Origin of the sequence: Hymenobacter sp., assembly GCF_031398885.1 — a bacterium.
Lineage (GTDB): Bacteria > Bacteroidota > Bacteroidia > Cytophagales > Hymenobacteraceae > Hymenobacter.
Map to the genome: position 1 here is coordinate 1 of NZ_JANNOD010000031.1, position 56,497 is coordinate 56,497.

The following is a 56,497-nucleotide window of genomic DNA, read 5'->3' on the forward strand; positions in this document are numbered from 1 at the left end:
GCTGGACACCGATGGCGAAGCCCTGAAAGCCCAAACCATGGGTGTGCTGGTGGACTGGCCGGGTGAGGCCGCCTACCCGCAGCGTTTTGTCTACCTGTCCAGCGAATCCAAACCCCCGGCCTGTGTGGCCGATGTGCTGGCCATCGAGATCGACAAGCGGCTGCTCGATCTGAGTGACACCGCAGAGCGCGCGGCATACCTGGCGTTGTGGCCTACGGGCAAGATGCCCCTACTGGTGGACCGGGGCCGGAATAGACAAAACGCACCCGGGGTTGCTCCCCGCAGCAGCAACCCCGGTTGCGTTTTGACGGAGCACCTGCCGGGCCTTCTACTACGCCAAGTTTCTCCCGATGCCGGCCGGGCGGATGGCGGGGCGGTAGAAAAAAGCAGATATCTGTTAGCGGGCTTGTGAGTGAGTCTCTGTGAAGACGGTAAGGGAAAAGACGGTAGCTTTGAGTAACTAAAAAACGGGTGCAGGCGTTGCGCTTACTGAAGCTACGAGATGAGTAGACGTGATAAACTGACCGACAGGATTTGCAAGCGGCCGAAGGACTTCACGTGGGAAGAGCTGGAGAGGCTGTTGGCTGCTTATGGTTTCGTACCGCTAAAGGGCGGCAAGACGGGTGGCAGCCGGCGCAAGTTCTACAACGAAACCAGCCAGGAGGTGCTGGATTTGCACCAGCCTCACCCGGGCAACATTCTAAAGCCCTACCAATTGAACTTGATTATTGAAAAGCTGAACATCTGTCAACCCGCAGTGGACCCCAGCAGGGGCTAGTCAATTCATTGAATAATAACCAGCCGGCCCGGCGTCAAAGGCAACTCGCAATGGACAACGTACTCACCCATAAAGGCTATTTCAGCATCGTAAAATACAGCCCGGAATCTGAAATCTTCTATGGGAAGATTGAGGCCATCGTGGACCTGGTGACCTACGAGGGTGAGACGGCTAAAGAAGTCAAGGCGGCTTTCGAGGGAGCGGTGGAAAGCTACTTGGAAACCTGCGTGCAGGTGGGGAAGAAGCCTGATAAGCCTTACACCGGCACCTTCAACGTGCGCGTCAATACTGAACTGCACCGCAAGGCGGCCATACTCTCCAAGCAGCGCAACATTAGCCTTAACCAGCTAATTGGGGAGGCGCTGACCCGCTACGTGGGAGCCTAGCGTGGGGGTAGTGGCGGCACGAGTCGCCCCTGCCTGGCTTTCACCACTCGAAGTTTCGCCAGGTGCCCGCCAGCCGTTTTTCAGGCACCCACATTTTTCCGTGGGTGCCTGAAAACCCTTTTACGGACCCTCCCAGAAAAATATAGGTGCCCGTAAAACGCTCTACGGGCACCCACGGAAAAATGAGGGGCTCTGAAAAACGTTTTACGGGCACCCACAGAAAAACCTAAGCCCCCGCGGGGCCCGGGGCGGGAGCGGGGGTGGCGTCGGCATCTGGGCGCGGCGGGTGGGGCAGCAGCGAGAAGTCGAAGTAGGTTTCGACGCGCTCCGGGGTTTTGTAGTAGAAGGCCAGCAGGGCGGCGTAGGCGCCGAAAAGCTCCACCAGCAGGTCGGTTTCGTCGGCGTTGAGGTCGGCGCTGGCCGACTTCACCTGCTTCTTGCGGGCGTCCTGCGCCTCGCGGGCCCGGGCGTACTGCTCCGCCAGGGGCTGGGCGGCGGCGAGCAGGGCCGCCCCGTCGGGCACCTCGGCCTGGCGCTCGCCCAGCGTGGCCACGAAGCGGGGGAAGGTCGTGCCCATGCCCTGGCGCGAGGCGCCGGAGTATTCGCTGCGGCCGGCCGGGAAGAATTCCTTGAACAGCGCGGGGTTGTCTTCCTCCAGCGCGGCAAAGTGCTTGCGGTAGGCCCGGCGCATGAACAGCTTGATGAGGTCGAAGACGGTGTCGGCTTGCAGAGTTTGCGAGCCGCGCCCGGCGCTGGCCCCGGCCTGAATGGTCAGGCCGGTGTCGAAGCCGTCGTAGAGCGGCTGGAGCCGGTCGAGTTGCGCCTGGAACCGCTCGCCGTCCTGCCGCAGGGCCTGCAGGGTGTAGCCGGCGATGGACTTGAGGTTTTGCCGCGACACGACGAGGTAGAGCAGCCAGTTGCGGAATTTGCTGCTGAAGAGCTTGCTTGGGAGCTTGGCCATAAAGAGAAAGGGAACTGTGAGGGGCAGGGTTGCCCCCGGTGGCCAAGGTAGCAGGAAAAGCGGGGCCGTAGGGGCCCGGCCCGGGGGCGGTTTGGCGCCAGCTTTGGGCCCGCCTCCGTTGGCGGCGCGGGCCGGGCGCGCCCCGCTCTGAGCCGCTGGTAAACAATTCAGTAAGCTTGAGCTTGATGCTGTATTCTTTCCGCCCCGCTTCACCTCTTGCAAACCAGTACCCCCCATGCCCAAAATCATTTCGCCCCAGGTTGAATACGCCGCGCTGCTGGCCCAGGTGAAGCAGCTAGCCCCGGAAATCTTCACGCCCGAGGGCGGGTTTTTTAACCTGATGGAAGGCCGCTGGCAGGAGCCCGGCCAGCCCCGCGCCTTCCGCTCGCCCATCGATGGCACTCTGTTGGGCAGCTTGCCCATGCTGAACCACGACACGGCCATCCGCGCCGTGGTGGCCGCCAAGCAGGAAGCCCCCGCCTGGGCCGCCACCGACCCCGCCGAGCGGCGCGCCAAAGTTCAGGCCGCCCTCGACCTGCTCCGGCCCCAGGTCGAGCTCATCGGCAAGCTGCTGATGTGGGAAATTGGCAAAACCTACAAGCTCGGCTTCACCGACATCGACCGGGCCGTGGACGGCGCCCAGTGGTACGTCGACAACCTCGACGCGATGCTGGGCCGGCGCACGCCGCTGGGGCTGGTGAGCAACATTGCCTCCTGGAACTACCCCATGTCGGTGCTGCTGCACGCCGTGCTGGTGCAGGCCCTGTGCGGCAACGCCGTCATCGCCAAAACGCCCACCGACGGCGGCTTCGTCTCCCTGAGCCTGGCCTTTGCCCTGGCGCGCCGGGCCGGCCTGCCCGTGACGCTGGTGAGCGGCGCCGGCGGCGAGCTGAGCGACGCGCTGGTGAAGCACGCCGCCATCGACTGCCTGAGCTTCGTGGGCGGCCGCAAAAACGCCCGCAACATCGCCGACGCCCTCTCCACCACCGACAAGCGTTACATGCTGGAGATGGAGGGCGTGAACGCCTACGGCATCTGGAACTACAGCGACTGGAACACCCTGGCCGACCAGCTCAAAAAGGGCTACGACTACGGCAAGCAGCGCTGCACGGCCTACGTGCGCTTCGTGGTGGAGCGCCGCCTGTTCCCGCAGTTCCTGGAAACGTACACCGAGGCCCTGCGCGGCTTGAAGGTGGGCAACCCCACGCTGGTGGACCACGCCGACGACAAGCTGCCGGAGCTGGCCTTCGGCCCCGTCATCAACGCCGCCCAGGCCCAGGACCTCGACCGCCTCTACGCCGACGCCCTCAAAACCGGCGCCACGCCCATCTACGAAGGCAAGTTCGACGACGGCCTCTTCCTGCCCGGCCAGGACCGCTCGGCCTACGTCATGCCCCGCGCCCTAGTGAACCTGCCCCGCCAGAGCGAGCTGTACTTCAAGGAGCCCTTCGGCCCCATCGACAGTATCGTGCTGGTCGACCGCATGGAGGAGCTGGTAGGGGAGATGAACATCTCCAACGGTGCCCTGGTGGCCGCCATCGCCTCCGACGACGAGCAGTTGGCCCAGCGCACGGCCCGCGAAATCCGCTCCTTTAAAGTCGGCATCAACAAGCTGCGCTCGCGCGGCGACCGCGAGGAAGTATTCGGCGGCCTGGGCGAATCCTGGAAAGGGGCCTTTGTGGGCGGCAAGCTGCTGGTTGAGGCCGTAACCAACGGCCCCGCCGGCCAGCCCGTGCTCGGCAATTACCCCGACGCCACGCTGCTGCCGGAGAAAGCGTAGGAACCCACTGAGTTTGATTATGGAATAAAACCAGGGCATAGACCCATGTAAAACCTCAGTCGTGTCCGCGGCTGGGGTTTCTGGTTTAACGGCAGCCGGCGGGCCAACCGCTCCCAAGGCCGCCGGCCGGGGCCACTGTCAAGGAAACTTCGGCCCGCCGCTTGCAAAAGCTCTGGAAGCCTGCTACCTTTGCACTCCCAAAAGCTGGGGAAGGCCCCAAACCATTTGGCAGGTTGCCAAAAGAAACCATTGGCTGCACCGTCGCCGGGCGTGCCAAGTAGTCTTAACCGAAATTTCGTTGGTCCCGTTGGGCACCCGACGAAATTTTCTTATCTTTGCGCTCCGAAAAAAGCGGACGTAGCTAACTCTCAATGAATACCGACCCCATTGCCGACTACCTGACCCGGGTGCGCAACGCCATCAAGGCGAACCACCGGGTGGTGGAAATCCCGGCCAGCAACATCAAAAAGGAAATCACGAAGGTGCTCTACCACAAGGGCTACATTCAGTCGTACCGCTTTGATGATTCTTCGGTGCAGGGCACCATCAAAATTGCCCTGAAGTACAACCCGACCACCAAGGCGCCCGCCATTACCAAGCTGCAGCGCGTTTCGACGCCCGGCCTGCGGCAGTATGTGGCTGCCGACAACCTGCCCCGCGTGCTCAGCGGCCTGGGTGTCGCCATCATCTCGACTTCGAAAGGCGTGATGACGGAGAAAGAGTGCAAAACCGAGAACGTGGGCGGCGAGGTGCTGTGCTACGTGTACTAGTCCGGAACCGCTTTAGCTAACTCAATTATGTCACGTATTGGTAAACTCCCGATTTCCGTCCCTGCCGGGGTCGCTATTTCGGTTGAGAAAGACAACGTGGTAACGGTGAAAGGCCCCAAGGGCACGCTAACCACGCAAGTGGACCGCGACATCAACGTTGCCATCGAAGACGGTACCCTCACCGTTACCCGCCCCACCGAGCAAAAGCGCCACAAGGCCATGCACGGCCTGTACCGCTCGCTCATCAACAATATGGTAGAAGGCGTCAGCAAAGGCTTCGAGAAGAAGCTGGAGCTGGTAGGCGTGGGCTACAAGGCCTCGCTGGCCGGCACCACGCTGGAGCTGGCCCTGGGTTACTCGCACAACGTGTTCATCGCCCTGCCGAAGGAAGTAACCGCCACGGCCGTTACCGAGAAAGGCAAGAATCCGATTGTCACGCTCAACAGCATCGACAATCAGTTGCTGGGCCAGGTGGCCGCTAAAATTCGTTCGTTGCGTAAAGTCGAGCCTTACAAAGGCAAGGGCGTGCGTTTCGTGGGCGAAATCATCCGTCGCAAAGCTGGTAAAACGGCCTCTAAATAAATTCGCATCATGGCTTTTGATAAAGCAACTCGCCGCAAGCGGATTCAGCGCATCATCCGCACCAAGGTGGCTGGCACGTCCGAGCGGCCCCGGTTGTCGGTGTTCCGTAGCAATACGGGCATCTACGCTCAGATTATCGACGACACCACCGGCCACACCTTGGCCGCGGCTACGTCGAAAAAAGTAACCGCCGAGGGTGGCAACGGCGTGGCTTTGGCCGCTGCCGTAGGCCGGCAGATTGCCGCCGTCGCCCAGGAGAAAGGCATCACGAAAGTGGTATTCGACCGCTCGGGTTACCTCTACCACGGTCGCGTAAAATCATTGGCTGAAGGAGCCCGCGAAGGCGGCCTCAATTTCTAAACTATCATGGCGCAAGAACGCGACAACAATCGTCCTGGCGGAGACCGTCAGCGCAGCAACGACCGCGACCGGAACAAGGACAACTCCCGCATGGGCGCTGATTCCGACTTCAAGGAAAAAGTAGTTGCCATCAACCGCGTAGCGAAGGTGGTGAAAGGCGGCCGCCGCTTCAGCTTCTCTGCTATTGTGGTGGTAGGCGACGGCAACGGCAACGTGGGTTACGGCCTCGGCAAAGCCAACGAAGTGACCGACGCCATTGCCAAAGGCATTGACGATGCCCGGAAGAACGTGGTGAAAGTGCCCATGTATAAGCACACCGTTCCTCACCTCATGGAAGGCCGCTACGGCGGTGGTTTCGTGCTCATCCAGCCCGCCGCGGCTGGTACGGGGGTAATCGCCGGCGGTGCCATGCGTGCCGTGTTCGAAAGCGCCGGTATCAAGGATGTGTTGGCGAAGTCGAAAGGCTCGTCGAACCCCCATAACGTGGTAAAGGCCACGTTCGCGGCCTTGGCCAAAATGCGGGACCCGTTGCAAATCGCACAGGCCCGTGGTATCTCTCTTGCCCGCGTTTTTAACGGTTAATTGACATGGCACAAATTCAAGTAAAGCTCGTGCGCAGCGCCATTGACCGCCCCGAGCGTCAGAAGCGCACCGTTCAGTCCCTGGGCCTGAACAAAATGAACAGCACCGCGCAGCATGAAGTGAACCCGTCCATTATGGGCATGGTGCACAGCGTGAAGCACCTGCTAGAAGTAACCGAACTGTAAGACTATAACTCGTCATGCTCAATCTCAGCAATCTATCGCCCGCCTACGGCTCGACTAAAAACGAGAAGCGGATTGGCCGGGGCGAAGGCTCCACGCGCGGTGGCACGTCGACCCGTGGTCACAAAGGCGCCAAGTCGCGTTCGGGCTACAAGCGCAAGTCCGGCTTTGAAGGTGGCCAAATGCCCCTGCAGCGCCGGGTGCCCAAGTTTGGTTTCACCAACATCAACCGCGTCGAGTACAAAGCCATCAACCTCGATGTGCTCGCTACCCTGCTCGAAAAGAACAGCGCCACCACCATGGATGCCGCTTACTTCATCTCGAATGGTTTGGTGTCGAAGAACGCCAAAATTAAAATCCTCGGTCGTGGCGAAGTTTCCACTGCCCTGGAGGTTCATGCCCACGCATTCTCGAAGTCGGCTGCTGAAGCCATTGAGAAAGCTGGCGGCAAAGCCGTAACGCTCTAAAGCCTACCTTCGGCAATGAATAAGTTTATCACGTCGATAAAAAACATCTTTGCGATTGAGGATTTGCGCACGCGAATCCTCAATACGCTTTTTTTCATTGCCATCTACCGCCTCGGTTCTTACGTAGTGCTGCCCGGCGTAGACCCTGCTCTTTTGAAGACTGGCGCGGAGGGACTATTCGGCATTCTGGACACGCTGCTCGGCGGCGCGTTCAGCCACGCCTCCATCTTTGCGCTGGGCATCATGCCCTACATCTCGGCTTCCATCGTGCTGCAGTTGCTCACGATTGCCGTGCCGTACTTTCAGAAGCTCCAGAAAGAAGGAGAGTCGGGTCGGAAGAAGATTAACCAGTACACGCGCATCCTCACCATCCCGATTGTGCTCGCGCAGTCGGTCGGTTTCATTGCCACCATCAACGCGGAGGCCATCATCAACCCGGGTACGTTCTTCACCATTTCGACCATGATTATCATCACGGCCGGAACGTTGTTCTGCATGTGGCTGGGTGAGAAAATCACGGACAAAGGCATCGGTAACGGTATTTCCATGATTATCATGATTGGCATCGTGTCGCGCCTCCCCGGTGCCATCATTGGGGAAGCGGCTGCCAAGGGCGTAAACAAGTCCCTGATTTTCCTGCTGGAAATGGTGGTGTTGTTCCTCGTAGTTATGGCGGTTATCGTGCTTACGCAGGCGGTTCGCCGCATTGCGGTGCAATACGCCAAGCAAGTTGGCGGCACCACGCAACTCGACGCACAGCGTCAGTTTATTCCCCTCAAGGTGAACGCGGCGGGGGTGATGCCCATCATCTTCGCGCAATCGCTGATGTTTGTGCCGGCCATTGTGGCGTCGGTATGGCAGAACCAGAGTGACTTGGCAACTTACATCGGCGTGAAGTTCTCGGATTACACGTCGTGGCAGTACAACGTGACATTTGCTTTGCTCATCATCGTCTTTACCTACTTCTACACGGCCATCAGCGTCAATCCTAACCAGATTGCCGATGACCTGAAGCGGAGCGGGGGGTTCGTGCCCGGCGTGAAGCCGGGCCGCGACACCTCGGAGTACATCGATGAGATTTTGACCCGCATTACCTTGCCGGGTGCCATTGCCTTGGCGCTGATTGCCATCTTCCCGGCCATCGCGCTGCTGCTTGGAGTGACGCGTCCGTTCTCGGCTTTCTACGGCGGCACGTCACTCATTATCATGGTGGGGGTGGTGCTGGACACCGTGAACCAGGTGCAGAGCTACTTGCTGATGCAGCACTACGACGGCATGATGAAATCGGGGAAGCTGCGCGGTCGCACGGCCCAGTCTATTTCAGTAGCCTCGTAAGCAGCAATGGCCAGCGGCAGCATACAATATAAAACCGAAGAAGAAATTGACCTCATCCGTGCCAGTGCGGTAGTACTGGCCAAGGCCCACGGCGAAGTCGCGGGCATGGTGAAGGAAGGAGTGACGACGCGGCAGCTCGACAAGCGCGCGGAGGAATTCATCCGGGACCACGGCGGGGTGCCATCTTTTAAAGGCCACAATAAGTTTCCCTACAGCCTGTGCCTCTCGCCAAATTCGGTGGTGGTGCACGGGTTCGCCACCGACGAGCCGCTGAAGAGCGGCGACATTCTTTCGGTGGACTGCGGGGTTTTTCTGAATGGTTTTCATTCGGATAGTGCTTACACCTACCCAATCGGGGAGGTAGCACCGGAAGTGCTGACGCTGCTGCGGGAAACCAAAGCGTCGCTCTACAAGGGCATCGAACAAGCGGTGAGCGGCAACCGCGTGGGCGACATCAGCTACGCTATCCAGAACCACGTGGGCCCGCTGGGCTACGGGGTGGTGCGCGAGTTGGTTGGCCACGGAGTTGGTGCGAAGCTGCACGAGAAGCCCGAGGTGCCGAATTACGGCAAGCGGGGTTCCGGGCCGCTTTTGCAGACGGGTTTGGTGTTGGCCATCGAGCCAATGGTGAACCTGGGCAAAAAGGACGTGGTGCAGGAGGCAGACGGCTGGACCATCCGCACCAAGGACCGCAAGCCCTCGGCGCACTTCGAGCATACCGTAGTAATTAGAAAAGATAAGGCGGAGATTCTCACGTCTTTTGAATACATAGAAAAAGCATTGCAGTAGCCCTTATGGCAAAACAAGCCTCGATTGAGCAGGACGGTACCATCCTCGAAGCCCTTTCCAACGCCATGTTCCGCGTGGAATTGGAGAACGGCCACCAGTTGATTGCCCACATTTCGGGCAAGATGCGGATGCACTACATCAAGATTCTGCCCGGCGATAAGGTGAAACTGGAAATGTCTCCCTACGACTTGTCGAAGGGCCGGATTAAGTATCGTTATAAATAGAGATAATGTATAACAATTGATTATGCCATGCTTTTCGTCGATAACATTGGTTTAGTCATTTTATTCTATTTTGTCCTTATTGGCCTAAGCGTTTTAGGCTTGAAACTGCTAATGAATCTTGCTCGCTGGCTGAAAACAAATCGCAACAACAGGCACAACGAAGAAACCTATAAGCAACAATAGCGACTCTCAGTTTTAAAACAGTAAATCGTATTTGTCATGAAAGTCAAAACCTCCGTTAAAAAGCGTAGCGTGGACTGCAAGCTGGTCCGCCGCAATGGCAAGCTCTACGTCATAAACAAGAAAAACCCCCGCTTCAAGCAGCGTCAGGGTTAATTCCATTTTAGAACCCCGGAACCTTGGGTACTGAGAAGGTGGTTATCCACTTTCCCGCCTTCCAAGCAGTTGCCGGGTTTCTGTCCGCAAACACATAACCACATACAATGGCTCGTATCGCAGGGGTTGATATCCCGGACAACAAGCGCGGCGAAATCGCCCTGACTTACATTTTCGGCATCGGCCGGAGCAATTCTCAGAAGATTCTAGTGAAAGCTGGGGTCGACATCAATAAGAAGGTGAAGGATTGGACCGACGAGGAGTCGGGGGCCGTCCGCGCCATTATTGCTGCTGAGCACAAGACGGAAGGCGTGCTGCGCTCGGAAGTGACGACGAACATCAAGCGTTTGATGGACATCGGTTGCTACCGGGGCTTGCGTCACCGCAAAGGCCTGCCGGTTCGTGGTCAGCGCACCAAGAACAACTCGCGTACCCGCAAGGGCAAGCGCAAGACGGTGGCCGGCAAGAAGAAGGCAACCAAATAATTCACAGCGTCAATCGTAATTAGTTGTCAGTTGCTAGTTGCCAGTTGTTAGTGAAATGAGCGTCTTCGTTCGACTAGCAACTGGCAACTAGCAACTGACAACTAAAAACAACAACTGCCGCATTTTTTGCGATAACCAAATGGCACAAAAAAGAAAAGACAAAGCCAAGAAGCGCGTTGTCGTGGTGGAGCAGGTGGGCCAGGTACACATCCGGGCCTCGTTCAACAACATCATCATCTCCATCACCAACAACAACGGTCAAGTTATTTCGTGGGCTTCGGCCGGCAAAATGGGCTTCCGCGGTTCGAAGAAAAATACGCCCTACGCCGCCCAAATGGCCATGAGCGACTGCGGTAAAGTGGCCCACGACCTGGGTATGCGCAAAGCCGAAGTATTCGTAAAAGGTCCGGGTTCGGGCCGTGAGTCGGCCATCCGCGCCCTCGGCAACGTGGGCATTGAGGTGACCACCATCCGCGACGTAACGCCGTTGCCGCACAACGGCTGCCGCCCCCCCAAGCGTCGTCGCGTTTAGTTTTTCACTTCAGATTTTAGATTAAGATGGCACGTTATACCGGCCCTACCTCAAAAATTGCCCGTCGCTTCAACGAGCCGATTTTCGGCCCCGACAAAGCGCTCAACAAGAAAGCCTATCCTCCGGGCCAGCACGGCCGCGGCCGCCGCAAGAAGCAGTCGGAATACGCGGTCCAGCTGATGGAGAAGCAGAAGGTGAAGTACATGTACGGCATGTTGGAGAAGCAATTCGAAAACCTGTTCCACAAAGCAGCAGCGCTCCCCGGTATCACCGGCGACAACTTGCTCGCGTTGCTGGAGGCCCGCTTAGACAATGCCGTGTATCGTTTGGGCATCGCCTCGACGCGTCGCGCGGCCCGTCAACTGGTGGGCCACAAGCACATCACCGTGAACGGCGAAGTGGTGAATATTCCTTCGTACCATCTGCGTCCCGGCGACATCGTGGCCGTGCGCGAGAAGTCGAAGTCGCTCGAAGCCATCACTACGAGCCTGTCGGTTCGCAACTCGCGCCAGTTCTCCTGGCTGGAGTGGGACGGCAAGGAGTTGGCCGGCAAGTTCATCAGCGCCCCCGCCCGGGAGTTGATTCCGGAGAAAATCACCGAGCAGCTCATTGTTGAACTGTATTCGAAGTAAGTAGCGCTACTGGTAGCGGCCCGGCAGTTTGCCGGGCCGCACTTGTGCTTATACTTCACCAACTTTTTTTCAAATTTTTTACGCCCCACATATGTCAATCTTAGCTTTTCAGATGCCGGAGAAAGTGGTGATGGAGAAATCCGACGACTTCACCGGGACGTTTGAATTTAAGCCGCTCGAGAAGGGCTACGGCGTCACCATCGGCAATGCGCTGCGTCGCATTCTGCTGTCGTCGCTGGAGGGTTTCGCCATCACGTCGGTTCGCACGAACAGCGTGCTGCATGAGTTTTCGACCATTGAAGGGGTGATTGAGGACATGTCCGAAATCATCCTGAACCTGAAAATGGTCCGCTTCAAGAAAACGAGCGACGCCATTGCCGACAAGATTACGGTGCGCGTGAAGGGTCAGGAAACCTTCTCGGGCGGCGACATCGGCAAGTTCGCCAGCGGTTTTGAGGTGCTGAACCCCGACCACATCATCGCGCACGTGGACCCGAGCAAGGAGCTGGAGTTCGAGCTGACGATAGCACGGGGCCGCGGCTACGTGCCCGCCGACGAGAACAAGCCCAACGACCAGGTCTTCGGTCAGATTGCCATCGACGCCATCTACACGCCCATCAAGAACGTGAAGTACAGCATCGAGAACACCCGCGTGGAGCAAAAGACCGACTACGAGAAGCTCATCATCGAGATTCAGACCGACGGTTCGATTCACCCGGAGGAAGCGCTGAAAGGTGCCGCCAACATCCTCATTCAGCACTTCATGCTGTTCTCGGACAACACGATGACCCTCGAAGGTCCGCGCGTGACCGAAGACGAGCCGATTGACGAGGAAACCATGCAGATGCGCAAAATGCTCAAGACTCCGTTGGAGGACATGGAGCTGAGCGTGCGCGCCAAAAACTGCCTCAAGGCCGCCGACATCAAAACGATGGGCGAGCTGGTGACCCTGGAGATTGCCGACATGATGAAGTTCCGCAACTTCGGCAAGAAGAGCCTGACCGAGCTGGAAAACCTCGTGGAAGAGCGTGGTTTAGAGTTCGGGATGGACCTGGGCAAGTATCGCTTGGACGAGGACTAGATGATTGATTGAAAGATGTGCTGATGTGCTGGACATTCCAGTGTGTTGGCACATCTTCTTTTTATCAGCACATCAGCGCATTAATTCATCAACACATTAACCAGTGCGCCCAAGGGGCAGCGGTTCTAATGAGGCCTTTGAGGCCCGCCGTGGTCGCCGCCCGCAAGCGCACACTTTTTCAAACGTCCAATGAGACACGGAAGAAAGATTAACCACCTGGGCCGGACTACCGCCCACCGCCACGCCATGTTGTCGAACATGTCGTCGTCGCTCATCCTCTACAAGCGCATCACCACCACGGTGGCGAAGGCCAAGGCCCTGCGTAAGTACATCGAGCCCCTGCTGACTAAGTCGAAGGAAGACACGACGCACTCGCGCCGCATGGTGTTCGCCGCTTTGCAGGATAAAGAATCCATCAAGGAGCTGTTCGGTACGATTTCGGGCAAAATTGCTACCCGTCCCGGGGGCTATACCCGCATCCTGAAGCTGAGCGATACCCGTCTGGGCGACAACGCCGAGATGTGCATCATCGAGCTAGTGGACTTCAACGAGACGCTGCTTGAAGCTAAATCGGCCGCTGCGGAGAAGACGACCACGACCCGTCGTTCGCGCAGCCGTGGTGGCAAGAAAGCTGCTGGCGACACTGCTACTTCGGCTACCGAAGTGAAAGGCGAAGCGGTGGCTCCTGCTGCAATTGTGGAGCAGTCGGCTCCGACTGATACGGCTACCGAGACTGTTAAAGACGGCGAGAGCCGTGAGGAAGCTAAGGCTGACGAGGCTGGTGCTTAATTAGGCTTAATTGCTTTGCTATTTAAGGGGACGCGCCGTGAGGTACGTCCCTTTTTTGCTTTGAGCCGAGCACATGGTGGTGTCGTGCTGAGCAAATGAAGCATGAGAGTTGGGGCAGTGGGAAGCACCGAGAGAGGTTACATGATGCTGTTTTAACGTTATAATCGTGCGTATGCCGGCCGATTCCCGTAGGTTTGCAGCTCATTCAACCGCTAACAACGACCCGCTATGAGCTTCATTTCGCAAATTCACGCCCGCCAGATTTTTGATTCCCGGGGCAACCCCACGGTAGAAGTTGATGTGACCCTGGACTCGGGCGTGATGGGCCGGGCCGCCGTGCCGTCCGGCGCCAGCACCGGCAAGCACGAGGCCGTGGAGATGCGCGACGAGGACAGCACCCAGTACATGGGCAAGGGCGTGCTCAAGGCCGTGGACAACGTGAACTCCCGTATTGCGGAGGAGCTGGTGGGCTTCTCAGTGTACGAGCAGGCGCTGCTCGACAAGATTATGCTGGAGATGGACGGCACCCCTAACAAGGCCAACCTGGGCGCCAACGCCATCCTGGGCGTGAGCCTGGCCGCTGCCCGCGCCGCGGCGCTGGACGCCAACATGCCGCTGTACCGCTACGTGGGCGGCGTGGGCGCCACGACGCTGCCGGTGCCCATGATGAACATCCTGAACGGTGGCTCGCACGCCGACAACTCGATTGACTTCCAGGAATTCATGATTATGCCCACGGGCGCTTCGTCTTTCTCGGAAGCGTTGCGTTGGGGCACGGAGATTTTCCACCATTTGAAGAATGTGCTGAAAAAGCAAGGCTTCAGCACCAACGTGGGCGACGAAGGCGGCTTTGCGCCGAACATCAAGTCCAACGAAGAGGCCATTCAGATTGTGTTGCAGGCCATTGAGACGGCCGGCTACCGGCCGGGCGAGGACGTGTTCATTGCCATGGACGCGGCGGTGTCGGAGTTCTACGAGGACGGCGTGTACCACTTCAAGAAGAGCACCGGCGACAAGCTGACCTCCTCGCAAATGGTGGACTACTGGGCTGACTGGGTGAAGAAATACCCCATCATCAGCCTGGAGGACGGCATGGACGAGGACGACTGGGCCGGCTGGAAGCTGCACACCGAAAGCCTGGGCAGCAAAATCCAGCTCGTGGGCGACGACCTGTTCGTGACCAACGTGGACCGGCTGCAGCGCGGCATCGACGAAGGCATTGCCAACGCCATTCTCATCAAGGTGAACCAGATTGGGACGCTGACCGAAACCATCGCGGCTGTGAACCTGGGCCGCCGCAACGGCTACAAGAGCATTATGAGCCACCGCTCGGGCGAGACCGAGGACAACACCATCGCCGACCTGGCCGTGGCCCTGAACACCGGCCAGATTAAGACCGGCTCGGCCTCGCGCTCCGACCGCATGGCCAAGTACAACCAGCTGCTGCGCATTGAGGAAGAGCTGGGCGAGGTGGCCTACTTTCCGGGAAAGAAAATGTAGTTGCCCTCGTACTTGAGAGCTGGAACGGCCGGTTTTGCAGTAGCGAAACCGGCCGTTCCCATTATCTTTACCCCCAATGCAACTGCCGCCTTTTATTAGCCCAGTGCTGCGCGTGGCGCGTAGCTTCTACTTCCTCACGGGCATGGGGTTTTTGCTGTGGATGCTGGTGTTCGACGCCAACGATTTGGGCAAGCAGCTTGACATCTACCGCAAGTGGCAGGAGCTACGCAGCGAGAAGCAGTACTACCTCGACAACATTGGGGTAGTGAAGCGGGAGCGGGCCGAGCTGATGAGCTCGCCGGCTTTGCTGGAAAAATTCGCGCGGGAAAAATACCTCATGAAGCGCCCCGGCGAGGACGTGTTCGTGCTGGTGCCCGCCACCACCGAGTAAGACCCGGGGCGACCGAAGCACCCGACGTCAGACCGGCGCCGGTGTGCCGGTGCCCCCAAAAACCGCTCATTTTCCTAACCAACAACCAGCCGGGTACGCTGTACGGCCCCACGGCCCCGGGGGGCACTGACCGTGCGCCTGACCTCGGACGGGGTGGTGCAGTACAACGGCTATTGGGCGCGTGGCCACGGTGCCGCCGCAAGCCCGGGCCGCTTTGGCCCTGCAGGGCGCGTCGCGCTCGCCGCTGAGCGTGGCGGCGGGCGGCAATCTGTCGGCCAGCTGTTCGATTCATAGCCGCTCGGGCGCCACGGCCAGCAGCAGTACCGCCGTGTTTGAAGCTTGGCGGGCCGCCCCCGCTTATTTTTGGACATGCAAGCACTAGTGGTCCGGTGGCTAGGGCGTGGGCGGCCGGCGTGGATTATTGGACTCGTGTTCTGGGTGATGGCCGGCGGCCGGGCCGGTGCCCAAGCCCCCGCGCAGAAGCCCCCGCCCCGCCGGCCCAGCCAAGGGCAGGCCGCGGGGCAGTTCCTGCGGGCAGTGCTCCGGGCCGACTACGCCGCTGCCTACGGGCGCCTGGCCCCGGAAGTACGCCGCTCGGTGAGCCTCGGGCGCTTCGAAGCGGCCGCCCGGCCACTGTGGCGGAGTGGGCAGCGGCGGCACCAGGACATTGAACTGTACAAGCTGGGCATGCGGCTGGGCGACGGTGGGGCGTCGCGCCTCTTCTACGCCTTCGCCTTCGCGGCGGATTCGAGCCTGAAAACGCCTCCCGTGCTGCTGGAAGTGACCTTTCGTGACACGGCCTCACGGGCCGTGCTGGGCTTCGGCGTGCGCGCCGGCCAGGTACCGGCAAAGAGGGGGAAGTAGGCGGCTACGAGCAAGCGCCCGGGTCGTTAACGCAAAACTTCCGCTGGCCCCGTCTCCCGAAAAGAGGGGGAGCCTGACGAATCAGGATGGGCTTCTGGCCGAAGCGGGAAGTAAAAATGTCCCTCAGCGCGAGCATTTGAGGTTTTCTCACACTTTTTCAATTCTCGGCAAATGTGTGAGAACAGCAGCGGTCTCACACATTTGCCAATAATCGAAAAAGTGTGAGAAAAGTGCCCCTGCACTTACTGAAGGGCTGTTTGCAGCAATAGCTGCGTCGTTGCCCGTTCCACTAACTGACCTATAGCCGTTTTCAGGTCAGTGTATACGTTTTGCTTTCCATTTCACCTCACCCCCAGCCCCTCTCCCGCGGAGAGGGGGGCCAACCGTAGGTCGGGAGCGGCTCCCCTCTCCGCGGGAGAGGGGCTGGGGGTGAGGTGAAAGGTGTACACGAACCTGAAAACCGCGTTAGGACTTCATCTTCGCCCCGAAGCGAATTGCGAAAACGGGCAGGGCAGGACCCCGTGCCTTATTGCGCGACCAGAGTAATTCAACCAGCCGCTAAGCATCCGTTTGAGTTAATTTTTTAACCTGTTTGGCGGGGGTAGGGACGCAATATTTTGCGTCCCTACTCCGTGCTGGCCAGCGCAAACAGCCGCTAGGGCAGGCAGATTTTGCCGAGACTGAGGTTGGGGTGGCCGGCAATGGTTTCGTTGGCCAGCACGGCAAACAGCACCGCTTCTTTGGCATCTGCCGGAATGCCCAGCGCATCAATGGCCGCGAAGCGGGCGGCGGGCAAGTGGCGCTGCAGGGCGGCCATCAGGGCAGTATTGTGGCTGCCGCCGCCGCTGGCGTATACGGCGAGGGCCCCCCGTTCTGCTTCGGTCCCGCTTTGCTGGACGGCTTGCGCGACGCCCGCCGCACTCAGCTCCACCAGCGTGGCCAGCAGGTCGGCCGGGGGCAGGGCAGTGGTGCGGGTGCGGGCCTGCGCCGCCTCCAGGTATTGGAGGCCGAAGAGCTCCGGCCCCGTCGTTTTTGGCAAAGCCGCTAAAAAGAACGGGTGCGCCAGTAGCTCCTGCAGCAGCCCCGGGTGCACCGACCCTTGGGCGGCAAGGGCGCCGTCTTCGTCGTAGAGCCGGCCCGGAAAGTGCTGGCGGGTGACGGCATCCAGCAAAGTGTTGCCCGGACCGGTGTCCGTGGTCAGGCCCGGGCCGGGGGCAGCGGGCAAGTAGGTAAAATTGGCAATGCCCCCCAGATTGAGCAGCAGCCGATTTTCCGTGGCGCTGCCGAACAGCAGCTTATCGCTGTAGCCGGCCAGCGGCGCTCCCTCCAGGCCGTGGGCCACGTGTTTCTGCCGGAAATCAGCCACGGTGACGATGCCCGTGAGCGCGGCCAAGTGGTCGCCGTCGCCGATTTGCAGCGTGGCGTGGTGGGCAAAATCGGTCCGCTGGTGCTGGTGGCGCGGGGCGTGCCAAACGGTTTGGCCGTGGCTGGCCAGCAGGTCCACGTCCGACGGAAGAACGTCCCAGGCCGCGAGGCAGTCCAGCACGATGCGGGCGTGCCGGCGCGCCAGCTCGGCGTGCAATACCGTCAGGTCCTGCAGCGCCACGGTGAGTTGCGAGATGGCCCGCAACCGCTGCTGCAAATCAGCAGCGTAGGGGACGGTAGCGAAGTGCTCCAGGGTCACCCGCAGGGCCGGGCCCTGGCCCTGGCAGCGGCACAGGGCCACGTCCAGCCCGTCGAGCGAGGTGCCCGACATCAACCCGATGACCCGGCGGGCGGGTTGCTGGGCCAGGGTAAAAAGACGGGCGAGAACAGGGTTCATTAATAAGCCTGTGAGAACTTTTGCGCGGGTACAAAAACAGGCTTGTGCCCGGGTGTACTGCGCGTACTGACGCTAGCCGATTTTCTTGCCCGCCATGGCTTGCTGAATGGAGATGTTCATGACCCGCTCGGCGTAAGGCCGGGTCAGCTCGTCCAGCTCGTCCATGGCTCGGAGAATGGGGTCGCGCTCGGGGCCCCCAAGCGCCGTGCGGACCTTTGCAACTTGCGCTTCGGTGGCGGAAAGTTCGGTTTTAGTGAGGTGCTCGCGGTTTTTGCGGGTAAAGTTGCCAACCTGGTACAGCAACTGCTCGGCGGCAGTCCGGACTTCGATGAGCAGCCGGGCGGCCACGTCGTCTTTGGCGTTCACCAGCGAATCCATCAGCATCTGCTCCACTTGCTCGTCGGTGAGGCCGTACTGGGGCTTGATTTCAACCTGCTGCCGGGTATTCGACCGCAACTCGATGGCCTCGACCTGCAGAATGCCGTCGGCGTTGAGCAAGAAATTGACATCGACCTTGGGCAGGCCCGCCGGCATGGCCGGAATGCCGCTGAGCACAAATTCGCCCAGCTTGCGGTTCTGGCTCACCAGGTCGCGCTCGCCCTGGTACACGGCAATTTTCAGGTTCACCTGCCCATCCACGCTGGTGGTGTACTGGCGGCCGGCTTTGGTCGGAATCTTGGAGTTGCGCGGGATGATGGGGTCCAGCAGTCCGCCCAGCGTTTCGATGCCCAGCGTGAGGGGGGTCACGTCGAGCAGCAGCACGTCGCGCCGGTTGCCGGCCAGGATGTCGGCCTGGATGGCGGCGCCCAAGGCCACCACTTCGTCGGGGTTGAGCGAGTTGTTGGCCGGCTGGCCAAAGAACGCCGACACCGCCTCGAATACCAACGGCACGCGGGTGGAGCCGCCCACCAGCAGCACGGCGTCCAGGGCTGGTTGCCGGTTGCCGGTTGCCGGTTCTTGGGTTTCACCTAAGCCAGCAACCAGCAACGAGGAACCCGCAACCCCAGCAGCAACCCCGATGCCGGCATCGGCCAGGGCCTGGCGGCAGGCAGCTATCGTGCGGTCCACCAGCGGGCGGATGAGGTCGTCGAACTGCGCGCGGGTGAGCGTGACGGGAAATACCCGGCCGGTGTCATCGGTCAGTTGGGTGGTAAAGTCGTCGTGCTGGCTGAGGTACTTCTTGGCCATTTCGGCGGCCAGGCGCAGCTGCTGCTGCAGGTGCGGGTCGGCTTGGAAGGCGGCAGGCAGCGCGAAAGCGGCCGCCCAGTGCTCGGCCACCACGCGGTCCAGGTCGTCGCCGCCGAGGTAGGTGTCGCCGTTGGTGCTGAGCACCTCGAAAATGCCCTGCTGAATGCGGAGGATGCTGATGTCGAAGGTGCCGCCGCCGAGGTCGTACACGGCCACGGTTTTTTCCTCGGCCGGGTCGAGGCCAATGCCGTAGGCCAGCGCGGCGGCGGTGGGCTCGTTCACGATGCGCAGCACTTCGAGGCCCGCCAGGCGGCCGGCGTCGCGGGTGGCCTGGCGCTGCGAATCGTTGAAATACGCCGGCACGGTGATGACGGCGCGGTTCACGGGCGTTTTGAGGGCGTGCTCGGCGCGGGCGCGCAGCTCTTTGAGGATGTCGGCCGACAGCTCGATGGGCGAAAAGAACCGGTCGCCGACCCGGATTTTGACCAGGCCTTCCGAATTATCGTCGATGACCTTGTAGCCGAGCTGGGCGGCGTGGGGGCCCAGGTCGCGGTAGCTTTTGCCCAGCAGCCGCTTCACCGAGTAGATGGTGCGCCGCGGGTCGGTGAGCAAAAAGTCCCGCGCCTCGGTGCCCACCACCGGCTCGGCCCCGTCGGCGGGGAAGTGCACCACCGAGGGCACGATGCTGCCCCGGCCCAAGTCGTTGATGGCCACGGGCTGGCGGGTTTCGGGGTGCACGTAGGCCACGAGGCTGTTGGTGGTGCCCAGGTCGATGCCCACGATGATTTCCTCCTGCTGGAGGCTGCCGGTGGCAATATTGATAGCTACAATGGCCATGTCTGCGCGGGGCCGCCGGTGCCGCAGCCCGAAAAATTGCTAAAAAACGCGCCCGGTTGGGCCACGCAAAAGTAGGCGTTAGACCCGCTGAATTTTGAAATAAAGCAATTAAAGAGGCCTGATTATTGTGACGAAAAAAACATTTCGGGAATATTCTTGTCGATTTCCAAACCGAACACTATCCCCGGTTCGTACGAAGATTACCAGTGCCCGAAACTGATTACGAAAACGGACCGCCGGGTGATTCCGGTCGTCAGGGCTCGATTTTTTCTTTCCACCTTTTTTTTACCCCAACCAATTTTCATCTTATGAAAAATCTGCTTACCCGTCCTCTTTTCCACGTTGCTCTGCTCGCAACGTCGGTGGGAGGGATGCTGGCCTGGAGTGGCCAGCACAACGCCCTGGAGGCTTCGAGCCACCGCGAAGCCCCGCTCATCGGCGACGACCCGCTGGCCGACAACACCGACCTGTACGCCTTCCGCAGCCCGGATTCTCCCGGCAACGACGGCAACGCCAGCGTCACGATTATCGCCAACTACATTCCGCTGGAGCTGCCCCAGGGCGGCCCGAACTACAACAACTTCGGCGAGAACATCCGCTACGAAATCCACGTTAAGAACGACCAGGCCACGGCAGGTGACGACATCACCTACCGCTTCGTGTTCTCCCAGACCAACCAGGACCCGACCACCTTCTTCAACATCCGCCTGGGCCAGCAGAACCTGAAAACCACCTACACCTGCGAGAAAAGCGTGGCGGGTGGGCCCTTCGCCCCCATTGGCCTCACCACCAACCCCGGCATCGTGCCCCCGCCCAACGTGGGCCCGCGCTCCATTAGCGGTGCCGCCGGCCTGAACACGACTTATGATGCTTTGCTGAACGGCGCCATCCAGACGCTGGCCGACGGCACCAAAATTTTCTGCGGCCCCACCGACGACCCGTTCTTCGCGGACCTGGGCGGCATTTTTGACCTGGGCGGTGTCCGTGCCCCCGGCGCAGCCCGCGACGGCCTGGCCCGCAAGAACACCCACGCCATCGCCATGCAGATTCCGGTGTCGGTGCTGAAAAAGGCCAGCGCGCCGGCCCTGACCGGCACCACCAACATCCTCGACTCCAATTACATCATCGGCGTGTGGGCCTCGGCCAGCCGGCCGACCCTCAAGACGCTGTCGGCCACGGGCGCGGCTCCGGTTTATTCGGGCAACTTCGTGCAGGTTTCACGCATCGGCATGCCGCTGACCAACGAAGTGATTCAGCCCATCGGCGCCAAAGATGCTTGGAACGCGGCCACTCCCTACGCCGAGGCGGCCACTACGGACGACTATCTCTCAAACCCCGAGTTGGGCCTGTACATGGCCGACAATACTCCGGCGCCCACCGCGGCACCCAAGCCGGCAGGCCAGACCTACTTTGGCGAGAACGTGCCCGGCCTGGGTCCGCTACGCATTCAAACCAAGTCGCTGGCGGGCCAGGCGCTGCTGGGCGGCGCATCGTTCCCTGGCTTCGACTTCCGCAACGGCGCGGCCGGCGTGAGCGGCCTGGCAGGCAACGCTTTGCTGAACGGCACGGCCCTGGCGCCCGGTGCTTTTGGCCCTTACCTGCTGCGGGCCGGCAAGCCGCGCTCGGTTGACATCCTGCCCATCTTCCACACCGGTGTGCCCAACCTGATTCCGTACCAGTTGGCTACCGGCAAAGGCGGCAACCCGCTGGCTGCCGGCAAGCCCTTCATCAACAACTTCCTGCTGGCCAACGCCACGGCGGCCAACCCCGGCGGCGACATGCTGCGCCTGAACATGGCCGTGCCCCCCACGCCCCGCAACTCGGCGGACTTCAGCTCGGAGGGCCTGTTGGCCGCCGCCGTCGCCGGCCTCACCGTGGCCCCGTTCAATACGAACACCAACGTGGAGTTCATTCCGAACATGGACGGCTTCCCCAACGGCCGCCGCCTGGAGGACGACGTGACCCGCATCGAGCTGCAAGCCGTGGGCGGCGTGGTGCTGGCCGCCATCGGCCTCTGGTACGACGACTTCACGCCTGCTTCGACCAGCCCCGTCACGGCGCAACTGGGCAACGTGCTCGGCTTCAACGCCGGCATCACGGCCAACGACACCACGCTCAAGGCGGCCTTCCCGTACTCGCAGGGCCCCTGGAGCGGCACCACGGCCCAGCGCGTGGCCCTGGCGCAGCGCTCGGCTAACCTGGGCTTCTCGCCCAACCTGACCGTGGCCAGCGCTTACCCCAACCCGTTTGTGGACCGCACCACGGTGCGTTTTGACCTGCCCGCCAAGGCCACGATGAGCATCGTCATCAGCGACCTGACGGGCCGCAAGGTGGCCACCATCGCCAAGGACAAGTCCTACGCCAAAGGCGTCAGCGAGGTGGCTTGGCAGCCGGGCCGCGAGGTGGCCCCCGGCCAGTACGTGGCCACGCTGTACAGCGGCAAGACGGTGGTGCAATCCGTGCGCATCGAGCGCCACTAAACGGCCTTAGCTGCTGCGCGAAAGAGCCGTCGTTGGGTCCTGCTGGGGCCGGCGGCGGCTCTTTCTTTGTTAAAAATTGAGGATATTCGTTGCCGCCCATTCACTTCCCCTGGTCTTGAAAAAGTATTTATACCCCGGCTTGCTGCTCGTCTTTGGCCTGCTGGCCACTGCCATCTTTTTCTTCAAAAAGCCGGAGCAGCGCATGCCGGAGCTGCTGGAGCGCCGCGGCGACCTGTCGGCCGGCAAGGAGTGGCTCAACACCAAGGCGGCCATTGAGGGCTTGCAGGCCAAGCTGCGGAGCAACCCTGACGACCACAAGAGCCGCCTGCTGCTGGCCCAGGCTTTTATGCAGGAAGCCCGCGTGACCGGTGACCACCCGTATTACGACGGCGCCGCCATGGAGCTGCTGGACGTGGTGCTGCGGGCCGAGCCCGAAAACTTCGAGGCCTTATGCTGCAAGGCTTCGCTGTGCCTCACCCAGCACCACTTCGCCCAGGGCCTCGGCCTGGCCCAGCAGGCCCAGAAAATTAACCCCAACAGCGGCTTCGTGTACGGCCTGCTGACCGATGCCAACGTGGAGATGGGCCACTACGAAGAGGCCGTGAAAATGGCCGACAAGATGAACCTGATTCGGCCCGACCTGGCGGCCTACGCCCGGGTGAGCTACCTGCGCGAGATTTACGGCGACGTGCCCGGCGCCATTCAGGCCATGGATATGGCCGCCAAGGCTGGCTACATGGGCCTGGAGCAAACGGAATGGACCCGCGTGGGCCTGGGCCACCTGCACGAGGTGAGCGGCGACACCGCCCGTGCCCGCGGCTACTACCTGATGGCCCTGGCCGCCCGCCCCGGCTACGCCTACGCCCTGGCCGGCCTGGGCCGCATGGCCGCCGCCCGCAAGGACTACCCGCGGGCCATCAAGCTCTACCAGCAAGCGCGGCTCACGGTGAAGGATTATGCCTTCACCGACGAGCTGACGGACCTGTACCGCCTGAACGGACAGCCCGAAGAATCGCAGAAAATGGCCAAGGAATCCATTGCCATGCTGGCCAGCGCGGCGGAGGAGGCCGACGACAACGAGCAGATGGGGCACTACGCCGACCGTGAGCTGGCCTACGCCTACCTCAAAACCAACGAGCTGGACAAGGCCCTGGAGCACGCCAAAATCGAGTACGAGCGCCGCCCCGACAACATCGACGTGAACGAGACCATGGCCTGGGTGCTCTACAAGCGCGGCAGCTACGCCGAGGCGCAGAAGTACATGCAGATGGCCCGCCGCACCAATTCGCAAAACCCGGTGCTGCTCTGCCGCGCCGGCCTCATCCTTACCAAGCTGGGCAAAACGGCCGAGGGCCAGGCCCTGATTGAAAAGTCGTTGAAGACGGCGCCTTACCTGGATTCCGAAGTGGAAGCGGAGGGCAAGAAGCTGCTGGCAGCGCGCTAGCCCACGATGAAACAAACCCAAGCGCCGAGAAAAACGAGCACGTGGCGCCGGGCCCTGGCGCTGCTGCCACTGCTGGCCCTGCTGGCGTTGCCCGTGGCCGGCCACGTCCTCAACACGGACCTGAGTAAGCTCTCGCGCACCGAAATTTTCTGGACTTACCTGCAGCTGGGCTTCACGCACATCATCCCGCTGGGGTTCGACCACATTCTGTTCATCGTAAGCCTCTACATTCTGGAGCCGCGGCTCAAGCCGGTGCTGTGGCAGGCCACGGCCTTCACGGTGGCGCATTCCATCACGCTGGGGCTGGCCATGTACGGGCTGATTTCGCCGCCCTCGCACATCATCGAGCCGATTATTGCGCTGTCCATCCTGTTTGTGGCCATCGAGAACATCATCACCGACCGGCTGAACCCGTGGCGGGTGGCCATCGTGTTTGGGTTTGGGCTGGTGCACGGCATGGGGTTCGCCAGCGTGCTCACCGGGCTGGGCCTGCCGCCAAAGGATTATTTCGGCTCGCTCATCTCCTTCAACGTGGGCGTGGAGCTGGGCCAGGTGGCGGTGATACTGCTGGCCTGGGCGCTGGTGGGCCGTTGGGCTTCGCGCAAGATTTGGTATAAGCAACGGGTCGTCGTTCCCGTGTCGGTAGTCATTGGGCTGGTAGCGGCGTACTGGACGGTGGAGCGCGTGTTTTTCACGTGAGGTAATCTAGCGTCACCCAGAATCCAGGCCCGGGCACCTCACCCCCGGCCCCTCTCCCGCGGAGAGGGGAGCCACGGCGGCGTGGCCAGATGCACTTGTCAGGCTCCCCTCTCCGCGGGAGAGGGGAGCCACGGCGGCGAGGTGCCCGGGGCTGCTTCGCTGCGCTCCGCAGGACGTCTTGATTTAATTTCCTATCTTTTAGCAGCCCAACCACTCTCCCTTCATCCATTTGGCTGTTTGCGCCGTAGGTAGCGCAACCCCGTTGTTCGGTTCACCCGTGGCTTTCCGCTCGCATCTCACGCTGCTGCTGCTGCTCAATTACCTGCTGGTGATTGGGGCGGGCCTCGTGGAGCGCCCGGCCCGGGTAATTGACCGGCCGTTTGCCTACGTGCACAGCCCCGATTGCCAGTTGCAGCACACCCTGCGCCTGGCCTGCTTCGATGATTGCAACGGCGTGCAGTACCAGGTGAAGAAAAACGGCGAGCGGCCACCGCTGCAACAGCTGCTCAACACCCTCAAGGGCCTCGACAAGCACTGCTTGCCCGAGGTGCGCGTGGTGCTGAGCTGGCGGGTTTTCCGCGGTGCGCGGCCCGGGTTGGTGGCCCGCGAAGTGGCCGTGCCCCCGGGGCATCGGGGCCGGATTGAGTTGCCGCCCCGTCGGGGATAAGTCGTGCGCGGGCCTTGCGGGGCCCGTGAGGTACCGGGCGCGTGGCGGCCGGGCCGTTTCGTCTTATCCATTACCCGACCCCGCTGGCTGAGCCGCAGCGCCGGCGCGCGGGGTAATTTCCAACTCCCATGAATTTTCTGGCAAATTCCTTTCAACCCGCGGCGGGCGCTGCGGGCGTGGTTTCCCGCGTGCAGCTGCCCACGGCCGGCCGCGAGAATATTCTGCACCCGGAGCTGTGCGGCGGCAAAGCGCTGCCGCTCATGCCACCCGCTACTGCGCGGCCGCCGCAGGGTGGTGCGCTGGCTAAGCACCGCGCGCAGCACCGCGCCCAGTGCCGGGCCAACTGCATGAGCAAGGCCAATTTCTAGCCGGCCAGCGCTGCTTCATTTCCATCTTCTAACTCGGACTAGCTGATTGGGCGCCCTGCCGCGGTGGGGCGCCCTTGCGGTTCGCATTTTCTTATTCAGATGAAACCACTATTTACTGCTACCCGGGTTTTGTGGGCCTTGCTCTTCGGCCTGGGTTTGATGGGACAAACGGCGCAGGCGCAGGGCACGGCCACGCTGCGCGGCACCGTGGCCGACTCGCTCTCGGGCCAGCCGCTGGTGGGCGTGAGCGTGGGCTTGCAGGGCCAGCCCGGCGGCACGGCCACCGATGCGCTGGGCAACTTCCGGCTGGCGGGCGTGGCGCCCGGCACCTACACGTTGCGCGCGGGCGCGCTGGGCTACCGGGGCGCGGCGCAGGCCGTGACCGTGGCGGCGGGCGAAACCCGCGCGGTCCCATTCGTCATCGCGGCTTCGGCCCTGAACCTGTCGGAAGTGACGGTGAGCCAGCCGCGCGACCCCAACCAGAGTCTGGCCGCCATCAACCAAATCGATAAGGTGCTACGGCCGGTGAACTCGGCCCAGGACCTGCTGCGGCTGGTGCCGGGCTTGTTCATTGCCCAGCACGCGGGGGGAGGCAAGGCCGAGCAGATTTTCCTGCGCGGCTTCGACGTGGACCACGGCACCGACTTTGCGGTGAGCGTGGACGGGCTGCCGGTGAACATGGTGAGCCACGCCCACGGCCAGGGCTACGCCGACTTTCACTTCGTGATACCCGAAACGGTGGAGCAGCTCAAGGTGTACAAAGGGCCCTACACGGCGCGCTTCGGCGACTTTGCCACGGCCGGCGCGGGCGAGTTCAGCACTAAAACGCGCCTCGACGCCAGCCAGGTGAAGCTGGAAGTGGGCCGCTACGACACCCGCCGGGCCCTGGTGCTGCTGGACCTGCTGGGCTACGGCAACCGCCACCTGCTCTCCAAACGGCCCGAAAGCGCCTACGTGGCCGCCGAGTACAACTTCACTAATTCCTACTTCGACAACGCCCAGCATTTCAAGCGCTTCAACGGCTTGGCCAAGTACACCGGCCAGCTCACGGACCGTACCTCGCTCACGGTGCTGGGCTCCCATTTCACCTCTAACTGGGACGCCAGCGGCCAGATACCCGAAAGCGCCGTGCGCGAGGGCGTCATCACCCGCTTCGGCAGCCTCGACCCCAGCGAGGGCGGCAACACCGACCGCACCAACGCCTCGGTGGTGCTCACCACGGGCCTGCCCGGCGACGCCGTGATTCGGCAGCAGGTGTACTACTCGCGCTACCACTTCAACCTGTTTTCCAACTTTACTTTCTTTCTGAACGACGAGGAAAACGGCGACGAAATCAATCAGACCGACGCCCGCAACCTCTACGGCTACACCGGCACCTACGACCGCGACGCCCGCCTCGGCAGCCGCAACCTGCACACCACCTTCGGCCTGGGCACCCGCCTCGACGACACGGACCTGACCCTGCGCCGCGCCGTGCGCCGTACCATTACCGACACCATCACGGCCGGCCGGGTGCGGGAGCGCAACTTCAACGCCTACCTCGATGAAACCCTGGCCCTCACCGACCGCCTCACCCTGAACGCCGCCGTGCGCGCCGACGTGTTCGGGTTCGGTTTCGACGGCAACTACACCGACGACGACGGCGCCCGGCAGCCCCTCGACGGCCGCAAAACCCGCGCCCGCGTCTCGCCCAAGCTGAATGCGTACTACGAGCTGACGCCGGCCGTGCAGCTGTTTGCCCGCTCGGGTTTCGGCTTCCACTCCAACGACGCCCGGGGCGTGGTGCGCGGCACCCTGAGCGGCCCTGGAAACGGTAACGCCCTGCCCCGCGCCCTGGGCTACGAGGTGGGCAGCACCTTCAAGCCCCTGCCGGGGCTGCTGGTGAACGCCGCTTTCTGGGCCCTGCACCTCGAAGACGAGCTGGTGTACGTGGGCGACGAGGCCATTGTGGAAAGCGCCGGCCGCACCCGCCGCTACGGCGCCGACCTCTCGGTGCGTTACCAGCTCACCCGCTTCCTGTTCGCCGACGTGGACCTGAACTACAACCACGGCCGCTTGGTGGGCGTAGCCGAGGGCGAGAACTTCATCCCGCTCGCGCCCCGTTTTACCAGCGTGGGCGGCCTCACCCTCAAAAACCCCCAGGGCTTCAGCGCCAGCCTGCGCTACCGCCACCTCGACAGCCGCCCCGCCAACGAGGACAACTCCATCCGCGCCCGCGGCTACTTTCTGCTCGACGGCGTGCTGAGCTACACCCGCCCGCGCTACCAAATCGGCGCCACCGCCGAAAACCTGCTCGACGTGGACTGGAACGAAGCCCAGTTTGCCAACCCCAGCCGCCGCCGCGGCCAGCCCGATTCCGAAGTGCGGGACCAGCTGCATTTCACGCCCGGCACGCCGCTGTTTTTCAAGGTGAACGCTAGCGTGTTTTTTTAATGGATGTTCTGGTGGTAACCTCACCCCCTGACCCCCTCCCCCGCGGAGAGGGGGCACAGGTCTTGCGCGCGCGAGGGAAGTTAAAAGTTGAGAGTTAAAAATGAAAGAAGCCCGCCTAAATTATCAGGCGGGCTTTTTTGAATCAAACGCTTAATGGTTAACCAAGCAGAGCCGGTGCCCCCTCTCCGCGGGAGAGGGGGTCAGGGGGTGAGGTTACCGCAGCGCCAGCTTCCGGCTAATTCTGAACTCCGGCACGGTCAGTTGATACAGGCCCGAGGCCAGGGCCCGCTTCACGTCCAGGCGCAGCTCGTTCGAGCCGGTGTAGAGGCGTACGGTTTCCTGGTGCACCAGGCGGCCGGTGAGGTCGTGGAGGCGAACGGTAGCGGTTTGGGCGCGGTCGGTTTGCAGCACCAGGTCGATGCGGTCGAAGGTGGTGGGGTTGGGGTACACCGACACTTCGGCGGTAGACACGTTCTTGGTGGTGGCCAGCACGGCGGCGTCGCGGCGGCCGGTCATGGCGCCGGTTACCACGGCGGGGGCGGTGTAGGTCACCTTCACAAAGGCGCGCTGGGCGGGGTTGGTGGCCACGGCGTTCTGGGCCCTGAGCGTGTACCAGCCCTCGGCGGTGGGGGTGTAGGTGCCCACGCGGGTTCCGGTGCCGGTGCTGCTGCTCACCACGGTGCCGGCGCTGTTGAGCACGGCCACGGTGAGGCTGCGGGTGGCATCGGTGGGGAAGAGGGTGTAGCTGATGCTCTTGTTGGCGGCCCCGTACACGCGGCCGGCCGTGCGGTAGGCTGTGGAGCCGGCCGGCAGCTGCCCGCCCTGCTGCAACGAGCGGGCGTCGGAGTCGCCCAGGTCGTCGGCCAATTCCCATTCCTGGGTGGTGGCGCGGCCTACTTTGGCGTAGTTGGTGGTCGCGTTCACCGGCGCCCACACCGAGTAGCCGCGGCGCCCGCCGCTGGCCGAGCCGTTGCAGGGCGGCGTGTTGATGGCGACGGTCTGCGAGCCGCTCACGGTGACGGTTGCGGTGCCGTTGGCGCCGGAGTAGTCCTTGAGCACGGTGCCGGGCGCAAAGTCGCAGCTCACGGTGCTGTTTTGCCAGGCCGTGAAATTGTCGTTGACGCCGATGAGGGCCTTGGTGCTACGCTCAATCACGAGGTGGTCGGCGGCTTGCCAGCGCACTTTGTAAGCGCCGTCCTTGAAGCGCAGGTTCTGGTGGCACCAAACCAGGTTTTCGAGGTCGGAGCGCACGGGCAGGTCGGTGGCGCTTTTGGGCGAGTGCGAGTAGCGCTTGCCGGTGCTGCCGATGTCGAACAGGTCCTCAAAAAACAGCTGGGGCGAGCCGTCCACGGCCAGCATCACGGCGTAGGCGGGCGAGAGGCGCGGGTCGAACGGGTCGATGTGCGGGGCCAGCTCCGAGCCGGAGTTCCAGCCGGTGTAGTTGCCGGTGGCGTCCACCTGCGGCCGGAAGGTGTCGTGGTTGTTCACGAAGGGCACCGTGCGGTGCACGTAGGTGCCGCCGATGTTCACCACGCGCCGGCCCTGCTGGTAGCCGGGCAGGTTGCCCAGGTTGAAGTTGCCGCCCCCGCTCACCATGGAATAAATGCCGTCGCGCAGCCCGAAATCGAAGGTGCCGGCGCGGTCCTGCACCTCGGTGCACCACTGGTCCAGCTGGCCCGCGCCGCCCACCCACTCGCCCACGGCGTACATGGTGGGGCCGCCGTTGGCCCAGCCGGCGCTGCTTTGCAGGTTATATAAAAAGTCTTCCATGGCGAAGGACGGAAAGTGCTTCACCGCATCGAGCCGCACCCCGTCGAAGCCCACCTGCTTCTTGTACCAAATCAGCCACTCGCGCTCCTGATTGCGCATGTAGTCGGCGCCCTGCGCGGGATTGAAGGTGGCGTTGGAGCTTTGGCCGTAGGAGCCGTTGTAGTAGCTGATATCGGGCCCGAAGAGGATGGCGTTCAGGTCGCCACTGGTGGAGTTATTGCCCACGTTGGGGTTGAAGTTCGGCCAGTTTTTGGCGAAGCGCCCGCTGCGGGCCAGGTAGTTGGCGGCGCTTTCGTCCACGGCCGGCGTGGCGTAGCTCACGTAGCGGAAGTTCTTGTACTTGCTGGTCGTGTTGTCCTCCCAGGCGTTGGGGTCCTGCCCGCCCGCGCCGGTGGCCGAGCCCGCGCCGTCGTTGTGGTTCAGCACGATGTCCTGCACCACGTCGATGCCGTTGGCGTGCAGAATGGCCACGCCGCGCAGCAGCTCGTCCTTGTTGCCCACGCGGGTATTCAGGAAGCCCTTCTGGTACTTGTCGCCCAGGTCGTAGTTGTCGAAGGGCGAGTAGCCGTTGCCCTGGTTGGGGCTCTTCACGGTGGGCGGCATCCACACCGCGTCGATGCCCATGGCCTTGAGGCGCGGAGCCAGGTCGGCAATGTAGTTCGCCCAGCCGTTGGGGTAGTTGGCGTTCCAGTAGTCCCACCAAAAGCCTTGCAGCACCACTTGCTGGGCGCGGGCGGCAGAGGTGCCCAGGCCCAGCAGCAGCGCCAGGACCAGGAGGGGGCGAGTGAAAAATCTTGTAGAAGGCTTCATGCGGTGGGAATTGGGTTGGTGAAGAAAAATAGTCGTGCGGTGCGCAACCGAAGGCCCCGATGCGCTCAACAATTTAGCGAATTTCATCCCGGCTCAGAGCCAATCGGTGCCTACTTGTGCCCGAATGCCAAAACCTTGTAATTTAGTTGGGTGTCATGCTTTTAAGAATATAATTCTGGGTGTTTATTCTTATAATATTCACCCAGTAATTGTACGGCTGGGGATTTTGGTGCCCCGCCCCGCCGCCGTGCTTCGCCCCTTGCCGAGGACGTACTGAGCCTTACTTTTAAGCCATGCTTGGTTCCGGTACTTTCGCTTTTCGAGCCCTGATACAGGGCTTCACCGGGTGCCTGCTGCTCGGTGCGCTGGCCAGCGGCTGCCAGCTGCGGGCCGATGCACCCGCGCACCAGGACGACGCGGCCTTGACTACGGGGGGCGTTACTTCGGTAGCCGCGTCTGCATCTGCATTGGCCAAGGCCGAAGTGAGCACGGCTGAAGCGGCTTCTCCTGTGCCCGACTCCCTGGCCCTCACCCCCGTGCCCGCGCTGCCCGGCGTGCCCGATACGCTGCGCCAGGCCATCCGGCAGTTGCACGCCGCCCTGGGGCCGGCCGCCGCCGCGCTGCGCCCCGCCGTGCTGGAGCAGGCCTGCGTGGGCTACCTCACGCTGCACCCCACCGGCCGCATCGAGCGCGCCGGCCTGCTGGCCGTGGCCGACATGGACCTGCCCAACACCACCGAGCGCCTCTGGGTGCTCGACCTGCAACACGCCCGCGTGCTGCACCGCAGCCTCGTGGCCCACGGCGAAGGCTCGGGTAAGCTGCGGGCCACCCGGTTTTCCAACCGCGAAAAATCGGCCTGCACCTCGCTGGGTTTCTACCGCACGGCCGGCACCTACGACGGCATTCATGGCTACTCGCGCCGCATCGAAGGGCTCGACAAGGGCCAGAACGCGAATGCCTTCGACCGCTACGTGGTGCTGCACGCCGCCGACTACGCCAGCCCGGACTACGTTCGTCGGCACGGGCACCTGGGCTACAGCCGCGGCTGCCCGGCCCTGCCGCCCGAGCAGTTCAAGGAAATAATCGCCACGGTGCGGGTGGGCAGCCTGCTGCTGCTGAGCGGGCCCGGGCTGGCCTCGCGTTGGCTGGATGGTCCGGCGGCCGGGCGGCGGTTCCTGGCTCGGGGCTGGAAGTAGGCGCGACGCCCGCCGGGGGCCGCGGAATCATTTCGACTAGCGGGCCGTTGGGGGCTCACCCTCCGGGGCTAATTTCTCGTATAAGGTTTTGAACCAGCGGCTGCGTGTAGCGCCGCCGGTTCTTTTAGCTTGCAGCCAACCGGTAGAAACCATGCCCCAGACCAGCATAATTCAGCGGAAACGGACGGCCAGGCGCCGGGCTCAGCGCGTGGCGCGCCGGGTGTTGCCTTTCCTGGCTTCGTTGTTTTTGGCCACGCCCCTGGCGGGCCCGGTCACGAAATCCATGGGCGGCAGCACGCCCAGCGGAGTTGCTTCGCCCCGGCCGGCCCTGACGCCCACGGCCGCGTTCGGCGCCAAGCTGCGCGCCGCCTACGACGCCCTCGGCGCCGAAAAACAAGGCCTGCGCTTCGAAACGTTTGCCAAGGCCATGACCGGCTACCTCAACTTGCGCCAGGCCGGCAAGCTGGCCGAGGACAAGCAACTGCTGACCGTGGTGGACTTCGACCTGCCCTCGACCGAAAAGCGCCTGTGGGTTCTCGACCTGGCCAAGCACGAAATTCTGTTCTACACCCTCGTGGCCCACGGCCATAACACCGGTGAGAACGAGGCCACCAACTTCTCCAACACCGACCAGAGCAACATGAGCAGCCTCGGCTTCTACGCCACCGGCGGCGAGTACCAGGGCAAGCACGGCCGCTCGCTCAAGCTGGAGGGCCTCGACGAAGGCTTCAACACCAACGCCGAGTCGCGCTCGGTGGTGATGCACGGCGCCGACTACGTGAGCGAAGACTTCATCCGGCAGAACGGCCGCCTGGGCCGCAGCCTCGGCTGTCCCGCCCTGCCCATGGACCTGAAAGACGAAATCATTGAAGCCGTGAACGGGGGCACCTGCCTGTTCCTTAACAAGTCGGATGCCGGCTACGAGTCGCGTTTCTTGAGCCAGGCCGCGGCCATTCTGGCCCCGATGTCGTAGGTTTCCTGCTCACCCGTACGCCCAAGAGCCCGCCGCACGACGCGCCGGGCTCTTGGGCGTTTGCGGGGCGAGGCGTTTTACAGCTTGGTGAGCCACTCTCGTTTTTTCGCGTCGAACTCCTCCGGCGTGATGACGCCCTCGTCGAGCAGGCGTTTGAGCTTTTGCATCTGCGCGGCCGGGTCGGGCGCCTCCGGCGTTTCGGCTTTCTTGCCGGCCCAGGCGTGGCTCAGCTCCAGCCCCGCGCCCAGTTGCGCGCCCGCGGCGGCCAGGCCGTTTTTGTTGCGGGCGGCCTCGCGCAGCGCTTTCAACCGTTCCGACTCGGCGTAGCTCAGCCCGCCCTGGGCGGCGGCCAGGGCATCGGCCGTGGTGTCGGCAATGCGCCGGATGCGCCCCTGCGTGTCCTTGTCGAACACCGTCCCTTCCAGCTTAAAATCGGTGAGCGCAAACCCGAGCCGGGCAAATTCGGCGTTCAGCCGGTCGGCAAGCTCGGCCGACAACCTGCCCAAGTGCGCGTCGATGTGCTGGGTGGAAAGGGCGGCGGCGGCCAGGACGGCGGCCAGGTCCTGCGCAATGCGCCCCTGCAACAAGTCCCGGGCTTCGGCGGCGGTGTAAACCGCGCGCGCGCCCACCACTTCGGCGAAGAAGCGGGCGGGCTCCGTGAGGCGGAACGCGTAGTTGCCGTGCACGCCCAGTTCCACGGGAAACTGGTAAACCGGGTCCACGTACTTCACCGGGGTGGCGGTGCCCCACGTCTGGTTCGTGAGCTCGGCCCGGCGAAAAAAATAAATCCGCAGCTTGTGCTCGCTCTCGAAGCCTTGCCGCAGCTTGAGCAGGGCGGTGATGAAGGGGTGGTTGTCGGTGGCGAGCGAAAACACGCCTTCCTCCGTCAGCACGGCGGTCACTTGGCCTTTGTAAACCAGCAGGCAGCCCTGGCCCGGCGCCACCAGCAGCTTGCTGGCGTTTTTGATTTCCGCGGTCGGGGCCGGGAAGCGGTAAAACAACAGGTTGGGCGACTGGTCGGCCCACTCAATCACCGTGGAAAATTGCGCGGTCAGGAAGCTTTTGATGCCCATGGGAACCTCAGTTGGGGGTGAATTGGCTGATGATTTTGCCGGTGGCGGTGAGCAGCACGCCCCCCTGGCTGGTGGCGGCCAGCAAGCCGGCGCTGCAGGGGCTTACGCGCAGCAGCTCGTCGCGGCCGGGCAACGGGGTCGTCCACTGAATGCGGCCCGTGGCCGGGTCCAGGCTTTGCAGGCTCAGGGGCGCCTGCGGGTCGGCGCTGGCGTAGCAGCTGATGAGCAGGCGCTCGGCGTCGGAGTAGAGCACTTTGGGGGCAAAGTAGCGTCGGTCCGGGGTCAGGTCGCGGAAGGCGGTGATGCGGCCCTCGGCCTTCGCGGCGTCGCCGAGCAGCTCGGTCTGGTAGGCGTCGCGGTTGGTGGCGGGGTCAAACCCGAGGTTTCTTCTCGTGCACGGCACGGTTTCCAGAAGGTCTTTGGGGCCGCCGCCGTTGTCCAGGTACTTTATTTCCAGCAACTGAATTTTCCCCGGGCAATCGGCGCCCGCGGCCGTGAACGCATAATACGTTTTGGCGGTCGCCCCCGGCAGCAGGGTGCCAAAGCCGCCGTCGGCCCGGTGCAGTTCTTCCGCCGTGTACGTCCGGTTGATGAGCGGGTAGAAGAACAGGTTCTGGCCGTCGTTGGTGAACAGCGAAAGGCCGTCGCCGTCCGTGCCCTCCACAAAATCGACGGTGGCCACGCCCGCCTGCAGGGCCGGCTGCCCCTGGAAAAGCCGCTCGCCGACGTTCGTCAAGGCCCGCGCCGCTTTGTCCACTTCGTAAATCGTGGTTTTGTTCACGATGACGTACCGCGCACCGTTGGAGAAGACCCGGGCCGCAATTGTTGCCAGGCCGGTTTGCCGCCCGGCGGCCAGCCGCTGCGTCTTGATTTCCCGCTTCCGCACCGGGTCGTAAAAACTGGCGTACACCCCGTCTTGCTCGCCGCCGTTGCGATAGCGCCGCGCCGCCAGCAGCAGCAGCACGGGTTGGCGCGCGTCGTCGGCCAGGGGCACCACGGCCTTCGAGAACGCGGAGTAGCCGTCGTCCGTGGCCAGCGCGGCGCGGGCATCGGGGGAGCGGGGCCGGGCCGCGGGCGGGCGCAGCCACTGGCTCACGGCCAGGCCCGCAATGATGATGACCGTTGCGACCACCACCGAGCCCACCAGGGCGTAGCGGGGCGGAGCCGGCGGGACCACGGGCGGCAGGTAGGCGTGGGTGTGGTGAACGGTCAGACGGTCATTGTCCAAGAAATACTCGGTGCGGCAATTTTCGCAGCGGTAGTAGTCCGGCTTGACTTCGGTTTTCTGCGGGCTGCCGCACTGCGGGCACTTAATTGCTTTGATTTCGGTGGCCATCGGCTTGCATGACGGGGTGCTGGCTGTTTGCTGCGGGCGCATCGACGAAGCCCCGGCTTTCTGGTTCGGCCGCGCGCCCGCGGTCCAAGGGGATGTTTGTTTAGCTATTCTACGGCAGTTTGTGCCCGGCAGAGGCGTTCGTTCCATTTTTTCGCGCCCGGCCGCCGATTGGTTCGGCCGGTCCGCGTCCACTAAACGTTTCCAGCTACTTCGCCAGGCGGGCAGGGCAGCCGTGAAATCCAATGCGCCGGTTTCGCCAAGCAAATGCCCGGCCCTGGCGCTGCTGCACACGAGCGCGGCTTCGCTAACACACTTTGACGACTCGACAAACTGCCTCCCACCGTTTCGCCGGTTTTGCGTAGGAAGTTAAAAGTTGAGAGTTAAAAGTTAAAATTCCATCTGTCCTAATTCTGCCTTTCAACTCCCAGCTTTTAACTTTTTCCAAAGCGCACCCCGGCCTAAAAACCGCTCTGGAATGCTGAGGTTGCGACTCACCAGAGCTGCTTCGAGTCAACCAAAGAAGTTTTGGTGCCCCAGCGCCCCATCCTTCCATCTTCTATTTTTCTGTCTTCCGTTCTGTGCCGGCGCGCTATAGTTTCACCCCAAACCTGGCGCCCACGCCCTCCAGGTCCCGCACCACGGCTTCGAGCAGCGGGATGCCGTCCAGTAGGCGGACGGCGGCGGATTCGCGTTCCGGGTCGCCGGGAATGAGCACCTGTTGGCCGGGCACGGCGTGGGCGTTGCGGAAGGTCGTAATCCAGTTGTCCATGTGGGCCTTGAACTCGTCGGCGGGCCGGAAGGCATCCACGCGCAGGGCCCCGAAAAAGTGGCCCAGGCCCTGGCCCACCGGGTCGGTGGGCGGCTGCAGGAAGGCCACGAAGGGCGGTACCCAGGGCCCGTAGTTGGCGCCGGAAAGCACGGCCGAGAAGATGTCGACCACGCTGCCCAGCGCGTAACCTTTGTGCGAGCCGGTGGCGCCGCCCAGGGGCAGCAGCGCGCCGCCGTTTTTCACCGCGTTGGCGTCGGTCGAGGGGCTGCCGTCGGCGTTTTGCACCCAGCCTTCGGGCACGGGCAGGCCCTTGCGCTGGGCAATTTCGAGCTTGCCGTTGGCGGCGGTGGTGGTGGCCAGGTCGGCCACGAAATCGGGCTGCTCGCCGGCGGGCACGGCCACGGCAATGGGGTTGGTGCCCAGCAGGCGGTCGAGCGAGTGGGTGGGCGCGACCAGGGGCGAGGCGTTGGTCATGGCCACGCCAATCATGTCGTGGGCCAGGGCCAGCATGGCGTGGTAGCCCGCGATGCCGAAGTGGTTGGAGTTCTTCACCGAAACCCAGCCGGTGCCCACCTGCTGGGCCTTTTCGATGGCCACGCGCATGGCCTTGGGGCCCACCACCAGGCCCAGGCCGCCGTCGCCGTCGACCACGGCGGTGCTGGGCGTTTCGTAGGTCACGCCCACCCGGGGCGTAGCGTTGATGCGGCCGGCTTCCCAGAGGCGCACGTAGCCCACCAGCCGGGCCACGCCGTGCGAGTCAATGCCGCGCAAGTCGGCCGACAGCAGGGTTTCGGTGGCCAGCGTGGCGTCGGCCTCGGGGCAGCCCATGCCCAGGAACACGGCCTCGGTGAAAGCAAAAAGTTGGTTGTAAGCGAAGGTCATGGTAGGAAATGAGTTGTCAGTTGCTCGTTGTCAGTTGTTAGTCAAACGCTCACTCAAACACTAACAATTGACAACGAGCAACTGACAACTAAAAATTAAGCGGCCAGCATTTCGGCCAGCAGGCCTTCCTTGAGCGCGTAGGCCGAGGCGCGGATGCGGGTAATTTCGGTGATGCCCAGCACGAAGTCGATGAGCACGGCGGCCACCACCAGCATGTCGGCCCGCATGGGCAGGATGCCGGGCAGCGCCGCCCGCTGCTCGTGGTTGCTGCTGAGCAGCTGCCGGTAGCTGCTCTGGAAGCTGGCCAGCGCCAGCTCGGTGCAGGGCGGCAGCTCGGCTTCGGTGCGCAACTGGCCCAGCTGCATGTCGGCCAGGCTGTCGAAGCTGCCCGAGGCGCCCACCAGGCCCACGGGCTTGTAGCGCTGCACGGCTTCGAGGAACGGGTCGAGCGCGGCGCGCAGGTATTCCTGCTCGGCGGCCACGGCGGCGGCGGGAAAGATGCCGCTGGGGTCCGGGAAAAACTGGTCGAGCAGGCGCTGGGCGCCAATCTCGAAGCTTTGCTTCCAGAAAATGGTGGCGTGATTGGCGATGATGAGCTCCACCGAGCCGCCGCCGATGTCCATGAGCAAATTCGGTTCGGGGCCCAGGGGCACGGCCTGGCGGATGCCGGCGCAAATCAGCTCCGCCTCCCGGTCGCCGGCAATGACGTCGACCCGAATGCCGGTTTGCTCGAAGATGTCGCGCACCAGGTCGGGCCCGTTTCGGGTCACGCGCACGGCGCTGGTGGCCGTGGCGCGGGTTTCGGTGGCGGCGTGCAGCTCAATTTCTTCCCGGAAGCCGGCCAGCGTGTGCAGGGCGCGGGCGTAGGCCGCCGGTGCGATGAGGCCCTGGCTGATGCCGCCCTCGCCCAGGCGCACGCCGGCTTTGGTACGCAGCAGCACCAGCGGCTTTACTTCGGGCAAAGTCGGCATTTCCACGATGAGCAGGTGGAAGGTGTTGGTGCCCATGTCGATGAGCGCGAGGCGGCGAGGGGCGTGGGCGTGCGGCGTGGGCATAAAAAAGCGAAGCGGGGGTAGGAATTTTATTCGCCCGTCATCCCGAGCGCAGGGCAGGACCTTACCACGCCCACTCCGGTTATCCGGTTATTAAGATGACTGCTAGAATGACTGCGAATTACTTAGTTCGCAAACCGGCAGAACGTGCCCAGCGGCAGCTTGCGCCGGCCGGCGTCGTGCAGGTAGATTTCGCCCAGCTCGCGTACGGCTTTGGGGCCGGGGAAAATGGCCGCGGTCAGGTTATCGAGAATCAGCGCCGAAAAGCCCAGCGAGTACAGGTTCACCACGAAGAAATGGTCTTCGGGGTCGAGCAGCTGCTGGCTGAGCTTGAGCAGCTCGTTGAGCTCGTCTTCGAGCTGCCACTTCTCGCCGTTGGGGCCGCGGCCGTAGGCGGGCGGGTCGAGGATGAGGCCCTGGTACTGGCTGCCGCGCTTCACCTCGCGGCGCACGTACTTCATGGCGTCTTCCACCAGCCAGCGCACGCCGTCGAGCTGGCTGGCTTCCATGTTGTCGCGGGCCCAGAAATTGACCTGCTTCACCGAGTCGAGGTGCGTGACGTCGGCCCCGGCAGCGCGGGCGGCCAGCGTGGCGGCGCCGGTGTAGGCAAACAGGTTGAGCACGCGCGGCTGGGTGCGGCCCGGCAGGGCGGCCCGGCGCTTTTTCGTCTGATTGTAAATGAACTGCCAGTTGGGGTCCTGCTCCGGGAACAGCCCCACGTGCTTGAACGAGGACAGCCCCAACCGGAACTTCAGCGTCAGGCCATCGGGCCGCTCGTACTTGATGAGCCACTGCTCGGGCATTGCCGGCTTGAGGCGCCACTGGCCTTTTTCGGTGCTGCCGGGGGCCCGGGCGAAGGCGGCGTCGGCCCGTTCCCATTCGCTCAGCGGCAGGTGCGGGTCCCAAATGGCCTGGGGCTCGGGGCGGGCCAGCACGTAGGGGCCGAAACGCTCTAGCTTCTGGAAGTGGCCGCAGTCGAGGAGCTCGTAGTCGGGCCAGGGCGAAGTGGTGAGGAAATCGTACATAAGCAGGCCGCAAAGGTAGGGGCGGGCTCACTGGGGGGCGGCTGGTAGCCGGCCGGCCGCGGGGGCCGTATGGGTACCCGGAACGAAAACATCATGCACCCGTCTTCACCTCACCCGCTTGCCATGGCCGAAACCACCCGCCTGCTCGACCAGCTCCGCCGCGCGTTCGACGGCGAGCCCTGGTCCGGTCCTTCGCTGCTCGCCACCCTCGACGGCGTCACGGCCGCGCAAGCCGCCCAGCGTCCTTTGCCTGCGGCGCACAGTATTTGGGAGCTGGTGCTGCACCTGGCGGTGTGGGCCACGGTGGTGGCGCGGCGTATCGAACAAGACACGCAGCTGCAAATCAGCGACGCGGAAGACTGGCCGCCGCCGCCCGACCGCCCCACCGCCGCCGACTGGAAGGCGGTGCTGGCGGCGTTGCGCGCCGCGCACGCGCGTCTGCTGCAAACCGCCGCTGCCGTGCCCGATGCCGATTTGGACCGCCCCATCGGCGTTACATTTGACCGGTCGCAGAGCCCTGGCGCCTCGGCCTACGTGATGCTGCACGGCGTGGCCCAGCACTACCTCTACCACGCCGGGCAAATTGCGCTGCTGCGCAAGGCCGAAGCGTGAAGCCGCGCCGCGGCGGACCCGCCCGACGCGCCCGCAACCCGCTCTTTTCGCTACGACCATGCACTTTCACAAATACCACGGCACCGGCAACGACTTCGTCCTGATTGACGACCGGGCCCAGGCGTTCGACGACGCCGACCGCACGCGCATTGCCCACTTCTGCCACCGCCGCTTCGGCATCGGGGCCGACGGCTTGATTCTGCTGCGCAACAAGGCCGACTTCGACTTCGAAATGGTGTACTTCAACGCCGACGGCCGCCCCGGCTCCATGTGTGGCAACGGCGGCCGGTGCACCGTGGCCTTCGCCAAGCACCTGGGCCTGATAAACGAGCAAACCCACTTCCTGGCCGCCGACGGCCCCCACGACGCCCGCGTGCAATCCGACGGCACCGTGCACCTCAAGATGCAGGACGTGGCCGCGCCCCGGCCCGCCGGCGCCCACGACATTTTCCTGGACACCGGCTCGCCCCACCACGTCCGTTTTCTGCCCGCTGGCCTGGCCGGGCTCAACGTCGTTGCCGAGGGCCGCGCCCTGCGCTACGGCGAGCCCTACGGCGCGGCCGGCGCCAACATCAACTTCGTGGAAACCCCCGCCGACCCGGCCCGGCCCTGGGCCGTGCGCACCTACGAGCGCGGCGTGGAAGACGAAACCCTGAGCTGCGGCACCGGCGTCACGGCCGTGGCCCTGGCCGCTTCGCAGCGCGGCGCCGCCTCGCCGGTGCGCCTGCACACGCCCGGCGGGGCGCTGGAAGTCTCCTTTGAGCCGCGGGCCAATGGCGGCTTTGAGAACGTGTGGCTGAGCGGGCCGGCGGTGCGGGTGTTCGAAGGCCGGTGGGCCGAATAGGCGGCGGGCGCTACTCCACGTTGGGCCCTTGCAGCCGGTTGGCGTCGTCGTTCAGGGGAAGCCGGCCGGACAGGCGGTTTTGCAGCTTGTCGCGCCACCGCTGGCCCAGGGCCGGGCAGGCGGCCAGGGCGGCCACCAAGGCTTGGTCGTGCCGCTGGTTGTACTTGGCGGCGTTGGCCCGGAGCACGGGCCACTCGGGGTGGGGCCGGGCCGTCAGCTCCAGGTGGTCGGTGGGCCCGGCGTGGCCGGGGGTCAACACGCGCATGTACCAGCCGGTGAAGCCCGAGTCCTGCAGCCACTGCGGGAGCAGCGGGCTCTGCCAGCGGCGGGCTATTTTCCAGCACGGCGAGCGGGGCTGCGACACCTGCACCGTGGCCTCGCCAAACCGAAACACGTCGCCGATGCACACGTCCGCCTCGGTGGGGCTGCCGGCCAGCGTCAGGTTCTCGCCGAAGCTGCCCGCGCCCAGCCGTTGGCCAAGGCGGGCGCTCCATTGGGCGTAGTGAATGCCGGGGTACACGCACAGCGCCTGGTCGGGCCCACCGTGGTTGCGTTGGTCGGCTTGCTCGTCGCCGGCCAGGTTGAAGGCCGAGAGCCAGACGCGGTTTGTTAGCGGTTCTTTTTGCAGGGCCGTGGTCCACGGGCGGTGCATGGGGTCGGGGGCGCCGGCTTCGCCGTAGCTGCGGGGCCGTCCCGCGCGCACGGAAGTCAGGGCTAGGGCCAGCGAAGTAGCAGAAGGAATCATAAAGCGAAGGGAAACGGTGGCAAATCAGGCGGGTGCACCAAGCTGGTTCCCCAACGCCCGCCGGCCACTTATTAGTATTGCTCCGCCGGGCGAGGCCTGCCGCCCCGGCCGCATCGTCGGTGCCGGCGTTCAGCCAATTCCTGGCGGGCGGCCGGCGGGCGAGGGCCGTCCCCGGGCCCGCGCCAAACCTGCCGCTAAGGCCGCGCCTTGTACTTTGCCCCGCCATGGTCCACCTCCGCGCCCTCGAACCCGACGACTTGGAATTTCTTTTTGCGCTGGAAAACGACCGCGACCTGTGGGGCGTGTCCGACACCTTGGCGCCGCTATCGCGCCACGCGCTGCGGGAATACCTGGCGCACGCCGCCGCGGATTTATACGTAGTGCGGCAGCTGCGGCTAGTGGTTACTACTGATATTAGCAGCGCGGCCGTGGGCGTGGTGGACCTGTTCGACTACGACCCGCTGCACCAGCGGGCGGGGGTGGGCATCACCATCCTGGCCAGCGAGCGGCGGCACGGCTACGCCCACCAAGCCCTGGAATTAGTGAAAACGCACGCCCGGGCGGTGCTGCGCCTGCACCAAGTATACGCCACCGTTGGAGCAAATAATACTCCCAGTTTGAGGTTGTTTCGGTCGGCCGGATTCCGGCGGGTGGGCGTCCGCCGGGCCTGGCTGCGCACCAGCAGCGGCTGGGATGACGCCGTGGAGTGGCAGTGCTTGCTCTGAGCCAATGAGGCAATGCACTCATGCAAATCATTTTGTATTTGTTACTAATTATGTTCTTGAGAGGCATGATTAGCAACCTAAGCTGAACTATATCCTTTGGCCGGGCCGGGCCGTATAGGAGGGCAAGCGCACCGGCCGTTCTATCCCGAGTTATTCCGGCGCGGCGCAAAATTCACCTTCCTGACGTTTCTCATGCCACCTTCATCGACGGTGGAGGCGCCCTCGTATGCCTCTGCCACCGCTGCCCGGCCCAGCGCAATTGCCGCCGAAAAACCCACTCCTTACACGCTCCCGGACCTTGTTTGCTTTGCGCATTTGCACTGGGACTTTGTGTGGCAGCGGCCCCAGCACTTGCTGTCGCGCTTCGCCCAGCAGGGCCGGGTGTTCTACGTGGAAGACGCTTTCTACCACGCCGACGACCTGGTGGAGCCGCACATTGAAATAAAAGAGCGCCCGAACGGCCTCAAAGTGGTGGTGGCCCACCTGCCCCAACGCCTGCGCGCCGACGAGGCCGCCGCCGACCAGGCCCAGTTTGAGCTGCTGAGCCATTACTTCCAGGAGCAAAGCATCACGAAGTACGCCTTCTGGTACTACACGCCCATGGCCCTGGGCAAGTCGCGCCGCTTCCGGCCCGTGCTCACCGTGTACGACTGCATGGACGAGCTGGCCAACTTCAAGTTTGCCCCGCCCGCGCTCAAGCAGCGCGAGCAGGAGCTGTTCGAGAAAGCCGACCTCGTGTTCACCGGCGGCCAGACGCTGTACGAAGCCAAGCGCGAGCAGCACGCCGACGCCCACGCCTTCCCGAGCAGCATCGACAAGGCCCACTTTGGCCAGGCCCGCGGCCCGCTGGCCGAGCCCGCCGACCAGGCCGGTATTGCGCACCCGCGGGTGGGCTTCTTCGGCGTGGTGGACGAGCGGCTGGACATTGAATTGCTGCGCGAATTGGCCCACAACCACCCCGAATGGCAGTTTGTCATCATTGGGCCGGTGGTGAAAATTGACCCCGCCACCCTGCCCTGCACGCCCAACGTGCACTACCTCGGCGGGAAGGACTACCTGGAACTGCCCGCGTATTTGAAGGGTTGGGATGTAGCCACGTTGCTCTTCGCCGACAACGAGAGCACGAAGTTTATTTCGCCGACCAAAACGCCGGAGTACCTGGCCGCTGGCAACCCCGTGGTGAGCACTCCCATTCGCGACGTGGTGCGGCCCTACGGCGATTTAAACCTCGTGCAGATTGCCGACAACGCCGCCGATTTCGGCGCGGCCATCGCCACGGCCCTCACCCAGCGCACCGACGCCGACTGGCGGCGGCGCACCGACGAGTACCTGGCCACCATTTCCTGGGACCAAACCTGGCAGGCCATGGTGGGCCTCATGCAGCAGCGGCTTCTTAACGGTCAGCGGTTAGTGATTAATGGTTAATAATCGGGCATTATGCCGTCCGCAGTGCTTGTTTTTCCGACTCATTATTCTAAAGAACTCGCGGTATTAACCACTGACCGTTAACCACTAATCACTAAAAAAATATTTTCCTTTCCTCATTTCCATACCCTACGCATCATGTTCGACTACCTCATCGTCGGGGCCGGCTTTGCCGGCAGCGTACTGGCCGAAAGGCTGGCCACCCGCAGCAACAAGAAGGTCCTCATTATTGACAAGCGCAGCCACATTGCCGGCAACGCTTACGACCACTATAACGAGGACGGCATCCTGGTGCACAAGTACGGCCCCCACATCTTCCACACCAATTCTAAGGACGTATTTGATTACCTCGGCAATTTCACCGACTGGCGCCCCTACGAGCACCGCGTGCTGGCGTCCGTCGACGGGCAGCACGTGCCCATGCCCATCAATCTCGACACCATCAACAAGCTCTACGGCCTGAGCCTGACCAGCTTCGAATTGGACGAGTTTTTTGCCTCCGTGGCCGAGTCGGTGCCCGTCATCAAAACGAGCGAAGACGTGGTGGTGAGCAAGGTCGGCCGCGAGCTGTACAACAAGTTTTTCAAGAACTACACCAACAAGCAGTGGGGCCTCGACCCCTCGCAGCTCGACAAATCGGTTACCAGCCGCGTGCCCACCCGCACCAACCGCGACGACCGCTACTTCACCGACACTTACCAGGCCATGCCCCTGCACGGCTACACCCGGATGTTTGAGAAAATGCTCGACCACCCCAACATCAAGGTGATGCTCAACACCGACTACCACGAGGTGATGGACTTCATTCCGTTCAAGGAAATGATTTTCACCGGCCCGGTCGACGAGTACTTCGACTTCAAGTTTGGCAAGCTGCCCTACCGTTCGCTGGAGTTTAAGCACGAGACGCTGAGCAAGGAAAAGCACCTGGCCGCGCCCGTGGTGAACTACCCCAACGAGCACCCCTACACGCGCATTACCGAGTTCAAGGCCCTCACCGGCCAGGACCATCCCAAAACGGCCATTGTGTACGAATACCCGCAGGCCGAGGGCGACCCGTACTACCCCATCCCGATGGCCGCCAACGCCGAGCTGTACAACCAGTACAAGAAGCTGGCCGACGAGACGCCCAATGTGCACTTCGTGGGGCGCCTGGCCACTTACAAGTATTACAACATGGACCAGGTGGTGGCCCAGGCCCTCACGCTCTACAAAAAGCTGACGGAAAAGGCCGATGTCGAACGCGCCAAGCGCCCCGCCATCTCGGGCAGTACCGCCCTGGTGGAGAAGCTGGTGAGCCGCTCGCCCAAACAAGAATAGCAGCGCGCGCGTAAAGAACCCAAACCGCCACCCTTCGCACCACGTCGGGTGGCGGTTTGATGTAAGCCCGGGCCCAGCCGCTTGCCGCGCCGGGCCATTGTTCTACCGGCACCTCTTGCTATGAATCAACACCAATTGGAACTCTGGGGCGGCATTGAATGCAGCCACTGCCGCGTGGGCGAGGGGTACTCCGACCAGCTCACCCGCAGTGGTCACTGGCACCGCCCCACCGATTTGGATTTGCTGGCCGGCCTCGGCCTGAAAACCCTACGCTACCCCGTGCTCTGGGAGCACACGTCGCCCGAAACCCCCGACACCTGCGACTGGACCTGGGCCGATGAGCGCCTGCCCCGGCTGCGCGAGCTGGGCATCAACCCGATTGTTGGGCTGGTGCACCACGGCAGCGGCCCGCGCTACACCGCGTTGCCCGAGGACAATTTTGCCGGCGGCCTGGCCCGGCACGCGGCCCACGTGGCCCGCCGCTTTCCCTGGCTCACCCACTTCACGCCCGTGAACGAGCCGCTGACCACCGCCCGCTTCAGCGCCCTCTACGGCCACTGGTACCCCCACACCCGCGACGACCGCACCTTCGTGCGCGCCCTGCTCAACCAGCTCGATGCCACGCGCCGGGCCATGCGGGCCATCCGCGAAATCATTCCGCATGCCCAATTGGTCCAAACCGAGGACCTGGCCCAGGTGCACAGCACCCCGGCCCTGCGCTACCAGGCCGACTTTGAGAACCAGCGCCGCTGGCTCAGCTTCGACTTGCTGTGCGGGCACGTCACGCCCGCGCACCCGTTCTGGGGCTACCTACTGCAACACGGCGCCGCCGAAGCCGAGCTGCAAAGCTGGCTCACCGACCCTTGCCCGCCCGACATGCTGGGCCTGAACCACTACCTCACCAGCGAGCGGTTTCTGGACGAGGCCACCCACCACTACTGGCCCTGCCACCGCAGCGGCAACGGCCGCGAGGGCTACTCCGACGTGGAGGCCGTGCGCGTGGGCGGCGGCGTGGAGCTGGCCGGCGTCACCAGCCTGCTGCTGCAGGCCTGGCAGCGCTACCAGTTGCCCGTGGCCATCACCGAAGCCCACCTCAATTGCACCCGCGAGGAGCAGGTGCGCTGGCTGCACTACGTGTGGGAATCGGCCCGGGCCGCCCAGGAGCAGGGCGCCGACGTGCGCGCCGTCACGGTGTGGTCCTTGTTTGGCGCCTTCGACTGGGTGAGCCTGCTCACCCGCGACGTGGGCCACTACGAAACCGGCGTGTTCGACGTGCGCAGCAGGCAGCCCCGGCCGACGCTGCTGGCCCGGCTGGTGCGCAGCCTCGCGCACCAGAAGCCTTTTCACCACCCCGTGCTCCAAAGCCTGGGCTGGTGGCAGCGCCCCGGCCGCGTGCACTTTCAGCCCAGCAGCGCGCCCGCCCCGTCGCGGGAGACGAAAGCCCCCAAGGCTCCGGGGCGGGACCAGCCCGCCGCCCGCGCCAACGAAAAGCTGAAGCATGCGGCCTGATTTCATCCCCGGCCATATTTCCGATGCCGACATTCGGCCCCTGCTCATTGCCGGAGCGCACGGCACGCTGGGCCGCGCCTTCGGCCGCATCTGCCTTACCCGCGGCCTGGCAGCGGTGGAGCTGGGCCGCGCCGATTTGGACATTGCCGACCCCGCCTCGGTGGCCGCGGCACTAGAGGAGCACCGCCCCTGGGCCGTGGTAAACGCCGCCGGCTACGTGCGCGTTGACGACGCCGAAACGGACGCGGAGCGCTGCTTTCGCGAAAACGCCACCGGCCCGGAGGTGCTGGCCCAGGCCTGCGCGGCGCACGGCCTGCCGCTGCTCACCTTCTCCTCCGATTTGGTGTTTGACGGCGAGCAGGAGCATCCCTACACCGAATCCTCGGTGCCCAATCCGCTCAACGTGTACGGCCGCAGCAAGCTGGCCGGCGAGCGGGCCGTGCTGGCCGCGCACCCGGCCGCGCTGGTGGTGCGGACCAGCGCCTTTTTTAGTAGCTGGGACGAGTACAATTTCGTGCATTTTGCCTTGCAAGCCGGGCGTGCCGGCTACCCCTTCGAAGCAGCCGACGACGTGCGCATGGCCCCCACTTACGTACCCGACCTGGTGAACACCGCGCTTGACCTGCTGCTCGACGAGGCCCACGGACTCTGGCACCTCGCCTGCCAGGACAGCTGCACCTGGGCCGAGCTGGCCCGCGCCGCCGCGCGCCGCGCGGGCCTGGCAGAGGATTTTGTGGTGCCGCGGCCAATGGCTGATTTTGGCCTGCCGGCGCGGCGGCCCCGGCAGAGCGTGCTGGCCAGCGAGAAGGGCATGGTGCAGCCTTCCATTGAGGACGCGCTGGGGCGGATGCTGTAACAGTAGCGCGCAGCCTTGCTGCGCAGGCGAGCGAAGCGAGCGGCAACGCCAGGTCGGTTCCTCGTGCTTGCCACGCGCACTTGCGCAGCAAAGGCTGCGCGCCACTTTTATAACATGCGCGCGACACCCGTCAATGTGGCCGGATTTTCACCTTGGGACGGTTTTAGCGGAAGGCTCCGTAAATTTGGGGCCCACCCCGGCGCATATCCGCTACATAGAACTACCCGATGTTAGAATTCCTAGGCAAGACCGTCGCCAAACTATTTGGCTCTAAGTCGGAGCGCGACCTGAAGGACATTGTGCCGTACGTGGCGCTGGTTAATGCCGAATACGCCAAACTGGCCGGCCTGAGCGACGACCAGCTCCGCGCGCAGACAGCGGCCCTGCGTGCCCGCATCGACGAGCGCCTGGCGGCCCTGGACGGGAAGCTGGCCGGCCTGCACCAGCAGATTGACAGCCAGCCCCAGCTCGACGTGGCCCAGAAAGAGGTGCTGTTTGAGCAGATTGACGCGCTGGAAAAGCAGCGTAACAAGGACCTCGAAGGAGTGCTGCTCGAAGCCTTGCCCACCGCCTTTGCCATCGTGAAGGAAACCGCCCGCCGCTACAAGGAGAACGGCCAATTAGTGGTCACGGCTACTGACATCGACCGCAAGTACGCCGCCACCCACGCCAACTGCACCATTGAGGGCGACCAGGCCGTGTGGGCCAACAAGTGGCTGGCCGGCGGCGCCGAAATCACCTGGGACATGGTGCACTACGACGTGCAGCTCATTGGCGGCGTGGTGCTGCACCAGGGCAAAATCTCGGAAATGGCCACCGGCGAGGGCAAGACGCTGGTTTCGACCCTGCCGGCGTTCCTGAACGCGCTGTCGAAGCGCGGCGTGCACCTGGTGACGGTGAACGACTACCTGGCCAAGCGCGACTCGGAGTGGAACGCGCCGCTGTTCGAGTTTCACGGCATCACGGTGGACTGTATCGACAAGCACCAGCCCAACACGCCCGAGCGCCGCCTGGCCTACCAGGCCGACATCACCTACGGCACCAACAACGAGTTTGGCTTCGACTACCTGCGCGACAACATGGCCCGCGACCCCGAGGAGCTGGTGCAGCGCAAGCACCACTACGCCATGGTCGACGAAGTGGACTCCGTGCTGATTGACGACGCGCGGACCCCGCTCATCATCTCCGGCCCGGTGCCGCGCGGCGACGTGCACGAGTTCTACCAGCTCAAGCCGCGCATCCAGCGCTTGGTGGACGAGCAGAAAAAGGTGGTGCAGAACTACCTGGTGCAGGCCCGCAAGCTCATTGCCGAAGGCAAAACCGGCGTGGAAGAAGGCGACAAGAACGGCGAGGGCGGCCTCATGCTGTTCCGGGCCCACCGCGGCCTGCCCAAGAGCAAGCCGCTCATCAAGTTCCTGAGCGAAAGCGGCGTGCGGGCGGTGCTCCAGGCCACCGAGAACCACTACCTGCAGGACAACTCCCGGCAAATGCCCAAGGCCGACGAGCCGCTGTTTTTCACGATTGACGAAAAGAACAACCAGATTGAGCTGACCGAAAAAGGCATTGACCTGATTACGGCCCAGGGCGAGGACCCGCAGCTGTTCATCATGCCCGACATCGGCATGGCCATTGCCGACATCGAGAAAAACGCCGCGCTCAGCACCGAGGACAAGCTGCATCAGAAGGAGAAGCTGATGAGCGACTACCAGGAGAAATCGGAGCGGGTGCACACCGTGAACCAGCTGCTGAAGGCCTACACGCTGTTCGAGAAGGACGACCAGTACATCCTGACCGACGATGGCAAGGTGAAAATTGTGGACGAGCAAACCGGCCGCGTGATGGAAGGCCGCCGCTACTCCGACGGCCTGCACCAGGCCATCGAGGCCAAGGAAAACGTGCGCGTGGAAGACGCCACCCAGACCTACGCCACGGTGACGCTGCAGAACTACTTCCGCATGTACCACAAGCTGGCCGGCATGACCGGCACGGCCGAAACCGAGGCCGGCGAGTTCTGGGAAATCTACAAGCTCGACGTGGTGGTGATTCCCACCAACCGCGCCATTTCGCGGGCCGACTCCGATGACCAGGTGTACAAGACGGTGCGCGAGAAATACAACGCCGTGGCCCTGGAAATCCAGAAGCTGGTGGAGGCCGGCCGCCCCGTGCTGGTGGGTACGACCAGCGTGGAAATCTCCGAACTGGTGAGCCGGATGCTGAAATTGCGCGGCATCCAGCACCAGGTGCTCAACGCCAAGCAGAACCAGCGCGAGGCCGAGATTGTGGCCGGCGCGGGCTTCCCCGGCACCGTGACCATTGCCACCAACATGGCCGGCCGCGGCACCGACATCAAGCTGCGTGAAACGTCCAAGGACTCCGGCGGCCTGGCCATCATCGGCACCGAGCGGCACGAGAGCCGCCGGGTGGACCGCCAGTTGCGGGGCCGCGCCGGCCGCCAGGGCGACCCCGGCACCTCGCAGTTTTTCGTGAGCCTGGAGGACAACCTCATGCGCCTGTTCGGCTCCGACCGTATCGCCAAGCTCATGGACCGCATGGGCATGGAGGAGGGCGAGGTCATTCAGCACTCGATGATTACCAACTCCATCGAGCGGGCCCAGAAGAAGGTGGAGGAAAACAACTTCGGCACCCGCAAGCGCCTGCTGGAGTACGACGACGTGATGAACGCCCAGCGCGAGGTGGTGTACAAGCGCCGCCGCAACGCCCTGCACGGCGACCGCATGGAAGTCGACATCCTCAACATGATTTACGACGTGAGCGAGGACATCGCCGCGGGCCACAAAATCACGGGCGACTTCGAGGACTTCCAGCTGGCCGTCATCAAGGTGTTTGGCTACGACACCCACCTCACGGCGCCGGACCTTACCGGCCTGCCGCTGGCCGCCCTCACCCAGAAGCTGTACGACGAGGCCCTGGGCTATTTCCAGAGCAAGAACGAGCACATTGCGTCGAACTCGCTGCCGCTGGTGAACGACTTGCTGGCCCAGAGCGCGCCCTACGAGAACATTGCCGTGCCCTTCACCGATGGCAAGAAGCAGGTGCAGGCCGTGGCCAACCTGCGCCGGGCCCAGGCCACGGGCGGCCACGACATTCTCCGCCAGATGGAAAAGGTGGTGGTGCTGAGCGTGATTGACACGGCCTGGACCCAGCACCTGCGCCAGATGGACGACCTCAAGCAGGTGGTGCAAAACGCCGTGTACGAGCAGAAGGACCCGCTGCTGGTGTACAAGTTCGAGAGCTTCGAGCTGTTCAAGCGCATGATTGGGCGGGTGAATGAAGAAACCACCGCCTTCCTCTTCCACGCCGACGTGCCGGTGCAGCAAGGCGCCGTGGGCACCAACGCCGAGCCCGACTACTACCTCGAAGACGAGGAGCACCAGCCCCAGTTCACCATCGAGAAGGAGTCCATGCGCGACTCGCTCGGCGCCGGCCCCGAGGACATCGGGCCCGGCTACCAGGCCCCGGCCGTAGCCGAAAAGCAGGTGCCCGTGCGCAGCCAGAAAGTGGCCAACCGCAACGACAAGGTGAGCGTGCAATACATGGACGGCCGCGTGCTGCGCGACGTGAAGTACAAGACCGTGGAGCAGGACGTACTCACCCACAAGTGCGTGCTGGTGGACTAGAGCCGCGCCCGCGACGAGTTGCCCTGGAAAAGCCCCGGCTGCTGATGCGGCCGGGGCTTTGGTGCTGTCAGGGCTCACGGGCCACCCAGGGAGAGGCGGGGCACAAGGGAACAACCCGAATAAGAACTGCCAAAAAAAAGGTGAAGAATGCAATAATATAAAAATATAATATTACATTTAGAGCAAGCAGCAACTGAGGACCTGGCCAACCTGCTCCCTGCTCATGAGAAAAGCCCAGTTTTTAGCCGCCTTTCTGTGTTTCATTGGGATGAGCGGGCCGGCCGCTTTGCGGGCGCAGCCCACTGATGCGGCGGCCTACACGTTCGTGGCCGGCGCCCGGGAGTACGTGGCCGTGCCCGGGCCTGCGGAGGCGGTGGACGTGGGCGACGAGGATGACGGCTACTACAACGGCCTGACCATCGGGTTCCCGTTCCGGTTTTGCGGCGTGGACTACACCACCGCGTCGGCCAGCACCAACGGCTTTTTGCTGCTCGGGCAGGACGGCACGGCCGGCGCGCCGGGCGCCACCAACGACCTGGCCACGGGCGGCACCGCCGCGGGCTTGCCCCTCCTCGCACCTTTGTGGGACAATTTGAGCCTGGCCAGCGGCAGCTTCCGCACCGGCCTCACCGGCACGGCCCCCAACCGCGTGTTCACGGCCGAGTGGGAAGACGTGCGGTGGGGCGCCAGCGCCCCGCTGCCCAGCATCAGCTTCGAGGTGAAGCTCTACGAGAACACCAACGTGGTGCAGTTTGCCTACCGCAATCTGGTCGGGGGCGCGGTGGGCCCGGGCGCCGGGGCGTCGGTGGGGCTGGCCGGGGCCGCCGGCGACTACCTCTCCCTGGACGCCCTGACGGCTTTTCCGGTGGTGAGCAGCGGTTTGGCCACCAACGACATCAGCGTGCTGCCCAGCCTCGGCAACCGGGTGTATTCCTTCACGCCGGCCCGCGTGCTCTACGATTTTGCCGCCAAAACCGCCCCCTACGTGCCCCTGACCACTCCGGCCGCCGCCTTGAGCCTCGGCAACGCCGAGGACGGGACCTACAACGGCGTCGCCATTGGATTTCCGTTTGTGTTCCGGGGCGTGCCGTACGCCACCATTTCGGCCAGCACCAACGGCTGGTTCACGTTCAATCAGGACTTGGCCGAGTCCGGGCTCACCAACGACCTGAAGGGGTACGCCGACGGCGCGGCCGTGCCCACCGTGCTGGCCCCGCTCTGGGACGACCTGAGCCTGGTCGGCGGCGGGTTTCGCACCAGCCTGACCGGCACGGCCCCCGGCCGGGTGTTCACGGCGGAGTGGTTCGCTGCCCGCTGGCAATTCACCGCGCTGTCGGCTTCCTTGTCGTTTCAGGTCAAGCTGTTCGAAGGCACCAACCGGGTCTGGTACACCTACGCCCCCACCGTAAACTTGCTGGACAGGCCCGCCGCGTCCATTGGGTTCAACGACGGGGGGTATTTTCTCTCCCTCGACGGCACCGGGCCGGCACCCACGGCCAGCGCCACCGCCGCTACCGATAACCTGGCCGAGCGCCCCGCCGCGGGCCAGGTGTACGCCTTCGCCCCGATGGGCACGCTCGGTGGCCCGCTGCCCGTGGAGCTGGTGGCCTTTTCGGCCCAGCGCCGTGGCCCCGCCGTGGCGCTGGCCTGGCGCACGGCTTCGGAGAAAAATAACGCCGGTTTCGCCGTCGAGAAATCACTTGACGGGGAGAAATTCCGCGAGCTGGCTTTCGTGGCCGGAGCGGGCGGCAGCGGCCCCCGGGCGTATTCTTACCTCGACGCCGCCCCCGCCGCCGCCTATTACCGCCTGCGCCAGCAGGACTTCGACGGCCAGACCAGCTACTCGCCCGTGCAGTTCGTGGCCGCGGCCGCTGGCAGCGCCGAACCCCTGTCGTTGTTTCCCGTTCCCGCCCGGGGCACGGCCTGGGTGCTGAACGCGGCCCCGGACACGCCCCTGGTTCTGTTCGATGGCTTGGGCCGGGCCGTGCGCACGTTTCCCGCGGGTTCGATTCCGCTCGACCTTGCGGGCCTGGCCCCGGGGCTGTACCGACTGCGGGCGGGCGGGCAGCACCTGCGCCTGGTAGTGGAGTAAGGGCGGCATTGCGGCTACCTTTGCCGCATGACCCTCGCTGCCCGTCTCGACCATACGCTGTTGCGTCCCGATGCCAACGACGCCCAAGTTGCCCGGCTCTGCGAGGAAGCTGCCGCGCACGGCTTTGCGAGCGTGTGCGTGCCGCCGTGCTACGTGGCCCCGGCGGCGGCCAAGCTGGCCGGCACGGCCGTGGCCGTGAGCACAGTCATCGGCTTTCCGCTGGGGTATTCCACTTCCAGCGTCAAGTTCAAGGAAGCCGAAGTGGCCCTGTACGACGGCGCCACTGAGCTGGACATGGTCATCAATATCTCGGCCTTGAAATCGGGCCGGCCCGAAGCCATTCAGGCCGAAGTTCTGGACGTGGCCGACCTGTGCCACGTGCACCAGGCGCTGCTCAAGGTCATCATCGAAACCGCCCTGCTCACCGACGCCGAGATTGAGCTGGCCTGCCAGCTGTGCGTGGCCGGCGAGGCGGATTTTGTGAAGACATCCACCGGGTTTGCCAGCCGGGGCGCCTCGGTGGCCGATGTGGCGCTCCTGCGCCGGGTGCTGCCCGCCTCGGTGCGCATCAAGGCCGCCGGGGGCATCCGCACCCGCGCCGCCGCCCTGGCCCTGGTGGCGGCCGGCGCCGACCGCCTCGGCTCTTCCCATAGTCTGGCCCTGATTAGTGAAAACGATGAACCGACTGCTGCCTAACATGCTGCTGGCTTCCACCATGCTGGTTTTGGCCGCCTGCGCCAGCACCGCTCCCCGCGCCGGCACGGCAGCCGACACCACGCTGAAAAAGCCGACGGCGGCCACGCCCGCCCCCTTGCCCGCCGAGGACGTGGCCAAGTACCGGCCCGTGTTTGCGGCGCCGAAGGCCGCCGCGACCGCCCCCGCCGTGGCCAAAACCGCGGTGCCGCCCACCAACCAGGTGAACGCCCAGGTTGAGCAGCGCCTGCGCGACCAGGCCTACACCAACCAGAACGTGAAGTACGCCCAGGGCTACCGCGTGCTGGTGTACCTGGGCCTGGAACGCGACAAGGTCATGGCCATTCGCCGCGCCATCATTGGCCGCTACCCCGACGAAACCGACTACATCACCTTCAAGTCGCCGGTCTACCGCCTCTACATCGGCGACTACCTCACCAAGCTGGAAGCCGCCCGCGGCCTGGCCCGCCTGCGCGGCCTGGCCCCCAAGCTGGAGCTGGAAGCCACCCAGGTGCTGCTCAATAAAAACCCTTGATTTTTTAATGTGCTGATTGTTAGATATGCTGATGTGCTGATGCACCGGAATGGCGTTGCGTAAGCAAACATTCTGGCACGTCAGCACATCAGCATATCTAGTAATCAGTACATCAACCCATGAACGCCTTCATCCCCCAAATCCAGCGCCTCGCCGCCCAGCACGCCGCCGATACCGTGGTCCTGCGCCGGCACCTGCACGCCTACCCCGAATTGTCGTTCGCCGAAACCAACACCGCGGCTTTCGTCACGCAGGCGCTGGAGAAGCTGGGCCTGCGCCCCGAACCCATTGCCAACACCGGCGTGGTGGCCCTGATTGAGGGGCGGCCCGGCGGCCCCACCGTCGCCCTGCGCGCCGACATGGACGCGCTGCCCATTCTGGAGGCCAACGACGTGCCCTACAAGTCCACCACCCCCGGCGTGATGCACGCCTGTGGCCACGACGTGCACACGGCCTCCCTGCTGGGGGCGGCCCGCATCCTCACCGAGCTGCGGGGGGAGTTTCAGGGCTCCGTCAAGCTCATGTTTCAGCCGGGCGAGGAACGGCTGCCGGGCGGGGCCTCGCTCATGATTAAGGAAGGCGTGCTCGAAAACCCCCGGCCCGCCAGCGTGCTGGGGCAGCACGTGTTTCCGCACCTGCCGGCGGGCAAAATCGGCCTGCGCGCCGGCCGCTACATGGCCAGCACCGACGAGCTCTACCTCACCGTGCGCGGCAAGGGCGGCCACGGCGCCATGCCCGAGATGAACCTCGACCCGGTGCTGGTGGCGGCGCATATCATCGTGGCCGCTCAGCAAATCGTGAGCCGCCGCGCCAACCCCAAAATTCCGTCGGTGCTCAGCTTCGGCAAGGTCATCGCCAACGGCGCCACCAACGTCATTCCCAACGAGGTTTACCTCGAAGGCACGTTCCGCACCCTCAACGAGGAGTGGCGCACCGAAGCCCACGCCCACCTGCGCCGCCTCTGCGAGGGCCTGGCCGAGAGCATGGGCGCGGTGTGCGAGCTGGAAATTCGCCGCGGCTACCCGTACCTGGAAAACGAGCCCGGCCTCACCGCCCGCATCCGGGCCGCTGCCGTGGAGTACCTGGGCGCCGAAAACGTGGTGGAGCTCGACCAGTGGATGGCCGCCGAGGACTTCGCCTACTTCTCCCAGGCCGCGCCCGCCTGCTTCTACCGCCTCGGCACCCGGCACGCCGACGGCCGCTTCGCTTCCTCGGTGCACACGCCCACCTTCGACATCGACGAACAAGCCCTGGCCACCGGCCCGGGCCTGATGGCTTGGCTGGCCATCAAGGAACTGGCGGAGCGGCGGTAGCAATGTTTTCTGAGAATTCGTATCGACCCGTGATGGCCTACTCCTCCCGTCTTTTGCTCGTGGCTTGCGGCCTGTGCTTGGCCACGGCCGCTGCGGCGCAGCGCCGCAGCGTCAGCGAGGTGCTGCTGGTGCCCGAGGCGCAAGTGGAACTGGCCCTGAAGGAAGCCGACTATCTGTTGGCGGGCTTTAACTTGGTGGCGCCGGCCACTGACGGCGGCAGCACATTTGCTGCCGGGCAATTGCGCCTAGGTTACGAGCATTTCTGGAACCCGCGGTGGAGCGGTGGCGCTACGCTGCGCCTGCTGGGGGGCGACAACGAAGGCTACGGTGACATTTTCGGCTTGGGTGGGAACGTTACGCCGGGGCTGTTGCTGCGCCATACTGGCAAAATCGGTTCGTTCGGTTTCCGCCAGCGCCTGGGGCTGGAATACGCCATGACGTTTACCAGCGGCCAAAATTTGGACAAGGACCGGGCCCTGACCCGCCTGCGCCTCGACGTGGACCGGCTGTTTTCGTTGGGCGAAAAAATAGCCCTGCGCCCCCGCCTCGCCTACGAAATAGCCACCTACCTGCGCCTGCAGCGCGACGAAAACGAAATCAAGGAGCGGGTCGTCGATTTTGGCAGTTTGCGCGCCGAAGTGGGGCTGCGCTTGTCGCCGCGCTTCGACGTCACTCCCTGGGTGGCCTCCCAAACCATTTACATCAACTCCTTGCCGCAGTTTGATATCAACGGCAAGCAAACCGGTGGGGGGCGCGCCAATTTGGTGGTGCCCGTGGTTGGGCTGGACTTGCGCCTGACGCTGTTTCCGGCGGCAGCGGCATCGGTGCAACAACAGCTTCCCACGCAACACTAAACACCGTAGGTCGGCGAGTGCGTAGTTGCCAAGTGTGACAAAATAGCAGTCAGGTTATTCGGGCCAATAGTGCCTTTAAAGGTAGCGAGTGTCATATTGTTTCATTGGTTTCGTGAACACGCACCAAGGAATTTGCTGAAACGAGACAATTTGTCTGTAATAAGGTGATGCTGGGGTTTGGTATGGAATTTATTGGAGAGGGGTGTGCCGCGACGCGGTATTTGGTTTTTCACCTCACTCAATTATTCCTCATCAACCATGGCAACTTTGCTGTATAACCCCCGCCCTTCCCTGCGGCCCAGCCGCGCCCTGAGTGTCATGCTTGCCGACATGCTGCGCGACGCGCAGCCGGCGGCTGCCCAGCCCGCCCTCGCGTTTGCCCCCGCCGCCGACGTCCTCGAAACGGCCACCGGCTTTGAATTGCACTTGGCCCTGCCGGGCGTGAAGAAAGAAGCGATAAACATTGAATTCCTCGACGGCCAACTCGTCGTGTCCGGCGCCCGGCCCAACCCGGTGGACGCCGCCAAAGAAGCCGCTGCCACCGCCACGGAAGCTACCGCCGCCAACGACTCGACGCCGGCCGTGGTGAGTCCCGCCGCGGCGCCCGCCCCCGCGTTCCGCCGCACAGAAACTAACTACGGGGCTTTCTCCCGCAGCTTCCGCCTGCCCGAAACGGTGAACGTGAAAGCCATTGGCGCGGAGCTGACCG

54 protein-coding genes (1 of these 54 cut by a window edge) are annotated in these 56,497 nt (G+C 63.6%); 44 read left to right on the forward strand and 10 right to left on the reverse strand.

The features are described 5' to 3' along the window. The 3 genes from RMO51_RS05095 to RMO51_RS05105 all read left to right on the forward strand — a co-directional run. Positions 1–412: hypothetical protein (locus RMO51_RS05095; protein ID WP_310392602.1), on the forward strand; the 412-nt coding region annotated here is incomplete at its 5' end. 90 nt (positions 413–502) lie between these two features. Beyond that, positions 503–778, forward strand: coding sequence for a type II toxin-antitoxin system HicA family toxin (locus RMO51_RS05100; protein ID WP_310392604.1), 276 nt, complete (start codon positions 503–505; stop codon positions 776–778). 50 nt (positions 779–828) lie between these two features. Next, positions 829–1,164, forward strand: a complete 336-nt coding sequence (locus RMO51_RS05105) for a type II toxin-antitoxin system HicB family antitoxin (protein WP_310392606.1) — start codon at positions 829–831, stop codon at positions 1,162–1,164. Between the two features lie 226 nt (positions 1,165–1,390). Here RMO51_RS05105 and RMO51_RS05110 read toward each other — a convergent pair whose 3' ends face one another. Further along, positions 1,391–2,125 carry a hypothetical protein gene (locus RMO51_RS05110; RefSeq protein WP_310392607.1) on the reverse strand — a complete coding sequence of 245 codons (735 nt, stop codon included), beginning with the start codon at positions 2,123–2,125 and terminating at the stop codon, positions 1,391–1,393. Positions 2,126–2,360: 235 nt separating this feature from the next. Here RMO51_RS05110 and RMO51_RS05115 point away from each other — a divergent pair, with 235 nt between their 5' ends. The 19 genes from RMO51_RS05115 to RMO51_RS05205 all read left to right on the forward strand — a co-directional run bounded on the left by RMO51_RS05115 (position 2,361) and on the right by RMO51_RS05205 (position 15,806). Then, the gene (locus RMO51_RS05115; RefSeq protein WP_310392609.1) at positions 2,361–3,905 is read left to right on the forward strand and encodes an aldehyde dehydrogenase family protein; all 1,545 of its coding nucleotides are present in this window, start codon (positions 2,361–2,363) and stop codon (positions 3,903–3,905) included. 371 nt (positions 3,906–4,276) lie between these two features. Beyond that, positions 4,277–4,675 (forward strand): 30S ribosomal protein S8, encoded by a 399-nt coding sequence (rpsH, locus tag RMO51_RS05120; protein WP_068191741.1) that lies wholly within the window; start codon positions 4,277–4,279, stop codon positions 4,673–4,675. A 27-nt stretch (positions 4,676–4,702) separates the two neighbouring features. Next, entirely contained in the window at positions 4,703–5,257 is a 555-nt protein-coding gene (gene rplF, locus RMO51_RS05125) for a 50S ribosomal protein L6 (protein ID WP_310392615.1), read from the forward strand. A 9-nt stretch (positions 5,258–5,266) separates the two neighbouring features. Further along, positions 5,267–5,617 carry a 50S ribosomal protein L18 gene (gene rplR, locus RMO51_RS05130; protein ID WP_310392617.1) on the forward strand — a complete coding sequence of 117 codons (351 nt, stop codon included), beginning with the start codon at positions 5,267–5,269 and terminating at the stop codon, positions 5,615–5,617. Between the two features lie 6 nt (positions 5,618–5,623). Beyond that, positions 5,624–6,199 carry a 30S ribosomal protein S5 gene (gene rpsE, locus RMO51_RS05135; protein WP_409025031.1) on the forward strand — a complete coding sequence of 192 codons (576 nt, stop codon included), beginning with the start codon at positions 5,624–5,626 and terminating at the stop codon, positions 6,197–6,199. Between the two features lie 5 nt (positions 6,200–6,204). Continuing rightward, entirely contained in the window at positions 6,205–6,384 is a 180-nt protein-coding gene (gene rpmD / locus RMO51_RS05140) for a 50S ribosomal protein L30 (RefSeq protein WP_310392618.1), read from the forward strand. A 14-nt stretch (positions 6,385–6,398) separates the two neighbouring features. After that, positions 6,399–6,848, forward strand: a complete 450-nt coding sequence (rplO, locus tag RMO51_RS05145) for a 50S ribosomal protein L15 (RefSeq protein ID WP_310392619.1) — start codon at positions 6,399–6,401, stop codon at positions 6,846–6,848. Positions 6,849–6,863: 15 nt separating this feature from the next. Beyond that, complete coding sequence (secY, locus tag RMO51_RS05150; RefSeq protein WP_310392621.1) at positions 6,864–8,183, forward strand: preprotein translocase subunit SecY; 1,320 nt, start codon at positions 6,864–6,866, stop codon at positions 8,181–8,183. A gap of 6 nt (positions 8,184–8,189) precedes the next feature. Continuing rightward, positions 8,190–8,972 (forward strand): type I methionyl aminopeptidase, encoded by a 783-nt coding sequence (gene map, locus RMO51_RS05155; RefSeq protein ID WP_310392623.1) that lies wholly within the window; start codon positions 8,190–8,192, stop codon positions 8,970–8,972. A gap of 5 nt (positions 8,973–8,977) precedes the next feature. Continuing rightward, complete coding sequence (gene infA, locus RMO51_RS05160; RefSeq protein WP_035567874.1) at positions 8,978–9,196, forward strand: translation initiation factor IF-1; 219 nt, start codon at positions 8,978–8,980, stop codon at positions 9,194–9,196. A 219-nt stretch (positions 9,197–9,415) separates the two neighbouring features. Next, complete coding sequence (gene rpmJ / locus RMO51_RS05165; protein ID WP_046246595.1) at positions 9,416–9,532, forward strand: 50S ribosomal protein L36; 117 nt, start codon at positions 9,416–9,418, stop codon at positions 9,530–9,532. A 107-nt stretch (positions 9,533–9,639) separates the two neighbouring features. Further along, on the forward strand, positions 9,640–10,017 hold the full coding sequence (gene rpsM / locus RMO51_RS05170; protein WP_188561975.1) for a 30S ribosomal protein S13: 378 nt from the start codon (positions 9,640–9,642) through the stop codon (positions 10,015–10,017). 139 nt (positions 10,018–10,156) lie between these two features. Next, positions 10,157–10,549 (forward strand): 30S ribosomal protein S11, encoded by a 393-nt coding sequence (rpsK, locus tag RMO51_RS05175; protein ID WP_035567868.1) that lies wholly within the window; start codon positions 10,157–10,159, stop codon positions 10,547–10,549. 26 nt (positions 10,550–10,575) lie between these two features. After that, complete coding sequence (rpsD, locus tag RMO51_RS05180; protein WP_310392653.1) at positions 10,576–11,181, forward strand: 30S ribosomal protein S4; 606 nt, start codon at positions 10,576–10,578, stop codon at positions 11,179–11,181. 91 nt (positions 11,182–11,272) lie between these two features. Continuing rightward, positions 11,273–12,262, forward strand: coding sequence for a DNA-directed RNA polymerase subunit alpha (locus RMO51_RS05185; RefSeq protein WP_310392654.1), 990 nt, complete (start codon positions 11,273–11,275; stop codon positions 12,260–12,262). 189 nt (positions 12,263–12,451) lie between these two features. Then, positions 12,452–13,051, forward strand: a complete 600-nt coding sequence (rplQ, locus tag RMO51_RS05190; RefSeq protein ID WP_310392656.1) for a 50S ribosomal protein L17 — start codon at positions 12,452–12,454, stop codon at positions 13,049–13,051. Positions 13,052–13,279: 228 nt separating this feature from the next. Further along, positions 13,280–14,551: a phosphopyruvate hydratase gene (eno, locus tag RMO51_RS05195; RefSeq protein WP_310392657.1), complete on the forward strand. Its 1,272-nt coding sequence runs from the start codon at positions 13,280–13,282 to the stop codon at positions 14,549–14,551. A gap of 76 nt (positions 14,552–14,627) precedes the next feature. Then, the gene (locus RMO51_RS05200) at positions 14,628–14,942 is read left to right on the forward strand and encodes a septum formation initiator family protein (RefSeq protein WP_310392659.1); all 315 of its coding nucleotides are present in this window, start codon (positions 14,628–14,630) and stop codon (positions 14,940–14,942) included. A gap of 369 nt (positions 14,943–15,311) precedes the next feature. Next, the gene (locus RMO51_RS05205; protein WP_310392660.1) at positions 15,312–15,806 is read left to right on the forward strand and encodes a hypothetical protein; all 495 of its coding nucleotides are present in this window, start codon (positions 15,312–15,314) and stop codon (positions 15,804–15,806) included. Positions 15,807–16,461: 655 nt separating this feature from the next. Here the strand turns inward: RMO51_RS05205 and RMO51_RS05210 are convergent. After that, a complete protein-coding gene (locus RMO51_RS05210; protein ID WP_310392663.1) occupies positions 16,462–17,628 on the reverse strand; it encodes an anhydro-N-acetylmuramic acid kinase in 1,167 nt (388 codons plus the stop codon). A 72-nt stretch (positions 17,629–17,700) separates the two neighbouring features. After that, entirely contained in the window at positions 17,701–19,653 is a 1,953-nt protein-coding gene (locus RMO51_RS05215) for an Hsp70 family protein (RefSeq protein ID WP_310392665.1), read from the reverse strand. Between the two features lie 308 nt (positions 19,654–19,961). On the opposite strand from RMO51_RS05215, the gene RMO51_RS05220 reads away from it, so the two are divergent. The 6 genes from RMO51_RS05220 (at position 19,962) to RMO51_RS05245 (ending at position 27,744) form a co-directional block, all read left to right on the forward strand. Continuing rightward, positions 19,962–22,133: a DUF4331 family protein gene (locus tag RMO51_RS05220; RefSeq protein WP_310392666.1), complete on the forward strand. Its 2,172-nt coding sequence runs from the start codon at positions 19,962–19,964 to the stop codon at positions 22,131–22,133. 115 nt (positions 22,134–22,248) lie between these two features. Then, positions 22,249–23,577: a tetratricopeptide repeat protein gene (locus RMO51_RS05225; protein ID WP_310392667.1), complete on the forward strand. Its 1,329-nt coding sequence runs from the start codon at positions 22,249–22,251 to the stop codon at positions 23,575–23,577. A gap of 6 nt (positions 23,578–23,583) precedes the next feature. Then, complete coding sequence (locus tag RMO51_RS05230; RefSeq protein ID WP_310392668.1) at positions 23,584–24,276, forward strand: HupE/UreJ family protein; 693 nt, start codon at positions 23,584–23,586, stop codon at positions 24,274–24,276. 277 nt (positions 24,277–24,553) lie between these two features. Then, positions 24,554–24,943, forward strand: coding sequence for a hypothetical protein (locus RMO51_RS05235; RefSeq protein WP_310392670.1), 390 nt, complete (start codon positions 24,554–24,556; stop codon positions 24,941–24,943). 128 nt (positions 24,944–25,071) lie between these two features. Beyond that, positions 25,072–25,311 carry a hypothetical protein gene (locus RMO51_RS05240; protein ID WP_310392672.1) on the forward strand — a complete coding sequence of 80 codons (240 nt, stop codon included), beginning with the start codon at positions 25,072–25,074 and terminating at the stop codon, positions 25,309–25,311. Positions 25,312–25,410: 99 nt separating this feature from the next. Further along, a complete protein-coding gene (locus tag RMO51_RS05245; protein WP_310392673.1) occupies positions 25,411–27,744 on the forward strand; it encodes a TonB-dependent receptor in 2,334 nt (777 codons plus the stop codon). 213 nt (positions 27,745–27,957) lie between these two features. Here RMO51_RS05245 and RMO51_RS05250 read toward each other — a convergent pair whose 3' ends face one another. Further along, a complete protein-coding gene (locus RMO51_RS05250) occupies positions 27,958–30,324 on the reverse strand; it encodes an alpha-amylase family glycosyl hydrolase (RefSeq protein ID WP_310392675.1) in 2,367 nt (788 codons plus the stop codon). Positions 30,325–30,617: 293 nt separating this feature from the next. Here RMO51_RS05250 and RMO51_RS05255 point away from each other — a divergent pair, with 293 nt between their 5' ends. Further along, positions 30,618–31,520: a murein L,D-transpeptidase catalytic domain family protein gene (locus tag RMO51_RS05255; RefSeq protein WP_310392677.1), complete on the forward strand. Its 903-nt coding sequence runs from the start codon at positions 30,618–30,620 to the stop codon at positions 31,518–31,520. A gap of 151 nt (positions 31,521–31,671) precedes the next feature. Then, positions 31,672–32,493 (forward strand): murein L,D-transpeptidase catalytic domain family protein, encoded by an 822-nt coding sequence (locus RMO51_RS05260; protein ID WP_310392679.1) that lies wholly within the window; start codon positions 31,672–31,674, stop codon positions 32,491–32,493. A 77-nt stretch (positions 32,494–32,570) separates the two neighbouring features. Here RMO51_RS05260 and RMO51_RS05265 read toward each other — a convergent pair whose 3' ends face one another. From RMO51_RS05265 to RMO51_RS05285, 5 genes are all read right to left on the reverse strand, one after another. Next, positions 32,571–33,566, reverse strand: a complete 996-nt coding sequence (locus RMO51_RS05265) for an SPFH domain-containing protein (protein WP_310392680.1) — start codon at positions 33,564–33,566, stop codon at positions 32,571–32,573. Positions 33,567–33,573: 7 nt separating this feature from the next. Beyond that, positions 33,574–34,902: a hypothetical protein gene (locus tag RMO51_RS05270; RefSeq protein ID WP_310392681.1), complete on the reverse strand. Its 1,329-nt coding sequence runs from the start codon at positions 34,900–34,902 to the stop codon at positions 33,574–33,576. 589 nt (positions 34,903–35,491) lie between these two features. Continuing rightward, positions 35,492–36,553 (reverse strand): Ldh family oxidoreductase, encoded by a 1,062-nt coding sequence (locus tag RMO51_RS05275; protein ID WP_310392683.1) that lies wholly within the window; start codon positions 36,551–36,553, stop codon positions 35,492–35,494. Positions 36,554–36,648: 95 nt separating this feature from the next. Then, entirely contained in the window at positions 36,649–37,608 is a 960-nt protein-coding gene (locus RMO51_RS05280) for a phosphatase (RefSeq protein WP_310392684.1), read from the reverse strand. A 122-nt stretch (positions 37,609–37,730) separates the two neighbouring features. After that, a complete protein-coding gene (locus RMO51_RS05285; RefSeq protein WP_310392686.1) occupies positions 37,731–38,630 on the reverse strand; it encodes a class I SAM-dependent methyltransferase in 900 nt (299 codons plus the stop codon). A 123-nt stretch (positions 38,631–38,753) separates the two neighbouring features. Here RMO51_RS05285 and RMO51_RS05290 point away from each other — a divergent pair, with 123 nt between their 5' ends. Further along, entirely contained in the window at positions 38,754–39,242 is a 489-nt protein-coding gene (locus RMO51_RS05290; RefSeq protein ID WP_310392688.1) for a DinB family protein, read from the forward strand. Positions 39,243–39,300: 58 nt separating this feature from the next. Next, positions 39,301–40,086, forward strand: a complete 786-nt coding sequence (gene dapF, locus RMO51_RS05295) for a diaminopimelate epimerase (protein WP_310392689.1) — start codon at positions 39,301–39,303, stop codon at positions 40,084–40,086. 10 nt (positions 40,087–40,096) lie between these two features. Here dapF and RMO51_RS05300 read toward each other — a convergent pair whose 3' ends face one another. Then, a complete protein-coding gene (locus RMO51_RS05300) occupies positions 40,097–40,831 on the reverse strand; it encodes an MOSC domain-containing protein (RefSeq protein WP_310392690.1) in 735 nt (244 codons plus the stop codon). 224 nt (positions 40,832–41,055) lie between these two features. On the opposite strand from RMO51_RS05300, the gene RMO51_RS05305 reads away from it, so the two are divergent. The 12 genes from RMO51_RS05305 to RMO51_RS05360 form a co-directional block, all read left to right on the forward strand. Beyond that, a complete protein-coding gene (locus tag RMO51_RS05305) occupies positions 41,056–41,556 on the forward strand; it encodes a GNAT family N-acetyltransferase (RefSeq protein ID WP_310392691.1) in 501 nt (166 codons plus the stop codon). 192 nt (positions 41,557–41,748) lie between these two features. Next, positions 41,749–42,981, forward strand: a complete 1,233-nt coding sequence (locus RMO51_RS05310; RefSeq protein ID WP_310392692.1) for a glycosyltransferase family 1 protein — start codon at positions 41,749–41,751, stop codon at positions 42,979–42,981. Between the two features lie 138 nt (positions 42,982–43,119). Beyond that, the gene (glf, locus tag RMO51_RS05315; protein ID WP_310392694.1) at positions 43,120–44,298 is read left to right on the forward strand and encodes a UDP-galactopyranose mutase; all 1,179 of its coding nucleotides are present in this window, start codon (positions 43,120–43,122) and stop codon (positions 44,296–44,298) included. A 120-nt stretch (positions 44,299–44,418) separates the two neighbouring features. Continuing rightward, positions 44,419–45,807, forward strand: coding sequence for a family 1 glycosylhydrolase (locus tag RMO51_RS05320; protein ID WP_310392696.1), 1,389 nt, complete (start codon positions 44,419–44,421; stop codon positions 45,805–45,807). Continuing rightward, on the forward strand, positions 45,797–46,663 hold the full coding sequence (gene rfbD, locus RMO51_RS05325) for a dTDP-4-dehydrorhamnose reductase (RefSeq protein ID WP_310392698.1): 867 nt from the start codon (positions 45,797–45,799) through the stop codon (positions 46,661–46,663). Before RMO51_RS05320 ends, rfbD begins: the two co-directional genes overlap by 11 nt. 227 nt (positions 46,664–46,890) lie before the next feature. Beyond that, the gene (gene secA / locus RMO51_RS05330) at positions 46,891–50,301 is read left to right on the forward strand and encodes a preprotein translocase subunit SecA (RefSeq protein ID WP_310392700.1); all 3,411 of its coding nucleotides are present in this window, start codon (positions 46,891–46,893) and stop codon (positions 50,299–50,301) included. 223 nt (positions 50,302–50,524) lie between these two features. Next, on the forward strand, positions 50,525–52,393 hold the full coding sequence (locus RMO51_RS05335; protein WP_310392701.1) for a hypothetical protein: 1,869 nt from the start codon (positions 50,525–50,527) through the stop codon (positions 52,391–52,393). 27 nt (positions 52,394–52,420) lie between these two features. Further along, positions 52,421–53,089: a deoxyribose-phosphate aldolase gene (gene deoC / locus RMO51_RS05340; protein ID WP_310392703.1), complete on the forward strand. Its 669-nt coding sequence runs from the start codon at positions 52,421–52,423 to the stop codon at positions 53,087–53,089. Continuing rightward, positions 53,070–53,621: a sporulation protein gene (locus RMO51_RS05345; protein WP_310392704.1), complete on the forward strand. Its 552-nt coding sequence runs from the start codon at positions 53,070–53,072 to the stop codon at positions 53,619–53,621. Before deoC ends, RMO51_RS05345 begins: the two co-directional genes overlap by 20 nt. A gap of 119 nt (positions 53,622–53,740) precedes the next feature. Beyond that, positions 53,741–54,934, forward strand: a complete 1,194-nt coding sequence (locus RMO51_RS05350; protein WP_310392705.1) for a M20 family metallopeptidase — start codon at positions 53,741–53,743, stop codon at positions 54,932–54,934. 32 nt (positions 54,935–54,966) lie between these two features. Next, on the forward strand, positions 54,967–55,788 hold the full coding sequence (locus RMO51_RS05355) for a hypothetical protein (protein WP_310392707.1): 822 nt from the start codon (positions 54,967–54,969) through the stop codon (positions 55,786–55,788). A 258-nt stretch (positions 55,789–56,046) separates the two neighbouring features. Beyond that, a protein-coding gene (locus RMO51_RS05360; RefSeq protein ID WP_310392708.1) for an Hsp20/alpha crystallin family protein crosses the window boundary here: on the forward strand, positions 56,047–56,497 show its 5' portion. 71 nt of this gene lie beyond the right edge of the window; the window shows 451 of its 522 coding nt (coding positions 1–451); its start codon is at positions 56,047–56,049; its stop codon lies beyond the right edge, outside the window.

Excerpts from the sequence above, each read along its gene's own strand:
- RMO51_RS05100 (WP_310392604.1), top strand. The coding sequence starts at position 503 with ATGAGTAGACGTGATAAACTGACCGACAGGATTTGCAAGCGGCCGAAG.
- RMO51_RS05105 (WP_310392606.1), top strand. The coding sequence starts at position 829 with ATGGACAACGTACTCACCCATAAAGGCTATTTCAGCATCGTAAAATAC.
- RMO51_RS05110 (WP_310392607.1), bottom strand. The coding sequence starts at position 2,125 with ATGGCCAAGCTCCCAAGCAAGCTCTTCAGCAGCAAATTCCGCAACTGG.
- RMO51_RS05115 (WP_310392609.1), top strand. The coding sequence starts at position 2,361 with ATGCCCAAAATCATTTCGCCCCAGGTTGAATACGCCGCGCTGCTGGCC.
- rpsH (WP_068191741.1), top strand. The coding sequence starts at position 4,277 with ATGAATACCGACCCCATTGCCGACTACCTGACCCGGGTGCGCAACGCC.
- rplF (WP_310392615.1), top strand. The coding sequence starts at position 4,703 with ATGTCACGTATTGGTAAACTCCCGATTTCCGTCCCTGCCGGGGTCGCT.
- rplR (WP_310392617.1), top strand. The coding sequence starts at position 5,267 with ATGGCTTTTGATAAAGCAACTCGCCGCAAGCGGATTCAGCGCATCATC.
- rpsE (WP_409025031.1), top strand. The coding sequence starts at position 5,624 with ATGGCGCAAGAACGCGACAACAATCGTCCTGGCGGAGACCGTCAGCGC.
- rpmD (WP_310392618.1), top strand. The coding sequence starts at position 6,205 with ATGGCACAAATTCAAGTAAAGCTCGTGCGCAGCGCCATTGACCGCCCC.
- rplO (WP_310392619.1), top strand. The coding sequence starts at position 6,399 with ATGCTCAATCTCAGCAATCTATCGCCCGCCTACGGCTCGACTAAAAAC.
- secY (WP_310392621.1), top strand. The coding sequence starts at position 6,864 with ATGAATAAGTTTATCACGTCGATAAAAAACATCTTTGCGATTGAGGAT.
- map (WP_310392623.1), top strand. The coding sequence starts at position 8,190 with ATGGCCAGCGGCAGCATACAATATAAAACCGAAGAAGAAATTGACCTC.
- infA (WP_035567874.1), top strand. The coding sequence starts at position 8,978 with ATGGCAAAACAAGCCTCGATTGAGCAGGACGGTACCATCCTCGAAGCC.
- rpmJ (WP_046246595.1), top strand. The coding sequence starts at position 9,416 with ATGAAAGTCAAAACCTCCGTTAAAAAGCGTAGCGTGGACTGCAAGCTG.
- rpsM (WP_188561975.1), top strand. The coding sequence starts at position 9,640 with ATGGCTCGTATCGCAGGGGTTGATATCCCGGACAACAAGCGCGGCGAA.
- rpsK (WP_035567868.1), top strand. The coding sequence starts at position 10,157 with ATGGCACAAAAAAGAAAAGACAAAGCCAAGAAGCGCGTTGTCGTGGTG.
- rpsD (WP_310392653.1), top strand. The coding sequence starts at position 10,576 with ATGGCACGTTATACCGGCCCTACCTCAAAAATTGCCCGTCGCTTCAAC.
- RMO51_RS05185 (WP_310392654.1), top strand. The coding sequence starts at position 11,273 with ATGTCAATCTTAGCTTTTCAGATGCCGGAGAAAGTGGTGATGGAGAAA.
- rplQ (WP_310392656.1), top strand. The coding sequence starts at position 12,452 with ATGAGACACGGAAGAAAGATTAACCACCTGGGCCGGACTACCGCCCAC.
- eno (WP_310392657.1), top strand. The coding sequence starts at position 13,280 with ATGAGCTTCATTTCGCAAATTCACGCCCGCCAGATTTTTGATTCCCGG.
- RMO51_RS05200 (WP_310392659.1), top strand. The coding sequence starts at position 14,628 with ATGCAACTGCCGCCTTTTATTAGCCCAGTGCTGCGCGTGGCGCGTAGC.
- RMO51_RS05205 (WP_310392660.1), top strand. The coding sequence starts at position 15,312 with ATGCAAGCACTAGTGGTCCGGTGGCTAGGGCGTGGGCGGCCGGCGTGG.
- RMO51_RS05210 (WP_310392663.1), bottom strand. The coding sequence starts at position 17,628 with ATGAACCCTGTTCTCGCCCGTCTTTTTACCCTGGCCCAGCAACCCGCC.
- RMO51_RS05215 (WP_310392665.1), bottom strand. The coding sequence starts at position 19,653 with ATGGCCATTGTAGCTATCAATATTGCCACCGGCAGCCTCCAGCAGGAG.
- RMO51_RS05220 (WP_310392666.1), top strand. The coding sequence starts at position 19,962 with ATGAAAAATCTGCTTACCCGTCCTCTTTTCCACGTTGCTCTGCTCGCA.
- RMO51_RS05230 (WP_310392668.1), top strand. The coding sequence starts at position 23,584 with ATGAAACAAACCCAAGCGCCGAGAAAAACGAGCACGTGGCGCCGGGCC.
- RMO51_RS05240 (WP_310392672.1), top strand. The coding sequence starts at position 25,072 with ATGAATTTTCTGGCAAATTCCTTTCAACCCGCGGCGGGCGCTGCGGGC.
- RMO51_RS05245 (WP_310392673.1), top strand. The coding sequence starts at position 25,411 with ATGAAACCACTATTTACTGCTACCCGGGTTTTGTGGGCCTTGCTCTTC.
- RMO51_RS05250 (WP_310392675.1), bottom strand. The coding sequence starts at position 30,324 with ATGAAGCCTTCTACAAGATTTTTCACTCGCCCCCTCCTGGTCCTGGCG.
- RMO51_RS05255 (WP_310392677.1), top strand. The coding sequence starts at position 30,618 with ATGCTTGGTTCCGGTACTTTCGCTTTTCGAGCCCTGATACAGGGCTTC.
- RMO51_RS05260 (WP_310392679.1), top strand. The coding sequence starts at position 31,672 with ATGCCCCAGACCAGCATAATTCAGCGGAAACGGACGGCCAGGCGCCGG.
- RMO51_RS05265 (WP_310392680.1), bottom strand. The coding sequence starts at position 33,566 with ATGGGCATCAAAAGCTTCCTGACCGCGCAATTTTCCACGGTGATTGAG.
- RMO51_RS05270 (WP_310392681.1), bottom strand. The coding sequence starts at position 34,902 with ATGGCCACCGAAATCAAAGCAATTAAGTGCCCGCAGTGCGGCAGCCCG.
- RMO51_RS05275 (WP_310392683.1), bottom strand. The coding sequence starts at position 36,553 with ATGACCTTCGCTTACAACCAACTTTTTGCTTTCACCGAGGCCGTGTTC.
- RMO51_RS05280 (WP_310392684.1), bottom strand. The coding sequence starts at position 37,608 with ATGCCCACGCCGCACGCCCACGCCCCTCGCCGCCTCGCGCTCATCGAC.
- RMO51_RS05285 (WP_310392686.1), bottom strand. The coding sequence starts at position 38,630 with ATGTACGATTTCCTCACCACTTCGCCCTGGCCCGACTACGAGCTCCTC.
- RMO51_RS05290 (WP_310392688.1), top strand. The coding sequence starts at position 38,754 with ATGGCCGAAACCACCCGCCTGCTCGACCAGCTCCGCCGCGCGTTCGAC.
- dapF (WP_310392689.1), top strand. The coding sequence starts at position 39,301 with ATGCACTTTCACAAATACCACGGCACCGGCAACGACTTCGTCCTGATT.
- RMO51_RS05300 (WP_310392690.1), bottom strand. The coding sequence starts at position 40,831 with ATGATTCCTTCTGCTACTTCGCTGGCCCTAGCCCTGACTTCCGTGCGC.
- RMO51_RS05305 (WP_310392691.1), top strand. The coding sequence starts at position 41,056 with ATGGTCCACCTCCGCGCCCTCGAACCCGACGACTTGGAATTTCTTTTT.
- RMO51_RS05310 (WP_310392692.1), top strand. The coding sequence starts at position 41,749 with ATGCCACCTTCATCGACGGTGGAGGCGCCCTCGTATGCCTCTGCCACC.
- glf (WP_310392694.1), top strand. The coding sequence starts at position 43,120 with ATGTTCGACTACCTCATCGTCGGGGCCGGCTTTGCCGGCAGCGTACTG.
- RMO51_RS05320 (WP_310392696.1), top strand. The coding sequence starts at position 44,419 with ATGAATCAACACCAATTGGAACTCTGGGGCGGCATTGAATGCAGCCAC.
- rfbD (WP_310392698.1), top strand. The coding sequence starts at position 45,797 with ATGCGGCCTGATTTCATCCCCGGCCATATTTCCGATGCCGACATTCGG.
- secA (WP_310392700.1), top strand. The coding sequence starts at position 46,891 with ATGTTAGAATTCCTAGGCAAGACCGTCGCCAAACTATTTGGCTCTAAG.
- RMO51_RS05335 (WP_310392701.1), top strand. The coding sequence starts at position 50,525 with ATGAGAAAAGCCCAGTTTTTAGCCGCCTTTCTGTGTTTCATTGGGATG.
- deoC (WP_310392703.1), top strand. The coding sequence starts at position 52,421 with ATGACCCTCGCTGCCCGTCTCGACCATACGCTGTTGCGTCCCGATGCC.
- RMO51_RS05345 (WP_310392704.1), top strand. The coding sequence starts at position 53,070 with ATGAACCGACTGCTGCCTAACATGCTGCTGGCTTCCACCATGCTGGTT.
- RMO51_RS05350 (WP_310392705.1), top strand. The coding sequence starts at position 53,741 with ATGAACGCCTTCATCCCCCAAATCCAGCGCCTCGCCGCCCAGCACGCC.
- RMO51_RS05355 (WP_310392707.1), top strand. The coding sequence starts at position 54,967 with ATGGCCTACTCCTCCCGTCTTTTGCTCGTGGCTTGCGGCCTGTGCTTG.